Origin of the sequence: Allobosea sp. WAO (assembly GCF_001509835.1) — a bacterium.
In the GTDB taxonomy this organism is placed as follows: domain Bacteria; phylum Pseudomonadota; class Alphaproteobacteria; order Rhizobiales; family Beijerinckiaceae; genus Allobosea.
The window spans coordinates 565,532-623,202 of sequence record NZ_JXTJ01000003.1 but is presented as its reverse complement, the minus strand read 5'-3'; the positions used below and the strand labels follow the sequence as shown (position 1 = coordinate 623,202).

Here is a 57,671-nt window from a genome sequence, read left to right as displayed (position 1 = left end):
TTCATCAGTTACTCCCGCCGCTGCGCTGTTTGAGGGCCCGGATCGCCTGTTCGACACTGTGGAACAGATGGTCCTCTCCGATTTCGGCGATCACGCCGAAGCGGCGCAGCGCCTCGAGCGCGCGTACCGACTCGACCCGCGCAATCGCGACGGCGGCTCCGCCTTCCCGGCAACCCCGTATCAAGGCAAGCAGCGCCTGCGCGGCGGTGTAATCGACTGCCGCGATGCCGCCGGCCTCGAGGATGAAGAGCGTGGGCCGTCGCTGAGCGATGAGCTCCATCATGCCGAGCCGGAAGCTCTCGGCATTGGCGAAGAGCAGTGGCGCCTGGAAGGCTGCGACCAGCACGCCTGCTTCGCTCTGCGTCGGCTGGCCACTCCCCGGTGGCCACCAGATCGTCGTCCCGGCCAGCCGGCCGAGTTCAAGCGGCCGGCTGCGCGTGGTCATCCAGACGCCGTGCAGCAGCGAGAGCGCGATGCCGATGGCAACGCCGGTCTCGATCGGCAGCCAGACGATCGCGATGGCGGTGAGCAGTACGAGCGCGAATTCCGCGGGGGATTGCCGGGCAATGGCGCGGATCTGCCGGAGACGGAATATGCGCTGTGCAACGAAGAGCAGCACACCGGCGAGCGCCGCGACCGGCACCTGCGCCAGCAGGGAGCCGCCGGCGAGCGCCAGGGCCAGCACGATAGCGGCGGCGAGCAGCGCCGCGCGCTGTGAAGTGCCGCCGCTTTCGACGACCACCGCCGTCCGTGGCGGGCTGGCATTGACGGGGAAGGCGCCAGCGAGACCGGACAGGAGGTTCGCCGCTCCGAGACCGAGGAAATCGCGATCGACCCGCGGTTCGGCCCCTTCTCCGTCGGGAAAGGAGCGGCTCACCGTCGCTGTCTGCATCATCACCACCAGCGCGAGCAAAAGAGCGAGCGGCACGAGGCCACGCATGTCGCCCCAGTCGAGCCGCGGCCAGCCCAGCGTCGGCAATCCGGAGGGCAGGACGCCGAGAACCGCGACGCCGCGTGCGGAAAGCCCGAACAGCGCGACGGCGGCGGTGGCTGCTGCCAGCGCTATCAGCGCCCCAGGCAGGCGTGGCGCAAACCGCTCGCACAGGTTCAGCGTCGCCAGCGTGAACAGGCCGATAGCAAGAGAGAAGGGACTGGTCTCGCCGATCCGGCTCCAGATCACCTGGACCTGTCCGGCGATGTGGTGGCCGCCGCCGGGAATGCCGAGGAGTCCGGGCAGTTGCGAAACCACAATGTGGATCGCGATTCCCGCGAGAAAACCGGTCAGGACCGGTACCGAAAGCAGGTCGGCGATCCAGCCAAGCCTGAGCGCTCCCGCGATCAGCAGGGCGATGCCGACGAGGAGAGCCAGGAAAGCGGGTGCCCCCGGCGGAAAGGCGCCACTCGCGGCAAGCGCCGCGAGGCCGCTGACGAAGATCGGTGTGATCGTCGAATCGGCGCCGGCCGTCAGCACACGGCTGGCGCCGAAGCAGGCGAAGCCGAGCGTCGCCGCGACGAAGGCAAAGAAGCCGAGCTGCGGCTCGAAACCGCCGAGCTGCGCCGTCGCCATCTGCTCGGGGATGGTGATTGCGGCCAGCGTCAGCCCGGCGAGCAGGTCACGACCGAAGGAGCCGCCTCCATTGGCGACGGCTGAGCGCTCAGCAGTGTCGAGATCTTGCGGCATGCAGCGGACCCGATCGGGCAGGTCGAGCCTGCGCGCAGGCCCCGGCCGGCGTCAAGCAGCGCCGACAAGCCTTCCGGCGGCCCTGACCCGCCCGACCTCGATGCCGTTCCAGTTCTTCAGCACCGTCTCGCGGAAGGGCGCGAACGCCTCCTCCTGCCCTGCCAGCGGCGGCAGGAAACGCTCGACCAGGGCCGCCATCGCGATCTCTGTGGCCCGGCCGGCGCCATCGTCGCATTTCAGGGCGATGCCGTAGCCCAGCTCCGGCAGCGAGCCGCAATAGACACCTTCCGCGCCGGTCTTGATGAAGGCGCGCGCCCCGAAGACCTCCATGAAACGGGTGTCGAAGCGGCCGGTGCCGGCGACCATGAAGGGATTGGCCGCCACCGCCTGGCGGATCCGCCGCGCCGCGTCGGCGCGCTGCGGACCGAAGCCATGGCCGGTGCCGAAGCGGGCGAAGCCGAGCGCCAGCGCCTTCAGCGGCACGGCATAGGTCGGGATCGAGCAGCCATCGGTGCCGGAGAGCTCGCTTTTATGGGCGGCGCCGGTCGTCTCCTCCAGCGCCTCCCTGACGGCACGCTGCACGGCATGGCCGGGCTTCACGTAACCCGCCGTGTCCTCGTCGAGACCGCAGGCGAGGCAGACGAAGCCGGCATGCTTGCCCGAGCAGTTATTGTTGAGAGCGGTCGGCTCCTTGCCCGCCTTCGCGAGGGCGCGGGCGGCTGCCTCGCCCATCGGCCAATGCGCGCCGCATTCGAGGCAGCCGGCCTCGCGCCCCGCCTTACGGAGCATGCCGAGCGCCGCCTGCGCATGCGCCTCCTCGCCGGAATGCGAGGCGACGGCGAGGGCGATCTCGGCCGGCGTCAGGCCGTAGCGGTCGGCGGCGCCGCTTTCCAGCAATGGCAGCGCCTGCAGCGCCTTGACCGCCGAGCGCGGGAAGACCGGGCGCTCGACATCGCCGAGCGCCAGCACCACGGCCCCGTCTGCATCGACCACGATCGCCGCGCCGCGATGGCGCGATTCGACGACGCCGCCACGCGTGACTTCGGCGAGAACGGGATTGTCCATGGCTGTCTCCGGGGAACTGTGCCGGGTTTGTCGCGTTTGTCGCTCGACCTGTCAAAGACCATGGCGCAGAGTGGCGGGCGCCCGTCGCGGCAGACCTCTCCCATCAGCCGGAACGACATGTCCCAGGATTACGAGACGCAATACAACAACCGCGCCCGTGTGCCCGAGCATCCCGCGCTGATCGCCGGTTGGGCGGCGGATGCCGCCGCCTATCGCAGCGAAGCCGTCTCGGAGCTCGGCATCAGCTATGGCGAGAGCCCGCGCCAGTATTACGACCTGTTCAAGCCGGAGACGGTGAACAGCCGGGCGATCGTTATGTTCATCCATGGCGGCTACTGGCAGGCGCTCGACCCCAGCTATTTCTCGCATATGGCGCGCGGGCTGAACCGGCTCGGCGTGCCGGTCGCCGTCACCGGCTACGATCTCAGCCCGCAGGTCGATGTCGGCCATATAGTCTGGGAGATGCAGCAGGCGGCAGCGGCGATCTGGCGGCGCTTCAACCTGCCGGTGGTGGCGGCCGGGCATTCGGCCGGTGGCCAGCTCTCGGCCTGCCTGCTCGCCACCGACTGGAAGAATGTCGACCCCGAGCTGCCGACCCATCTGGTCCATGCCGCCTATGGCATTTCCGGCCTCTACAATCTGAAGCCGCTGACCGAGACCAGCATCAACAACGCGCTGGGCCTCACGATGGAAGGAGCGGAGCTGGAAAGCCCGCTGTTCTGGCCGGCCCCTTCAGGGCTGATCATGGACGCCGTGGTCGGTGGGGCCGAGAGCGAGGAGTACCTGAAGCAGAGCCGGCGCATCACCGATGTCTGGGGTCTCGGCGGCGTCCGGACGCGCTATGAGGAGATCGAGGGCGCCAACCACTTTACCGTGCTGGCGACGCTTCCCGATCCTGAAAGCGCCATGTGCCGGCGCATCGCCGCCCTCGCCGGCGCTTGATCTTCCGGCGCAAGCCTCTATCCAGAAGCGATTCAGGGCACAGGGTTCCGGAGCGCGCGATGCAGACCTTCTTCGTCGAGATCAAGTGCAAGCTCGGCAAGACCTATGAGGTCGCGAGCGAACTCGCCGACCGCGAGATCGCCTCCGAAATCTACTCGACCGCCGGCAATTACGACATCCTGGCCAAGTTCCATGTCGCCGCCGATGTCGATATCGGCCATTTCGTCGCCGAGAAGGTGCAGTCGATCCCCGAGATCGCCGACACCCACACCATCATCACCTTCAAAGCGTTCTGATTTTTCTGATCGCCCAGCTCACCTGATCGGCGTGGTCAGCCCGTCCTCGGGCTGCCAGGCGCGCAGGAGGTCCGCGAAGCGGCGCGCCGCCGGAACGACCGGGCCGGTCGCGGGGAAGAGCAGCGAGGTGCGATAGACGATCCGCGGCGCGAAGCGACGTGCCGCCAGCCCCTGCATGCCGCCGAGCGTCAGCGGAAAGGGATTGAGCAGCGCGAGCCCGACGCGCTGGCGCACCAGCTCCGCCATGAAGGTCGCAGTCGCCCCTTCGGCGACCAGCCGGGGCGCGACGCCGGCGTCGGCGAAGGCCCGGTCGGCCTCGAAGCGAACCGGAAAGCGCCGTGCCGCGGCGATCAGCGGCTCGTCGGCAAGGTCACGCGGCGCGATCAGCGCGTGGGCGGCGAGCGGATGGTCCTCCGGCATCACCACATGCGCCACGGCCTCGCGAAACACCTCGTTGCGAACGCCGATATGCGGCACGGGCACGTCGACCAGGCCGATATCGGCGGCGCGGTCGGCAACCAGTGCGATCACGGAGGTGCTGGTGCCGATCTCGACATTGGCGACGACATCCGGCTCCTGAATCCGGAAGTGCGCCAGCACGGGCGGCAGCACGAACTGAGCCAGCGTCGTCGCCGCGGCGATGCGCAGAACGCTCGCCATCGCCGTCTGCCCGGGCCAACCCGCCAGACGCTGCAGCGCATCGAAAACCGGCTGTGCCTCCGCCTCCAGCGCGAAGGCGTCGCCGGTCGGCACCAGGCGTCCGCCCTCGCGCAGGAAGAGCGGCCGGCCGACATGCGCTTCGAGGGTTGCGAGCGCTCGCGACACCGCCGGCTGCGAGATGCCGAGCATCTGCGCCGCGGCCACGGTTTTCCGGGTCGCGATCATTGCCTGCAGGATCTCGAGCTCGCGCAGGCTGGGCGCCTGCCTTGCTCCCACCTTGCCGGCCACCCGCTTTTCCATCGGAACCGCCCTCGATCCTGCAGTTATCCCCATGCCGCATTCGAATATGCGCCGACATTATACAGTCTACCACCAGCTATAATTTACAAGCATAGAAAACGGCTCTAGGGTCCGCGCCAAGGCGAGAGAGGGGGAAGTTCCGGGCAACCGGCGACTCGCCAGTCATGGTTCAGTTGTTCAAGATGGTGGCTTAGGCCATCGGGAGGGCAGAATGGAAAAGATCAGCAAGATCGGGCTGAAGGGCCTGAAGGCCGCGCTTCTCGCGGCGCCCGTGATGGTTGCCGCCGGTGTGGCATCGGCCCAGGAACTGCGCATCGGCATTTCGGCCGAGCTCAGCGCGATGGACCCGCACTATCATAACGTCTCGCCCAACAACATGCTGGCACGGCACATCTACGAGCCGCTGGTCGGGCAGGACGAGAAGCAGACGCTGAAGCCGCTGCTCGCCGAAAGCTGGAAGGCGATCGACGACACGACCTGGGAGTTCAAGCTCCGCCAGGGCGTCAAGTTCCATGACGGCACGCCGTTCACGGCGGACGACGTGATCGCCACGATGCAGCGCGCGCCGAACGTGCCGAAGAGCCCGTCGAGCTTCTCCGCCTATGTGCGCGGCAAGGAGTTCAGCAAGGTCGACGACTTCACCATCCGCGTGAAGACCGCGACGCCGGCGCCGCTGGTCCCGACCGACCTTTCGACCTTCGGCATCATCCCGGCCAAGTGCAAGGACACCACCACCGAGGACTTCAACCTCGGCAAGTGCACCACCGGCGGCACCGGCGCCTACAAGCAGGCCGAATATGTCGCGGGCGACCGCGTCGTGCTGACGCCGAACGAGAACTACTGGGGCGGCAAGGAGCCCTGGTCGAAGGTCACCTTCAGGATGATCACCTCGGCCCCGACCCGCGTCGCCGCGCTGCTGGCGGGCGATATCGACGTGATCGAGAACGTGCCGACCTCGGACGTGGCCCGCCTCAAGGGCGATGCCAAGCTCAGCGTCGCGAGCACCGTCTCGAACCGGGTGATCTATTTCCACATGGATCACTTCCGCGAGGTCTCGCCCTTCATCAAGGGCAAGGACGGTTCGGAGATCAAGAACCCGCTGCAGAACCTCAAGGTCCGTCAGGCGCTGTCGATGGCGATCAACCGCCCGGCGATCGTCGAGCGCATCATGGAGAAGGAGGCGATCCCCGCCGGCCAGCTCCTGCCCGACGGCTTCTTCGGCACGTCCAAGAAGCTGAAGCCCGTCGCCTTTGATCTCAACGGCGCCAAGAAGCTGCTCGCCGAGGCCGGCTACCCGAACGGCTTCAAGATGAAGCTGCACGGGCCGACCAACCGGTATCTCAACGACACCAAGATCATCGAGGCGGTGGCGCAGATGTTCTCGCGCCTCGGCATCGAAACCGAGGTCGAGACGCTGCCTTCGGCCAACTTCTTCACCCGCGCCTCGCAGGGCGGCCAGGGCAACGTGCCGGAATTCTCCTTCATCCTTGTCGGCTGGGGCGCTGGCACGGGTGAATCCTCCGACTCGCTCAAGGCGCTGCTCGCCACCTTCGACCCGCCGAAGGGCATGGGCGCGACCAATCGCGGCCGCTACTCCAACAAGGCCTTCGACGCCAAGCTGGAAGAGGCTCTGCGCACGGTCGACGACGCCAAGCGCGACCTCGCCCTGGCCGAGGCGATGGAGATCGGCATGAACGATGTCGGCCTGATCCCGACGCACTACCAGCTGAACACCTGGGCTTCGCGCAAGGGCGTCAAGGTCCAGGCCCGGACGGACGAGTACACCCTCGCCACCGGCATCCGGAAGGAATAAGCCGGACACCTCGACGCCCGTCCGGACCCGCTTGAAGCCCGGTCCGGACGGCGCGAAACTTTTTTCTTGTTGGAATGTGAGGGCGCCATCCGGCCGGAACACCGGTCGGTTGGCGTTTCGCATCCCGCTCCGGAAGGTCCCGGACCATGCTGGCATTCGTCCTGCGCCGCCTGGCGCAAGCGCTATTCGTCATCGCGGCGATGCTCGTGATCGTCTTCTTCGGCGTCAACGTCGTCGGCGATCCCATCTACATGCTGATCTCGCCCGAGATGGACCAGCAGCAGATCGCCGAAACGGCGCGCGCGCTCGGTCTCGACCGGCCGATCTGGGAACAGTTCCTGATCTTCCTGAAGAACGCCGTCCAGGGCGATCTCGGCCGCTCCTTCGTGCATGGCGAATCGGCGATCAAGCTGATCCTGCACCGCATGCCGGCGACGCTCGAACTCGCCTTCGTTGCCCTCTTCATGGCGATCCTGATCGGCCTGCCGCTCGGCCTCTATGCGGGGCTGAAGCCGGAGAGCCGGATCTCGCGACTGATCATGGCGATCTCGATCCTCGGCTTCTCGCTGCCGACCTTCTGGGTCGGCCTGATGCTGATCCTGACCTTCGCCGTAAGCCTCGGCTGGCTGCCCGCCACTGGTCGCGGACCGACCGTCTCGATCCTCGGCATCGACACCTCGCTGCTCTCGCTCAAGGGCTGGCAGCATGTCGCCCTGCCGGCGCTCAACCTCGCTCTGCTCAAGATCTCGCTGGTGATCCGCCTCGCCCGGGCCGGCGCCCGCGAGGCGGCGCTGATGGACTATGTCAAGTTCGCGAGGGCCAAAGGCCTGTCGCAGAGCCGGATCATCGGCGTCCACATCCTGAAAAACATCATGATCCCGATCGTCACCGTGCTCGGGCTCGAATTCGGCTCGCTGGTCGCCTTCTCGGTGGTGACCGAGACGATCTTCGCCTGGCCCGGCATGGGCCGCCTGCTGCTCGAGGCGATTACTCGCCTCGATCGGCCTGTCATCGTCGCCTATGTCATGGTCGTCGTGGTGCTGTTCGTCACGATCAACCTCCTGGTCGACCTGATTTATTCCGCGCTCGATCCACGCGTGCGCCTGACGGAGGCCACCTCATGAGCGAGGCCACCTTGCCCACCGCCGTTGCCACCCCGCCGGTCGAAGCGAAGGAGGAGACGCCGTTCCGGCGCTTCGCCCGCTCCTTCTTCGAGGACAGGCTTGCCGCCTTCGGTCTCGGCCTGTTCGTCGTCATCGTGCTGCTAGCACTGGCGGCACCGCTGATCGCGCCGCAGAATCCTTACGACCTCGCCAGCGTCGACGTGATGGATTCGCGCCTGCCGCCGGGCGACGTCGCCGGCGAAGGCTTCACCATGTGGCTGGGCTCGGACGGCGTCGGGCGCGACCTGCTCTCCGGCATCCTCTACGGCCTGCGCATCTCGCTGATGGTCGGCGCCTTCTCGGGCATCCTCGCCGCCAGCGTCGGCATGGCGATCGGCCTGATCGCCGCCTATGCCGGCGGGCGCACCGAGAACATCATCATGCGCATCGTCGACCTGCAGCTCTCGCTGCCCTCGGTGCTCGTCGCGTTGATCCTGGTGGCGGCGCTCGGCAAGGGCGTCGACAAGATCATCATCGCGCTGGTGATGGTGCAATGGGCCTATTACGCCCGCACCGTGCGCGGCTCGGCGCTGGTCGAGCGGCGCAAGGAATATGTCGAGGCAGCGCAGTCGCTCGGCCTCTCCCACGCCCGCACGGTGTTCCGGCACATCCTGCCGAACTGCCTCGCCCCGGTGATCGTCATCGTCACCGTGCAGACGGCGCATGCGATCTCGCTCGAAGCCACCCTCTCCTTCCTCGGCGTCGGACTGCCCCAGACCGAGCCCTCGCTCGGCGTGCTGATCGCCAACGGCTTCCAGTACATGCTCTCGGGCAAGTACTGGATTTCGGTCTTCCCCGGCATCGCGCTGCTCCTGACCATCGTCTCGATCAACCTGGTCGGCGACCGCCTGCGCGATGTGCTCAACCCGCGGCTGGAGAAGTGAGCATGGCGCCCGTTCTCGAAGTCGCCGGCCTGAAGACCCATTTCTTCACCCGCGCCGGCACGGTGAAGTCGGTCGATGGCGTGTCCTTCCACGTCAACCGCGGCGAGGTGCTCGGCCTCGTCGGTGAATCCGGCTCGGGCAAGTCGGTCACCGGCTTCTCGGTGATGGGTCTGATCGACCCGCCCGGGAAGATCGTCGAGGGCTCGATCAAACTCAACGGCAAGGAACTCGTCGGGCTCGACGAGGAAGGCTTCAGGAAGGTCCGCGGCCGCGAGGTTGCGATGATCTTCCAGGACCCGATGATGACGCTGAACCCGGTCCTGCGCGTCGACACGCAGATGATCGAGGCCGTCACCGCCCATGACAAGGTCTCGCACAAGGCGGCGCGGGAGCGTTCCCGCGACGCTCTCGCGAAGGTCGGCATCCCCTCGCCCGAGGAGCGGCTCAATGCCTATCCGCACCAGTTCTCCGGCGGCATGCGCCAGCGTGTCGCGATCGCGATCGCCCTGCTGCACCGCCCGCCGCTGATCATCTGCGACGAGCCGACAACCGCGCTCGACGTCACCATCCAGAGCCAGATCCTGGCCGAGATGCAGTCGCTCTGCGCAGAGACCGGCACGGCGCTGGTCTGGATCACCCATGATCTCGGCGTTGTCGCCGGCCTCACCGACCGGATTGCGGTGATGTATGCCGGTCGCATCGTCGAGACCGGCGCGGTCGATCCCGTGCTCGACACGCCCCTCCATCCCTATACCAGCGGCCTCCTCGGCTCGCTGCCCGCCGAGGGCGAACCCGGCGCGCCGCTGCGCCAGATCCGCGGCTCGACGCCGTCGCTGGCCAAGCTGCCGCAAGGCTGCGCTTTCGCACCGCGCTGCGACTACGCGCAGGCGGACTGCCTCGCGCAGGCACCAGCCGTCACCGCCTTTCCGGGGGAGCGCGGCGTGCGCTGCCATCACCCGCTGAACCTCGCCGGAGTCGCGGCATGAGTGCGCCGATCCTGACCCTCGACGGTGTCTCCAAGCGCTTCACCAAGCCGCTCGACGCCGCCTCGAAATTCGCCAACTGGATGGGCGCCGGCTACACCGAGCAGGTGGTCCACGCGGTCGACGGGGTCGACCTCGCGGTGACCCAGGGCGAGGTCGTCGGGCTGGTCGGCGAATCCGGCTGCGGCAAGTCGACGCTCGGGCGCGTCGTCGCCGGCATCCACCCGCCGAGCGCCGGGCGGGTCTCCTGGCGCGGGCAGTTCACCGACGAAATGGACGCGCAGCAGCGCCGCGCCGCCACCCTGGCGATCCAGATGATCTTCCAGGACCCGATGTCCTCGCTCAATCCGCGCCTGCGGGTCACCGACATCGTCGGCGAGGCACCGGTCGTGCACGGCCTCGTCGACAAGGCCCAGCAGGACGCCTATGTCGTCGAAATGCTGGAACGCGTCGGGCTCGACCCGAGCTATCGCCGACGCTACCCGCACCAGTTCTCGGGCGGTCAGAGGGCGCGCATCGGCATCGCCCGGGCACTGGCGGTGAAGCCGCAATTCCTAGTCTGCGACGAAAGCGTCGCCGCACTCGATGTATCGATTCAGGCTCAGGTCCTGAATCTTTTCATGAAACTGCGCGACGAACTTAACCTGACTTACCTGTTCATCAGCCACGATCTCAGCGTGGTCCGGCACCTCTCGGATCGGGTGGTGATCATGTATCTCGGCCGCGTCGTCGAGGCGGCGCCGGCAGCCGAGCTCTTCAAGGGCCCGCAGCATCCGTACGCCCAGGCGCTACTCGCCAACGTACCGTCGATCGCCGCGCGCAAGAAGCGTTTTGCGCCTCTGAAGGGCGAGATTCCGTCGCCCCTGCATCCGCCCACGGGCTGCCATTTCCACCCGCGCTGCCCGATGGCCGGACCGCGCTGCAAGGCCGAGCGGCCGGTGCTGAAGCAGATCGCGCCCGGCCACGTCGCGGCCTGCCATCTCCATGATGGCGGGGTCGGAGCGCTGGCCGCTTAGAACCCGTTCCAGCCGGGACGTTCTGAACAAGGATTATTGCCGGTTCGCAGCTTGACGCGGGCCGCCTTACGGGCGACCTCCGAGCGGACCGGCGCCGGTTGCGCCGGGCGAACGCCTGGAGAATCGGAAACATGAAGAGCACCTTGTCGGCGGATCTCCGCGCTGGCGCCCTCGTCTATCATCGCCAGCCGCGGGCCGGGAAACTCGAGATCCAGGCGACCAAGCCGCTCGGCAACCAGCGCGACCTCGCGCTCGCCTATTCGCCGGGCGTCGCCGCGGCCTGCGAGGCGATCGTCGACGATCCCAGCCAGGCCGCCGAACTGACCTCGCGCCAGAACCTCGTCGCGGTCGTCACCGACGGCACCGCCGTGCTCGGCCTCGGCGATATCGGCCCGCTGGCCTCCAAGCCGGTGATGGAAGGCAAGGCCGTCCTGTTCAAGAAGTTCGCGGGTATCGACTGCTTCGACATCGAGGTCGACCAGCGCAATCTGGAGAAATTCGTCGAGGTCGTCGCGGCGCTGGAGCCAACCTTCGGCGGCATCAATCTGGAAGACATCAAGGGCCCGGAATGCTTCGAGATCGAGGAGCAGCTCAAGGCCCGGATGAACATCCCGGTCTTCCATGACGACCAGCACGGCACGGCGATCATCGTCGGCGCCGCCGTCCTCAACGGGCTCGACCTTGCGGGCAAGAAGATCGGCGACGTCAAGATCGTCGTCTCCGGCGCTGGCGCTGCCGCCCTTGCCTGCCTCAACCTCTTGGTCTCGCTCGGCGCCCAGCGCAAGAACATCTGGGTCACCGACCTCGAAGGCGTGGTCCACAAGGGCCGCAACACCCTGATGGACCGCTGGAAGGAGGTCTACGCCCAGGAGACCGACGCCCGCACGCTTTCCGACGTGATCGGCGACGCCGACGTCTTCCTCGGTCTCTCGGCCGCCGGCGTGCTCAAGCCGGACATGGCCAAGCGCATGGGGCCGAAGCCGCTGATCCTGGCGCTCGCCAACCCCAATCCGGAGATCACGCCCGAGGACGCGCTGGCAGCGCGGCCGGACGCGATGATCTGCACGGGCCGCTCGGACTACCCGAACCAGGTCAACAACGTCCTCTGCTTCCCCTACATCTTCCGCGGCGCGCTCGACGTGCATGCGACGACGATCAACGAGGCGATGAAACTCGCCGCGGTGCGCGCGATCGCGGCGCTCGCCCGCGAGGCGACCTCCGACATCGCTGCGCGGGCCTATGGCGGCGAGGCGCAGACCTTCGGCGCGACCTCGCTGATCCCGAACCCGTTCGATCCGCGCCTGATCCTGCGCATCGCACCGGCCGTCGCCGAGGCGGCGATGATCACCGGCGTAGCCAAGAAGCCGCTGATCGACGTCGAAGCCTATCGCGAGGACCTGTCGCGCTTCGTCTTCCGCTCCGGCTTCCTGATGAAGCCGCTCTTCGCCAAGGCCAAGGCCGACCCGAAGCGGGTGGTCTATGCCGAGGGCGAGGACGAGCGCGTGCTGCGCGCGGCGCAGGTGGCGCTGGAGGAAGGCCTGGCTACGCCGATCCTGATCGGCCGCCCAAGCGTGGTCGAGGCCCGCATCGAGCGCTTCGGGCTGACGATCCGCCCAGGCGTCGACTTCGAGCTGATCAACCCGGAAGACGATCCGCGCTATCGCGACTACGTCCAGACCTATCTCGACATAGCCGGAAGACGCGGCATCACGCCGGAAGCCGCCCGCTCGCTGGTGCGCACCAACAATACGGTGATCGCGGCGCTCGCCGTGGTGCGCGGCGAGGCCGACGCGATGATCACCGGCCTCGAAGGCCGCTTCCTGTCGCGGCTGCGCCATATCCGCGACATCATCGGGCTCGAGCCCGGCGTCTGCGACCTCGCGGCGATGACCTTGATCATCACCAGCAAGGGTGCCTTCTTCCTCACCGACACCCATGTGAAGCACGATCCGACGGCGGAAGAGATCGCCGACATGACGGTGCTCGCAGCCGGCCATGTCGAGCGCTTCGGCATCGCGCCGAAGATCGCCCTGCTCTCGCATTCGGATTTCGGCGCAGCCGACACGCCATCGTCGCTGAAGATGCGCAAGGCGCTCGGGCTGATCCGCGAACGTGCGCCGGATCTCGAATGCGACGGCGAGATGGAAGCCGATTCGGCGCTAGTCGCGGCGATCCGCGACCGTGTCCTGCCATCCTCGCGCCTGAAGGGCGTCGCCAACGTCCTGGTCTTCCCGAATCTGGACGCGGCCAACATCGCCTATCAGTTCGCCAAGGTGCTGGGCGACGCGCTGCCGGTCGGGCCGATCCTGATCGGTGCGGCCAAGCCCGTGCATATCCTGACCGGCTCGGTCACGGCGCGCGGCGTCGTCAACATGACGGCCGTCGCCGTCGTCGAGGCGCAGGGACGCGGCCAGAAGGGCTGAAGACGGGAACAGCGAGCCGGGCGGGTCCACCCGCCCGGTCTGCTACCGAGCGCAAGCCGCAGTGCGAGGCCTTTTCGGCACCTGCCGGGGCACTTCTCGAAGAACGGTTGAAGCCCCCGTTTTCCTCCTTGGCTCCGGCCTTGGGATCGGCCCATACTTCCCGCACGAGCGGGAAAGGGGCCCGTCCGGCTAAGCTTCGGAGAGCGCTCATGAAAAGCTTCACGCGTCAGTGGCGGTTCCTGCGCCGGCTGCGGCCTCTCGCCCTTGCCGCTGGCCTCGCCTGCGGCCTCGGCACCGCCGCCCTGGGGCAGGTCGTCTTCCACCGCGGCAATGACGGCGACCCCGAAACGCTCGACGCCCACAAGACCTCGACGGTCAGCGAAGCGCACCTGCTGCGCGACCTCTCCGAGGGGCTGGTCATCCACCACATCAACGGCGAGGTCGTGCCCGGCGTCGCCGAAAGCTGGACGATGAGCGAGGACGGCAAGAGCTACACGTTCAAGCTGCGCGCCAACGCCAGATGGTCGAACGGTGATCCGGTCAAGGCCGGCGACTTCGTCTATTCGCTGAAACGGATCGTCAATCCCGCGACCGGCGCGAAATACGCCAACATCCTGTACCCCATCCTCAACGCCGAGAAGATCAACAAATCAGGCGAAGGCGCCACTCTGGACGAGCTCGGCGTCAAGGCGCTGGACGACACGACGCTGCAGATCGGCCTGGAGCGGCCGACGCCCTATTTCCTGGAACTGCTGACCCACCAGACCGGCCTGCCGGTGCACCCGGCTTCCGTCGAGAAATTCGGCAAGGACTTCGTCAAGCCGGAGAACTGGGTCTCCAATGGCGCCTACACGCTGAAGGAGTTCGTGCCGAACTCCCACATCAAGATGGAGAAGAACAAGAGCTTCCACGATGCGGCGAACGTGCAGATCGACACGATCCTGTACTATCCCGCCTCCGACCTCGCCGCCGCCGCGCGCCGCTTCCAGGCGGGCGAGCTGCACATGACGACCGACATCCCGGCCGACCAGATCCAGCAGCTGCGCGAGAAGCTCGGCAATCAGGTCAAGGTCGCGCCCTATCTCGGCACCTATTTCCTGATCGTGAACACCGCCAAGAAGCCCTTCGACGACCTGCGCGTGCGCCGGGCGCTGTCGCTGGTGATCGACCGGGAGTTCATCGCCGAGGAGATCTGGGGCGGCACCATGCTGCCGGCCTATGGCGTGATCCCGCCGAATATCGGCAATTACGGCGAACGCGCCGAGGCTGATTTCAAGAGCGTCTCGCCGCTCGACCGCGAGGAGGAGGCCAAGCGCCTGCTCGCTGCCGCCGGCTACGGTCCCGGCATGCCGCTGCGGGTGCAACTGCGCTACAACACCACCGACAACAACCGCCGCACGATGATCGCCATCGCCGAACAGTGGAAGGTGCTCGGCGTCGAGACCAGCTTCATCAACACCGACGGCAAGACACATTTCGCGCTGCTGCGCGACGGCGGCGATTTCGACATCGCCCGCTATGGCTGGATCGGCGACTATTCCGATCCGCAGAACTTCCTGTTCCTGTTCCTCAGCGACAATAAGGGCTTCAACTCCGGCAAATACGCCAATCCAAAATTCGATGCCCTGCTGCAGCAGGGCGCCAATGAACTCGACCTCGCCAAGCGCGCCGCGGTGTTGCGCGAGGCCGACAGCATTCTCGCGACCGAGATGCCGTGGATCCCGCTGATGTACTATTCCTCGAAGAACCTGGTTTCGCCGAAGCTCGTCGGCTTCCAGCAGAATCTGCGCGGCGCCCTGCCAACGCGGTTCATGAGCCTGAAGCCGTGACTGAAGCACGTCATGGCCGGACTTGACCCGGCCATCTCAAGCCGAAGCGGGCGACCGCCAGCGATTATGAGATGCTCGGGTCAAGCCCGAGCATGACGTAGGGCCCTCTCCGTGTTCACCTACATCCTGCGCCGCTTCGCCACCGCGATCCCGACCCTGTTCGTGATCGTCACGCTCTCGTTCTTCCTGATGCGCCTCGCACCGGGCGGGCCGTTCGACCTCGAACAGCCGCTCGAGGCCAAGGTGATGGAGAACCTGCGGCGGATCTACCAGCTCGACCAGCCACTTCACGCCCAGTACCTGACCTATCTTGGCGCCCTGCTGCGCGGCGACTTCGGCCCTTCCTTCTATTTCCGCGACTTCTCGATCGCCGAGCTCTTCGCGCAGGGCCTGCCGGTCTCGATGCGGCTCGGCGCCTCGGCACTGCTGCTCGCGCTCGCCATAGGCGGCCCGCTCGGCGCCCTCGCAGCCTTCCGACAGAATGGCGGCGCCGACCATGCGGTGATGGGTTTCGCCACCGCCGGCATCACCATTCCGAACTTCGTCGTCGCGCCCGTTTTGCAGATCGTCTTCGGCCTGAGCCTGGCCTGGCTGCCGGTCGGCGGCTGGAATGGCGGAGCCTTCCGCAACACCGTGCTGCCGATCGTGACGCTGGCCCTGCCGCAGATCGCCGTGATCGCCAGGATGACCCGGGCGGCGATGATCGAGACGCTGCGTGCCAACCATATCCGGACCCTGCGGGCGCAGGGGCTGTCGGGCACGACCATCGCCCTGCATGCCGGGCGCGGGGCCGCCCTGCCGGTCATCTCCTATCTCGGTCCGGCGGCGGCGAGCCTGCTCACCGGCTCAGTGGTGGTCGAAACCATCTTCGGCATTCCCGGCATCGGGCGCTATTTCGTCGAGGGCGCGCTCAATCGCGACTACACGCTGGTGATGGGCACGGTCGTCGTCGTCGCCATCTTCGTGCTCGTCTTCAACCTCGTCGTCGACATCCTCTACGCGCTGCTCGACCCGCGCGTCAGGCTGGATTGAGCCGATGAGCGCGGTCGTGCCCCTTCCCGCCCCGCCCGCCGGCCGCTCGCTCTGGCAGGATGCCCGCATCCGCCTGCTGCGCAACCGCGCCGCGGTCGCGAGCCTCGTCGTACTGGCCCTGATGGCGCTGGCCTGCATCTTCGGACCCTGGTTCACCGGTCACCCCTACGACCGGGTCTATCAGGACTATGTCCGCGTGCCCGCCAGCCTCTCGGCCTACCCGAAGGCCGAGGCCCTGCCGGCCGCCGTCCAGCGCATCGCCTCGCGCATAAGGGCGACGCCGAGCGAGGTCGTCGTGGGAACCGACGAGGTCCGGTTGGTCCTGAGCGCGCAAAGGCCGATCGACCAGCGCCTGCTCATCTATTTCGACCGCTCCGACCAGTTCGGCACGCCGCGCGTCATCGCGAGCGAGCAGGAGGGCCGCCGGCTGGCGCTGGCCGTACCGATCAAGCGCCAGCATTTTCTGTTCGGCACCGACAGCAATGGCCGCGACCTCCTGACCCGGACCCTGATCGCCGGCCGGGTCTCGCTGGCCATCGGACTGCTCGCGACCGGCGTCGCGCTGGTGATCGGCGTCGCGTATGGCGCCACTGCCGGCTATCTCGGCGGGCGCATCGACATGCTGATGATGCGCATCGTCGACGTGCTCTACGCGCTGCCGTTCATCTTCTTCGTGATCCTGCTGGTGGTCTTCTTCGGCCGGAACTTCATCCTGATGTTCCTCGCCGTCGGCGCGATCGAGTGGCTCGACATGGCCCGGATCGTCCGGGGCCAGACGCTCTCGATCAAGCGCCAGGAATATGTGCTGGCGGCCGAGGCGCTCGGCGTCTCGACCGGCGGCATCCTGAAGCGCCATGTCATCCCGAACACGCTCGGCCCGGTGATCGTCTATGTCACCTTGCTGGTGCCCAAGGTGATCCTGCTCGAGAGCTTCCTCTCCTTCCTCGGCCTCGGCGTCCAGGAGCCGATGACGAGCTGGGGCGTGCTGATCTCGGACGGGGCGCGGGCGATCCAGGCGACGCCCTGGATGCTGGCATTCCCCGCCGCCTTCCTGGTGACGACGCTGTTCGCGCTGAACTTCCTCGGCGACGGCCTGCGCGATGCGCTCGACCCGAGAGATCGCTGAGATGGCGAGCGAACCCGTCCTCGCCTTTCGAGATCTCAAGGTCCTCTTCCGCACCAATGACGGGCCGTGCGAGGCGGTGCGCGGCATCGACCTCGATGTCGGAGCCGGCGAGTTCGTCGCCATCGTCGGCGAATCCGGTTCCGGCAAGAGCCAGAGCGTGATGGCGGCGATGGGGCTGCTCGCGAGCAATGGCGAGGCCTCCGGCTCGATCCGCTATCGCGGGACCGAGCTACTCGGCCTCTCCCCGGCCAGGCTCAACGCCTATCGCGGCAGGAAGCTCGCGATGATCTTCCAGGAGCCGATGACCTCGCTCGATCCGCTGTTCCGGATCGGGTCTCAGATGGCCGCGCCGCTGCGCCGGCATCAGGGCCTGTCGCGCAAGGCGGCGCGGGCGCGGGCGCTCGAACTGCTGAAGCTGGTACGGATCCCGCATCCAAAGCGGCGGCTCGATTCCTATCCGCATGAGCTCTCCGGCGGACAGCGCCAGCGCGTGATGATCGCCATGGCGCTCGCCAACGATCCCGACATCCTGATCGCCGACGAGCCGACGACAGCGCTCGACGTCACGATCGAGGCGGAGATCCTGGCGCTGATCGCCGAACTCCGGCAGCGGCTCGGCATGGCGGTGGTCTTGATCAGCCACGATCTCGGCCTCGTCAGGAAATATGCCGAGCGCGTCTATGTGATGAAGGCGGGCGAGGTCGTCGAGAGCGGCGCGACGTCGACGATCTTCGAGACGCCGGCCCATCCGTATACCTGTGCCCTGCTCGCGGCCGAGCCGCACGGCCACAAGGCTCCGCCTCCTGCCGGTGCGCCCATGCTGCTCGAAGCCCGCGAACTGCGCGTGAGCTTCGACCTCAGCCGCGGCTTCCTCCGGCGCGAAAAGGCCGTGCTGCATGCCGTCGACGGCGTCGATCTGACGCTGCGCCGCGGCCAGACCATCGGCATTGTCGGCGAATCCGGCTCGGGCAAGTCGACGCTCGGCCGGGCGATCCTGAAGCTGGTGCCGGCCGGCGGGCTGGTGCGCTTCGAGGACCGGGCGCTGACCGGGCTCGACCGGGCCGCGATGCGGCCGCTGCGCCGCAGCCTGCAGGCGGTGTTCCAGGACCCGTTCGGCTCGCTCTCGCCTCGGCTGACCGTCGGCGAGATCGTCACCGAAGGGCTGCTGGTCCACGAGCCCGGCCTGTCGCGCGGCGAGCGGGAGCGGCGCGCCGCCGAAGCGCTCGCCGAAGTCGCGCTCGATCCTGCCCTGCGCAATCGCTATCCGCACGAATTCTCGGGCGGTCAGCGCCAGCGCATCGCGATCGCCCGCGCCATGATCCTGCACCCGGCCTTGGTCGTGCTCGACGAGCCGACCTCGGCGCTCGACCGCACCGTCCAGGCCAGCATCGTCGCCCTGCTCAAGCAGCTGCAGGCGCGGCACGGCCTGTCCTATCTCTTCATCAGCCACGACCTTGCCGTGGTCCGGGCTATGTCCGACGAGATCATGGTGATGAAGGATGGCAGGGTGGTCGAGCGCGGGCCGACCGAGGCGATCTTCGAGGCACCGCAGCAGGCCTATACGCAGCGCCTGATCGCCGCCGCGCTGCGGTGCTGAGCGGTTTGGGAACCGGCCGCGCCCTGCGCCTGACGCCGAGCGGCAACACGGCCTGCCCTCTCGCATCGCCTGCTCCGCTCGGATAGGAAAGGTGCGCCTTTGTCCACCCAGCAAGAGACCCGAGCGATGAGCCGTACCGTCTACGTCAATGGCGCCTTTCTTCCAGAAGAAGACGCCACGATCTCGATCTTCGACCGCGGCTTCATCTTCGGCGACGGCATCTACGAGGTTTCGGCCGTGCTTGGCGGCAAGCTCGTCGATTGCGAGGCACACCTGATCCGGCTCGAACGCTCCTGCAACGAGATCGGCCTGAAGCTGGCCTGGAGCCGCGACGAGCTGATCGCGATCCATCAGGAACTGATCACCCGCAACAAGCTCGACGAGGGTTCGATCTATCTGCAGGTCTCACGCGGCGCCGCCGATCGCGACTTCGCCTTCCCCAAGGACATCAAACCGTCGATCGTCCTGTTCACCCAGGCGCGCCAGTTCGCCGACACGCCGCAGGTCAAGACCGGGATCAAGGTCGTCAGCACGCTGGATCTGCGCTGGGCCCGCCGCGACATCAAGAGCGTCAACCTGCTCGGGCCGGTGCTCGCCAAGCAGTTCGCCGCCGAGAACGGCGCGCAGGAGGCCTGGCTGGTCGAGGACGGTGTCGTCACCGAAGGGGCTTCCTCGACCGCCTGGATCGTCAAGGGCAAGACGCTGATCTCGCGCCCGCTCTCCAACAAGGTGCTGCCCGGCATCACCCGCAAGGCGGTGCTCGCCTTCCTCGCCGAAAGCGGCTTCACCTTCGAGGAACGCGAATTCACGCTGGCCGAGGCAATCGACGCCGAGGAGGCCTTCATCACCTCCGCGACCAGCCTGGTGATGCCGGTGACCACGATCGACAGCCACAGCATCCACAACGGCGCGCCCGGCCCGGCGACGCTCCGCCTGCGCGAGATCTATCTCGAACACGCCCGCAAGGGGGGCGTGCTGGGCTGAGCGGCCTGCAGCGGCGCCTATAGCGTCGCCAGCCGCCTTTCAAGTCCGTCGATGCGAGCAATGGCGACCGCGAGGCGCTCGCGCCAGCGCGGCCCCCGCCCCAGAGCATCGGCATAGGCTTCTCGCAGCTCGTCCGGGCGATCGCGCGCGAGAACATCGATCAGCATCGCCGCCTGGCGGCGATCCTTCACAGCCTTGAGGCTGTCGGGACCGCCTTGCCGGCGGTCCGAGACGATCAGCTTGTGAATGGCAAAGCGCTCTGGCCGCGGTATCTGGACCAGCACGCCGCTGCGGTAGGTGATCGCCGCCTTTATGGGCTCGGCGATCAGATAGTTCAGATAGTGAAGCGACTGGGCGTGGACGCCGAGCGCCTGCAGCGGCCGCGCCTCCTCGCGCTCCGAGAAGGCAGGCGTCAGGAATTCGACCAAGGTCTCGCTGCGGCTCTGCTTCCAGCGCCAGGCCCGCCGTTCGTCGAGCACCGGCGCAGGCTCGAACGCAAAGCCCGCCAACAGACGCGGAAGCGCTTCCTCGACCACGTCGCCGAGGGCGAGCGACAGGCGCTCGAAGCTGGCGACGTCGATGTCGTTGGTCTGCGCCGCCTGATCGAGGCCGTAGCGGATGCCGAGCTCGCCCTCATAGAGGCGAAAGGCGATCGTGCCGACGAGGGTGCCTCCAAGACGAAAAACGCCAGCCTTCGCCATCGCAGCCAGCAGGCTGCCGGTGCCGGCATCGACACCGAGAAAGCCCTCGGCACGCAGGATGCGGATCAGCCGCGTCCGGGCGGAACTTGCGGCCGCCATCTCCGCGCGCAGCGCCGGAATGCGCTCCAGGCGTTGCCGCAGGCCTTCGCTGTCCTCCCCGATGTAGGATTTCCTGACGTCGGAGCCGACGCGATAGCTATCGTACCAGTAGACGCGTCCGTTCCGCTCCACGCGCGTCGGCGTCCCGCGCACGGCCGAAACTGCCTCGTCCAGCAGCGAGCGCAGCAGGTCATGATAGGCCGCATGCGCGATCGGCGAATGATAGGTGGCTGCCAGCATTCGTATTCAACAAATTCCAATTCCGTTGAACATTAACCGGTGTTCAACAATTCTTCAATTCGTTGAACATCTGAATGCAAGCTCACCCATCACATAGGTCGCGACCACATTGCGCTCGTCGCCGAGGGTGACTAGCACGAAGAGCTCCTCCGCAAGATCGCGCGCCGTCTCGAGCCGGTGCGCCATCGCCCGCGTCGCGGCGGGATCGAGCACCACGATATCGGCTTCGCGGCCGGGCTCGAACGAACCGATCAGGTGATCAAGGCCGAGCGCGACCGCGTTGCCCAGCGTGATCGCGTGCAGCGCCTCGAAGGCCGAGAGCGACTGCCCCTGCAATTGCAGGATCTTGTAGGCCTCGGCCATGGTGCGCAGCATCGAATAGGAGGTGCCGCCGCCGATATCGGTGGCGAGCGCAACCTTGACGCCCTCGCGCCGGGCGCGGTCCCAGTCGAACAGGCCGGAGCCGAGAAAGAGGTTCGAGGTCGGGCAGAAGACCGCGACCGCGCCGTGCTCGGCGAAGGCGCGCCATTCGCGCTTGGTCATATGGATGCAGTGGCCGAGCAGGCTCTTAGGACCCAGCAGGCCGTAATCCTCGTAGATGCCGGCGTAGTCGGCCGCCATGGGATAGAGCTCGCGCGCCAAGGCGATCTCGGCCCGGTTCTCGTTGATATGGGTCTGGACGAAGCAGCCCGGATGCTCCGCGACGAGCCGCTGCGAGGCCGCCATCTGCTCGGGCGAGGAGGTCACCGCAAAACGCGGCGTGATCGCGTAGAGCTGGCGGCCCTTGCCGTGCCAGCGGCCGATCAGCGCCTTGCTCTCGGCATAGCCGCTTTCGGCCGTGTCGGTCAGCGCCGCCGGCGCGTTGCGGTCCATCATCACCTTGCCGGCGATCATCCTTGTGTTGCGGCGATGCGATTCGGCGAAGAAGGCCTCCGCCGATTTTTCGTGCACGGAGCAATACACCGCCGCAGTCGTCGTGCCGCTCGCCAGGAGCTCGTCGAGCAGGAAGCGCGAGAGCTTTTCGGCATGGCCCTGCTGCGCCAGCTTCTGCTCCTCGACGAAGGTGTACTTGTTCAGCCACTCCATCAATTGCGCCCCATAGGAGGCGATCACCTGCGTCTGCGGCATGTGGATATGGGCGTCAATGAAACCCGGCATGATCAGATGCGGGCGATGATCGATGATCTCGACCTCGGCGGGCAGTGCCGGCAGCAGCGCCCGCGCCTCCCCGGCGGCCCGGATCAGCCCGTCCGCAATCACCAGCAGCCCGTCCTCGACATAGCGATGCGCAGCGGCGCCAACGCCATACGGATCGCCGACGAACCAGAGAAGCCGGCCCCTTAGGGCACGCACCGCATCCTGCCTGCTCAACCTGCACACTCCGGCGCCGATACCTATCTTATCTGCACCAAATCAAAGCTTCCGGCCAAGCGACGAACATGCCTAATCTCAGTGCATGTTCGCGATTTGCTCTCGACGGAGCTGCCATGCGTGAGACCGTCCGCTTCCTGCTCGGCGATGAGCTGGTCGAGATCGCGAGCTGCGATCCGACCCGGACGGTGCTGGACTGGCTGCGGCTCGACCGGCGCCGCACCGGCAGCAAGGAAGGCTGCGCCGAGGGCGATTGCGGCGCCTGCACCGTCGTCATCGGCCGGCTCGACGGCGGGCATCTGCGCTACGAGGCGATCAACGCCTGCATCCGCTTCCTGCCGACGCTGGACGGCTGCCAGCTCCTGACGGTGGAGCACCTGAAAGGCGCCGACGGCGCGCTCCACCCCGTGCAGCAGGCGATGGTCGACTGCCATGGCTCGCAATGCGGCTTCTGCACGCCGGGCATCGTGATGTCGCTGTTCGCGCTCTGGCTGAACGAGGCGGCCCCCTCCGTCGCGCGCATCGAGGACGCGCTCGCCGGCAATCTCTGCCGCTGCACCGGCTATGAGCCGATCATCGCGGCCGGGCTGCGCTCGGCTGCGGTCGATCGTTCGCAGGACTATTTCGCCCAAGCACAAGGCGAGGTCGCTGCCCGCCTCGCAGAACTGCGGGACATGCAGACCGTCGCGGTCAGCGATGGCGAGCGGCGCTATTTCGCACCTGCAACTACGAAAGCCCTCGCGGAACTCCTCGCCGCCCACCCGCAGGCGACGCTGGTCGCCGGCGCTACCGATGTGGGCTTGTGGGTGACCAAGGGCATGCGCCGGCTCGATCCTGTGATCCATCTCGGCCGGATCGAGGAGCTGCGCGCCATAGCGGACGAGGGCGACCAGCTGCGTTTCGGCGCGATGGCGAACCATATCGAGGTTCGAAAGGCACTAGCTCGGCTCTCTCCGCAGCTCGACGAGATGATGCGCCGTTTCGGCGGCGAACAGGTTCGTAATGCCGGGACGATCGGCGGCAACATCGCCAATGGCTCGCCGATCGGCGACCTGCCGCCCGCCCTGATCGCGCTCGGCGCGACACTGGTACTGCGCCGGGGCAACGTGCGCCGCGAGATTCCGCTCGAAGGCTTCTTCCTCGACTACCGCAAGCAGGACCGGCGCGTGGGGGAGTTCGTCGAAGCCGTGCTGGTGCCGGAACTGCCGGCCGATGCGCTGTTCCACGTCTCGAAGATCTCGAAGCGCTTCGACGAGGACATATCGGCCTTGTGCGGCGCCTTCTTCCTGCGCCGTGACACCGACGGCCGCATTGCCGAGGCCCGTCTCGCCTTCGGCGGCATGGCCGGCATCCCCAAGAGGGCGCAGGCGGCGGAGGCTGCCCTGCTCGGCCGCCTCTGGAATGCCGAGGCCGTCGCGGCCGCCAAGTCGGCCCTGGCGCAAGATTTTACGCCGCTCACCGACATGCGCGCCTCGGCCGGCTACCGGCTCAAGGTCGCCGGCAACCTGCTCACGCGCTTCCTGCTCGAAAGCCATGGGCCAACGACGCCGATCCGCGTCGCCGGCCTGCTGGCGGAGGCCGCCCATGGCTGACGCACGCAAGCGCCTCGACATCATCGCCGAGAGCGGCCCGGTCGGCGCCGCGCTGAAACACGACTCCGCCGCCAAGCATGTCGCCGGAGAAGCCGTCTATGTCGACGACATCCTGGAGCCGGCGGGCACCGCCCATGCCTGCCTCGGCCTCTCCAGCATCGCCCATGGCCGGTTGCTGTCGCTCGATCTGTCGGCGGTCGAAGCCGCACCGGGCGTGCTCGCGATCCTGACCGCCGCCGACATCCTCGGCGAGAACGACATCTCCTCGACGCACAAGCATGACGAGCCGGTCTTCGCGACCGAGGCGATCCTGCATCACGGCCAGCCGCTCTTTGCGGTCATCGCCGACACGCGCGAGCAGGCTCGCCAGGCGGCGACGCTCGCGAAGGCGGAATACGAGGAAGCCGCGCCCCTGCTCGATATCGCAGCGGCCCGAGCCGCGGGCGGTGAGCTCGTCACCGAGCCGCTGAAGCTCGAACGCGGCGATGTCGCGGCCGCGCTCACGGCGAGCCCGCGCCGGCTCAAAGGCGCGATGGCGATCGGCGGACAGGACCACTTCTATCTCGAGAGCCAGATCGCCCTCGCCATACCCGGCGAGGATGGCGACATGCTGGTGCACTCCTCGACCCAGCATCCGAGCGAAGTCCAGCACATGGTCGCGTCCGTGCTCGGCATCGGCGCCCATGCGGTGACGATCGAGGTCAGGCGCATGGGCGGCGGCTTCGGCGGCAAGGAGACGCAGGCCAATCTCTTCGCCTGCGTCGCCGCGCTCGCCGCCCGCAAGCTGAAGCGGCCGGTGAAGCTCAGGCCCGACCGCGATGACGACATGGTGATCACCGGCAAGCGCCACGACTTCGTCGTCGACTACGAGATCGGCTTCGACGATGACGGCCACATCTACGCGGTCGATGCGACCTATGCGGCGCGCTGCGGCTGGAATGCCGACCTCTCCGGCCCGGTCACTGACCGCGCGCTCTTCCACATGGACAACTGCTATTTCTACCCGGCGGTACGGGCCCGCTCCGAACCATTGCGCACGCACACCGTCTCGAACACCGCCTTTCGCGGCTTCGGCGGGCCGCAGGGCATGGTCGGGGCCGAGCGCTTCATTGAGGAGGTCGCCTACGCGACCGGGCTCGACCCGCTCGACGTGCGCAAGCGCAATCTCTATGGCGGCGAGGGCCGGCTGACGACGCCCTATCACCAGCAGGTCGAGGACATGATCGCCGGCGAGGTGATCGACGAGCTGGAACGCGACTGCCACTACCGCGAACGGCAGCAGGCGATACGCGACTTCAACCGGGAAAGCCCCGTCATCAAGCGCGGCATAGCGCTGATGCCGGTGAAATTCGGCATCTCCTTCACCGCGACCTGGTACAATCAGGCCGGCGCGCTGGTGCATGTCTACACAGACGGCACCGTCTCGCTGAACCATGGCGGCACCGAAATGGGCCAGGGGCTCTACCAGAAGGTGGCGCAGGTCGTGGCCCAGGCCTTCGGCATCGGCCTCGACAGGATCAGGATCACCGCGACGACCACCGGCAAGGTGCCGAACACCTCGGCGACCGCCGCCTCCTCGGGCTCCGACCTCAACGGCATGGCGGCGCTCGACGCCTGCGAGACGATCAAGCAGCGGCTCGTGGCTTTCGCAGCAGAGCGCTGGCAGGAGGCACCGGAAGCGATCGCCTTCCTGCCGGGGCGGGTCAGGATCGGGGCGCGCGAGATCGCCTTCGTCGAGCTGGTCAAGGCGGCCTACATGGCCCGCGTCCAGCTCTCGGCCACAGGCTTCTATGCGACGCCGAAAATCCACTGGGACCGCAAGGCCGGGCGCGGCCATCCCTTCTATTACTTCGCTTATGGCGCGGCGGCAGCCGAGGTCGCGATCGACACGCTGACCGGCGAGTACAAGGTCGAACGGGTCGACATCCTCCACGATTGCGGCAACTCGCTGAACCCGGCGATCGACAAGGGACAGATTGAGGGCGGCTTCGTCCAGGGCATGGGCTGGCTGACCGCCGAGGAACTGGTCTGGGACGAGAAGGGGCGTCTCATGACGCACGCACCCTCGACCTACAAGGTCCCCGTCGCCTCCGACCGGCCGCGCGTCTTCAATGTCGCATTGCTTGAGAATGCCCCGAACCGCGAACACACGATCCATCGCTCCAAGGCGGTCGGCGAGCCGCCGTTGATGCTGGCGATAAGCGTGCTGCACGCGCTGTCGGATGCGGTCGCCAGCGTCGGCGAGCATCGCTTCTGTCCGAAGCTCGACGCGCCGGCGACACCCGAGCGTGTATTCGACGCGGTCGAGCGGGTCCGGGTGCTGGCTGCAGGCGCGGAGGACGCGTCATGACGCTCTCCGATTTTCTCGACAGGCATCTCGCTGAGGGCGCGATCATCGTCCGCATCGAACGCGTGCAGGGCTCGACGCCGCGCGAGGCCGGCGCGACGATGATCGTCTCGCGCCATGACAGCGCCGGCACGATCGGCGGCGGACAGCTCGAATTCCATTGCCTCGATCTCGCCCGCGAGATGCTGGCGACCGGCGAGGATCGGCGCCGGGTCGACCTGCCGCTCGGCCCGCAAATGGGCCAATGCTGCGGCGGCCGGGTGCAGGTCTCGCTGGTACGCGCCATCGCTGTCGACCTCACCGCCCTGCGCGACAATGAAGCGAAGGCGGCCGCCGGCCGGCCGCAGGTGCTGATCTTCGGCGCGGGGCATACCGGCCGGGCGCTCGCGCACTGCCTTTCCCTATTGCCTTTGGCAGTGACGCTGATCGACGACCGACCCGGCCAGTTCGCGGACCTGCCCGAGGCCATTTCCTGCCTCCATCTCGACGATCCCGAGCAGGCGCTCGCCACGGCGCCCTCAGGCGCTGCGTTCATCGTCTTGACCCACAGCCATGCGCTCGATTACCGGCTGACCGAGGCGGCGCTTCTGCGCGGCGACGCGGCCTATGTCGGTATGATCGGCTCAGGCACGAAACGGGCGCGCTTCGAGGCGAGCTTCCGCCGCCGACACCCAGGAAGCACGGCATTGACGCGCCTGACCTGCCCGATCGGTGGATCGGATGTGCATGACAAGCGTCCCGAGGTCATCGCGGCCTTGACGGCGGCCGAGCTGGTACGTTGGTTGCTTGGCGAGAAGGCGGCCTTCGCGGGGAAGGACGCCACCGTGCCAGAGAAAGGCCGAGCCGCCCATGACGCAGCCGCCTGACGAGACGGCCCCCTTACGTCTGGCGCTCGCCCATGTCTCGAAGAGCTTTCCGGGCGTGAAGGCCAATCAGGACATCAGCTTCGGTGTCCGCCCCGGCGAGATCCATGCCCTGCTCGGCGAGAACGGCGCCGGCAAGTCGACCCTGGTCAAGATCATCTACGGAGTGCAGCGCGCCGATGAGGGCGAGATCCGCTGGGACGGCGAGCGCGTCGAGATCCCCTCCCCCAAAGCGGCGCGCAGGCTCGGCATCGGCATGGTCTTCCAGCATTTCTCGCTGTTCGACGGCATGACCGTGCTGGAGAACATCGCGCTCGGCCTCGACGAGAAGGTCCCGGCGGAAGAGCTGAAGCAACGGATCAGGACGATCCTCGACAGCTATTCGCTGCCGCTCGATCCCGACCGCGAGGTGCACACGCTTTCGGTCGGCGAGCGCCAGCGCATCGAGATCGTGCGCTGCCTGCTGCAGAAGCCGAAGCTCCTGATCATGGACGAGCCGACCTCGGTGCTGACCCCACAGGAAGTCGAGCGGCTGTTCGATACCTTGCGCCAGATCGCGGCCGAGGGCTGCTCGATCCTCTACATCAGCCACAAGCTCCACGAGATCAAAGCGCTGTGCTCGGCTGCGACGATCCTGCGCGGCGGGCGCGTGGTCGCGGCTTGCGATCCACGCACGGAATCGACGACACGCATGGCCGAGCTGATGATCGGCGCCGAGCTCAAGACCATCGAGCGCCCGGCCGCGGCCGGCGAGGCGCGCCGCGCCCGCCTCGTCGTCAACGGGCTCGACATGGCGGGCGAACCGCCCTTCGGCACCGACCTGAAGACTATCGGCTTCACCGCTTACGCCGGCGAGATCCTCGGCATCGCCGGCGTCGCGGGCAATGGCCAGGCGGAGCTGCTGCTCGCCCTGTCGGGCGAGCGCCGCGCCGCCTCGAACGATGCCGTCAAGCTCGACGGGCAGGCGCTCGGCCATGCCGATGCCGGTAAGCGCCGCGCCGCCGGGCTCGCCTGCGTGCCCGAGGAGCGCAATGGCCACGCCGCGGTTCCCGATTTCTCGCTCGCCGAGAATGTCGTGCTGACGGCGCGGCATCGGCTGCCGCTGGCGCCCTCCGGGCTGATCCGGCAAGGCGCGGTCGACGCCTATGCGCGCGAGGTGATCCAGCGTTTCGACGTGCGCACCACCGGCCCTGACGCCCTCGCCGGCGCGCTCTCCGGCGGCAATCTGCAGAAATTCATCATGGGCCGCGAGATCGGCCAGAATCCTGAGGTCCTCATCGTCGAGCAGCCGACCTGGGGCGTCGATGCCGGCGCCGCGGCCGCGATCCGGCAGGCGCTGGTCGATCTCGCCGCACGGGGTTCGGCGATCGTGGTGATCTCGCAGGATCTCGACGAACTGCTCGAACTGGCCGACCGGCTCTGCGTGATCAACGAGGGTAGGCTCTCGCCGGCAAGGCCGGTCGCCGGGCTGAAGCTGGAGGAGATCGGCCTGCTGATGGGCGGCGTCCACGGCGAGGCGACCGCAGCGGACCATGCCCATGCTTGAATGGCGCCGCCGCAGCGAACCAAGCCGGGCAATGCTCTATCTGAGCCCGCTGATCGCCATCGCCCTGACCATGCTGACCGGCATGCTGGTCTTCACCGCGATCGGCTATGACGGCTTTCACGCGGTGCAGGCGATCTTCGTCACGCCGCTGGTCGAGCCGCAGCGCTGGGCCGATCTCGGCGTCAAGGCGGCGCCGCTGGTGATGATCGCACTCGGCCTCGCCATCGGCTTCCGGGCCAATGTCTGGAACATCGGCGCCGAGGGGCAATATGTCATGGGCGCCATCGCCGGCACCGGCGTCGCGCTGCTCACCCATGACATGACCGGCTGGTGGATCCTGCCCGCCATGGCTCTCGCCGGCATTCTCGGCGGCGCCGCCTGGGCTGCGATCCCCGCCTTCCTGAAGGTCCGCCTGCAGGTCAGCGAGATCCTGACCAGCCTGATGCTGAGCTATGTCGCCGTCCAGTTCCTGTATTACCTCGTACGCGGGCCGTGGAAGGACCCGGGCGGCTTCAACTTCCCGCAGACCAAGATGTTCAGCGCAGACCAGGTCCTGCCCGCCATGGCGGAGGGCTCGCTGGTCCATCTCGGGATTCCCGTGGCGCTGCTGCTGGCACTCGCCGCCTGGTTCGTGATGGGCAAGACGGTTTCCGGCTTCGCCATCCGGGTGGTCGGGCGCGCGCCGGCCGCCGCGCGGCATGGCGGCTTCGACGCCGGCCGCGTCACCTGGGTCGCCCTGCTCGCCAGCGGCGGGCTTGCGGGCTTGGCCGGGCTGTTCGAGGCAGCGGGTCCTTTCGGCCAGCTCACCCCGCAATTCCCGGTCGGCTACGGCTTCACCGCGATCATCGTCGCCTTTCTCGGGCGGCTTTCACCCATCGGCATCGTCTTCGGCGGGCTCGTCCTGGCGGTGACCTATGTCGGCGGCGAGATCGCGCAGAGCACTGTCAGGCTGCCGCAGGCGGCGACCGGCATGTTCCAGGCGATGCTGCTGTTCTTCCTGCTCGCGACCGACGTGCTGGTGCGCTGGCGGCTCGCTTTCCGGCGCAATCCGGCGAAGGTCGCGCCATGACGAGCGTGATCCTCGTCTCGATCTTCATGACGCTGGCGGCAGCGGCAACGCCGATCCTGCTGGCGGGCCTAGGCGAGCTCGTCACCGAAAAGGCGGGCGTGCTCAATCTCGGCGTCGAGGGCATGATGCTCTGCGGCGCGGTCACGGGCTTTGCGGTCGCCTATAGCAGCGGCAGCGTCACGCTGGGCGTCGTCGCTGCTGCGTTCGCCGGCTTCCTGGCGGCGATGATCTTCGCCCTGCTGACGCTCGGCCTCGGCTCCAACCAGGTCGCGACGGGGCTGGCCTTGACGATCTTCGGGATCGGCATCTCCTCGCTGTTCGGCGCCGGCTATGTCGGCCGCACCATCCAGCGGCTCGGGCCGCTTTTCCCGGCCGACTACGCCGCGCATCCCTGGCTGCGCCTCGTCTTCGGCCATGACGCGCTGGTTTATCTCTCGCTGCTGCTGGTCGCCGCCGTCAGCCTCTTCCTGCGCCGCAGCCGGATGGGCCTGATCCTGCGCGCCGTCGGCGAGAACGCCGATTCCGCCCATGCGATCGGCTATCGCGTGCTGGCCATCCGTGCTGCCGCGACCGGTTTCGGCGGCGCGCTCGCAGGGCTCGGCGGGGCCTATTTCTCGCTGGCGCTGACGCCGATGTGGGCCGACCGGCTGACCGCCGGGCGCGGCTGGATCGCACTCGCCCTCGTCGTCTTCGCGGCCTGGAAGCCGGGCCGGCTGCTGCTCGGCGCCTATCTCTTCGGCGCGGTCGCGACCTTCGAGCTGCAGGCCAAGGCGGCCGGCATCAGCTGGATCGCGCCGGAGGTGCTGGCGATGACACCCTACCTTGCGACCATTGTGGTTCTGACGATGATGTCGCTAGGAACGAGAACCGGCGGCCGCAACGCGCCCGCCTGCCTTGGCAAGCCTTTCCCGGCGCCCTAGCGCCGAAACCGACAACGGGGAGCACAGACAATGTCGACCATCATCACCCGCAGGACGCTTCTTGCCGGCGCGGCCGCGACCTCGGCCCTGCCGCTCATCGGCGGCGCCAGCGCCCAGGAGCCTTTCGGCGTCGGCTTCATCTATGTCGGCCCGGTCGGCGACCATGGCTGGAGCTGGACCCATGACCAGGGCCGGCTCGCCCTCGAGAAGGAATACGGCGCCAAGATCAAGACGAGCTTCATCGAGAACGTCGCCGAAGGCCCGGATGCGACGCGCGCACTGCGCCAGCTCGCCCAGGCCGGCAACAAGCTGGTCTTCGCCACCTCGTTCGGCTTCATGAACCCGACCATCCAGGTCGCCAAGCAGTTCCCGAAGATCTTCTTCGAGCACGCCACCGGCTATCAGCGCGCCGAGAACGTCGCGACCTACAATGCCCGCTTCTACGAGGGCCGCGCCGTGATCGGCACCATCGCCGGCCACATGTCGAAGGCGGGCCAGGCCGGCTACATCGCCTCCTTCCCGATTCCCGAGGTGGTTATGGGCATCAACGCCTTCCATCTCGCCGCCCGGAAGGTGAACCCGAACTTCAAGACCAAGGTGATCTGGGCCTCGACCTGGTACGACCCGGCCAAGGAAGCCGACGCCGCCAAGGCGCTGATCGACCAGGGCGCGGACGTCATCACCCAGCACACCGACAGCCCCGCCGCCCTGCAGGCGGCCGAGCAGCGCGGCGTCTTCGCCTTCGGCCAGGCCTCCGACATGAAGGCCTTCGCGCCCAAGGCGCACCTGACCGCGATCGTCGACGACTGGTCGGGCTACTACATCAAGCGCGTCAAGGAGGCGATGGACGGCAGCTGGAAGACCGGCGACGTCTGGGGCGGCCTCAAGGAAGGCATGGTCAAGATCGCGCCCTATAACGACGCAATGACGCCGGCAGCCCGCGCCGCCGCCGACGAGGTCCAGAAAGGCATCATTGCCGGCACGCTCCACCCCTTCACCGGAGAGCTCAAGGACCAGAAGGGCACGCTGCGTCTCAAGGCCGGAGAGACCGCCTCGGACGAGATGCTCTCGAAGATGGACTGGTACGTCGACGGCGTGCAGGCGTAAGGCGGCTATCGAGTTGGCGTCATGCTCGGGCTTGACCCGAGCATCTCTTGCCGAAGGAGGCGCCGTACAGCGCCTTCCCGTCCAGAGATTCCCGGTTCTGCGCTTCGCTGCGCCCGAGAATGACGCCCTCCGTCCACGCACCAAAATTACCCGCAGGAACCCCCTTGCAGATATTTTAAGCTTGAAACAATATGACTGCGACACCGCCTGGACGGGGATGGGGAACCCTGCCGGCGGCCGCATCTGGCACGTCCCGGGAGGACTTCAGACATGACGCTCAAATTCACTCTGTCGCTTGGCGCCGGCCTGCTTGCGCTCGGGCTCGCTACCGCCCAGGCACAGGAACCCTTGAAGATCGGCGTGGTCAGCGTGCTGACCGGCCCCGCGGCGGCGCTCGGCCAGCAGGTTCGCGACGGCTTCCAGCTCGCGGTCGACCAGAATGGCGGCAAGCTCGGCGGCGTGCCGGTGCAGATCACCATCATCGACGACGAACTGAAGCCCGATGTCGCAGTCGGCAAGGTCCGCAGCTTCGTCGAGGGCGGCAAGGTCGACTTCGTCGTCGGCCCGGTGTTCTCGAACATCCTCGGCGCGATCGCGAAGCCGGTGCTGGATTCCGGCGCGATCCTGATCAGCCCGAACGCCGGCCCGTCCACCATGGCCGGCAAGGCCTGCCACCAGAACTTCTTCGTGACCTCGTACCAGAACGACCAGGTCCACGAGGTGCTGGGCAAGTACGCGCAGGACCAGAACTACAAGAAGGCCTACATCATCGCGCCGAACTACCAGGCGGGTAAGGACTCGCTCGCCGGCTTCAAGCGCTATTTCAAGGGCGAGGTCCTCGACGAGGTCTATGTCCCGCTGACCTCGCTCGATTTCTCAGCCGAGCTTGCCAAGATCGCCTCGGCCAAGCCCGACGTGGTCTTCGCCTTCCTGCCCGGCGGCCTCGGCGTCAACTTCGTCAAGCAGTGGTCGCAGGCCGGCCTCACCGGCAAGGTGCCCTTCCTCTCCGCCTTCACGGTCGATGAATCGACCCTGCCGGCTCAGCAGGACGCGGCGGTCGGCATGTTCGGCGGCATGACCTGGGCGCCGAACATGGACAATCCGCAGACGAAGAAGTTCGTCACGGCCTATGAGGCCGCCTACAAGATCGTCCCGGGCTCCTATGCCCAGCAGGCTTTCGACGCGGCACAGCTGATCGATTCCGCCGTGAAGGCGGCCGGCGGCACCGGCGACAAGGACAAGCTGCGGGCCGCGATCAAGAAGGCGGACTTCACCTCGCTGCGGGGCAACTTCAAGTTCAACACCAATGGCTACCCGATCCAGGACTTCTACCTGGTCAAGGTCGCCAAGCGGCCGGACGGCAAGTTCCAGACCGAGATCGCGCAGAAGGTGTTCTCGGACTATGCCGACCCGCACGCCAAGGATTGCGCGCTGAAGTGACGCTTTCGTCCTTCATCGCGACCTGAATGGTCATCCCGGGCGGGCTTCAGCCCGACCCGGGATCCATGCCAGACCGACCGATGTTCAGGCATGGATCCCGGCCCTCCGCTTCGCTGCGGCCGGGATGACGGCGTCTGTTGTTCTTAAGCCGAGTTGCGCAAGCGCATGACCACCGGCCTTCTCCTAGTCCAGATCCTGAACGGGCTGCAGTTCGGCATCCTGCTGTTCCTGGTGGCGGCAGGGCTGACCCTCGTCTTCGGCGTGATGGACTTCATCAACCTGGCGCATGGCGTGCAGTATATGCTCGGCGCCTATCTGGCAGTGACCTTCGTCGCGCTGACCGGCTCCTTCGTCCTGGGGCTTATACTCGCGCTCGCGGCGGCGCTCGCCTTCGGGCTGGCGCTCGAATTCCTCGTCTTCCGACATCTGTACGAACGAGACCATCTCGATCAGGTGCTGGCGACCTTCGGCCTGATCCTGCTGCTCAACCAGGGCGTCAAGATCATCTGGGGCGCCGCGCCGCTCTCAGTGCCGGTGCCGGAGTTCCTCTCGGGCAATGTCGCGCTGATCGACGGCATTCTCTACCCGACCTACCGCTTCGCGCTGATCGGCGCGGGCCTCGCGGTCGGGCTCCTGCTCTGGTTCGTCGTCGACCGCACCCGCACCGGCATGCTGCTGCGCGCCGGCGCCTCGAACGCGCCGATGGTCTCGGCGCTCGGCGTCGACATCCGCAAGCTGTTCATGATCGTCTTCGCCTTCGGTACCATGCTGGCCGGTTTCGCGGGAGCGATGGCGGCGCCGATCCTCTCGGTCGAGCCCGGCATGGGCGACACTGTCCTGATCCTCGCCTTCGTCGTCATCGTCATAGGCGGCATCGGCTCGATCCGCGGCGCCTTCGTCGCGGCCCTGATCGTCGGCCTCGTCGACACGCTCGGCCGCTCCTTCATGAACGATCTGCTGCGCCTGTTCATGAGCGCGCCCTCGGCCCGTGCCACCGGTGCCGCGCTCTCCTCCATGCTGATCTACCTTTTGATGGCGGTGGTGCTGTTCCTGAGGCCAGAGGGGCTCCTGCCCTCGCGGGGCCGCACATGAGCACCGCGCCGGCCCTGGCGGAGACGGCGGCCGCCCCGGCGCCGCGCCGGCACATCCGGCTGCTGCTGCCTATCCTGCTCTTCGGCCTGCTGGCGCTGGCGCCGCTCGCTGTCAGCCTCGGCATGCCAGCTGGCTGGCTCGCTCTGCTGACGCGGGCGATGATCTTCGCGATCGCGGCGCTCTCGCTCGACCTCATCCTCGGCGTCGGCGGCCTCGTCTCGTTCGGCCATGCCGCCTTCCTCGGCATCGGCGCCTATGTCACCGGCATCATGATCACGGAGGGCCGGGCCGAGGCGCTGCTGATCCTGCCGGTCGTGCTCGGCATCTGCGCCCTGTTCGCCGCGGTCACCGGCGCGATCTGCCTGCGCACCCGCGGCGTCACCTTCATCATGATCACCCTCGCCTTCGGCCAGATGGTCTATTTCCTGGCGCAGGCGCTCTCGGCCTATGGCGGCGATGACGGGCTGACGCTTTACGAGAAGAGCACGGTTGCCGGTCTCGACCTGTTCTCGACGCGCACGGGCTTCTTCTACTGCGTCCTCGCCGCCCTCGCCGGCTGCTATGTGCTGGTCCGCATCCTCGTCGCCTCGCGCTTCGGGCGCATCCTGCGGGCGGCGCGCGAGAACCCAGTGCGGGTCTCGGTCACCGGCTTCGACGTCACCCGCATCCGCCTCATCGCCTATGTGATCAGCGGCATGGTCGCCGGCATCGCCGGCTTCTTCCTCGCCAACCACACCGATTTCGTCAGCCCGGCCTTCATGTCCTGGCAGCGCTCGGGCGAACTGATCTTCATGACCGTGCTCGGCGGCGTCGGCTCGCTGCATGGCGCGATCATCGGCGCCATCGCCTATCTCATCGCCGAGGACGCGCTCTCGCACCTGACCGAGCATTGGCGCGTGATCTTCGGCCCGATGATCGTGCTCTTCGTGCTGTTTACCCGTGGCGGCATCGTCGGCATGATACGCAAGCTGGGTGGGGGTGGTGGCGCATGAGCGAGCCCGTCCTCATTCTCGAAGCCGTGCGCAAATCCTTCGGCGCCCTCAAGGTCACCGACGATGTCAGTCTCTCCGTGGCACCCGGCGAACTGCATGCGCTGATCGGCCCCAATGGTGCCGGCAAGACCACGCTCGTTCACCAGATCTCCGGCATGCTCAAGCCCGACAGCGGCGCGATCCGCTTCCGCGGCGAAGACATCTCGGCGCTGACACCGGAGAAGCGGGCGCGGCGCGGCCTTGCTCGCACCTTCCAGATCACCTCGACCATCGCCTCGCTCTCCGTGCTTGAGAACGTGGCGCTCGGCGTACAGGCCAGGGCGGCTCATCCGCTCTCGCTGTTCCGCAATGCGGCGCGCGACGCGGCCCTGAACCGCCCTGCCCTAGCGGCACTCGAAGCGGTCGGCCTCGCGGACCGCGCCGAGGTTCCCGCCGGCCGTCTCTCGCATGGCGAGAAGCGGGCGCTCGAGCTCGCCATGGCGCTGGCCCTGGAACCGACCGCGATCCTGCTCGACGAGCCGCTGGCCGGGGTCGGCCGGGAGGAAGGCGAGCGATTGATCGAGCTGCTTTCCAGCCTGAAGGGCCGCTATGCCATGCTCCTGGTCGAGCACGACATGGCGGCGGTGTTCGCGCTCGCCGACAAGGTCAGCGTGCTGGTCTATGGCCGCGTCATCGCCTCGGGCGAGCCGGCCGCCGTCCGGGCCGACGCGGCCGTGCGCGAAGCCTATCTCGGCGAGGAGGGCTGAACCGTGCTGACGGTCGAGAACCTCGATGCCGGCTATGGCGAGGCGCAGATCCTGTTCGGCGTCGATCTTTCGGTCGGCGCCGGCGAGGTCGTGACCCTGCTCGGCCGCAACGGCATGGGCAAGACGACGACGATCCGCTCGATCATGGGCCTGATCCGGCCGAAGGCCGGCCGCGTCAGCTTCGGCGGCGTCGACCTCACCGGCAGTGCGCCCTTCCGCCTCGCGCAGGCCGGCATCGGCCTGGTGCCGGAAGGCCGCCAGATCTTTCCGACGCTGTCGGTCGAGGAGAACCTGATCGCGACGGCGGCCAGCCGTTTCGGCCAGCCGCGCTGGACGCTGGAGCGGATCTACGGCTTCCTGCCGCGGCTGAGGGAACGCCGCGCCAACCGCGGCAACCAGCTCTCCGGCGGCGAACAGCAGATGCTGGCGATCGGCCGCGCCTTGATGACCAATCCGAAGCTCGTCATTCTCGACGAGGCGACCGAGGGGCTCGCGCCGATCATCCGCCAGGAGATCTGGGCCTGCCTTTCGGCGTTGAAGGCGGAAGGCGAGTCGATCCTGGTGATCGACAAGAATGTCGATGCGCTGGCGAAGATCGCCGACCGGCATATCGTGCTGGAGAAGGGGCGCGTCGTCTGGCGCGGCTCGAGCGATGACTTGCGCAGCGATAGCGCGGTCAAGGACCGCTTCCTGAATCTGTAAACGGGAGGGAACGAGATGAAGCCGCTGACCGCCGGCGTGACGCGCGCCAATGAGGGCATCGACGCGATCACCTGGAGCATTCTGGGCCAGACCTATGTGCCGAAGACGCTGAGCGAGGACAGCTTTTCCTGGCACGCCATCTTCCCGCCCGGCACCTTCGTGCCACCGCACATCCATCCGACCCAGGACGAGTTCATCTACATGCTGGAGGGCCGGCTCGACCTGGTGCTCGACGGCCATGAATCGCATGCGCTGCCGGGCGATCTGATCCGGCTGCCGCGCAACGTTCCGCACGGGCTGTTCAACAAGAGCGATGCGCCGGTGAAGTGCCTGTTCTGGGTCGCGCCGACCGGCCGGCTCTACGACCTGTTCTGGGCGATCCATTCGATGAAGGAGCAGAACCCGGCCGAAGTGGTGGCGCTCGCGGCGCGCTACGAGATCGACTTCCTGCCGCCTCCCCCGGATGCCGGCTGAGGTCGTCGTTACGGTCCCGGCATTAGGGTTAACCAAGGGTTAAGCGTGCCGGGAACGGCATTCTGGTGCATGCTACGGGCTCCATCAGAGGCCCGGCCCATGCCTGTCGCGACCACCGAACGCCGCCAGCACGCCCGCAACCGCACCCTGATCGGCGCCCAGATCATCTTCAACCAGCGCCAGTCGACGCTGGATTGCACGGTCAGGAACCTGTCCGAGCAGGGCGCGCTGCTCGTCCTTTCCGACGCGATCGCGACGCCCGAGCTGTTCGAATTGTACTTTCCGCTCAAGCGCGAGAGCCGCATGGCGCGGGCGCGCTGGCGCGACGGAGCACGCCAGGGCGTCGAATTCACCAGGCCCGCCAAGACGGATGACGCGCCTGCTCCGCTCGATCTGCAGCGCCGGCTTAAGCAGCTCGAGCAGGAAAATTCCGTGCTGAGGGCGCGCATCGCCCAGCTGACCGAAGCAGGCTGAATCCAGCCGAAATTCCGCCCGCTTCCTCCCCGACATCGCGCGGAGGAGGAAATCATGAAACGATTCGCGCTATACGTGCTTCTGGCGCTTGGCCTGATCGCCGGGCTCGCCGCCTTCCAGAACAGCTCCTTGCTGGCACCGAAGCTGACCGAACGACCGGTGCTGCTCGCCCATCGCGGCCTGGCCCAGACCTATTCGGCCGAGGGCATCACCGCAGCGACCTGCACAGCGGCGCGGATCGACCCGCCGGAGCATCGCTATATCGAGAACACCATCGCCTCGATGGAGGCAGCCTTCGCCGCTGGCGCCGACATCGTCGAGATCGACGTCCACCCGACGCGCGACGGGCAGTTCGCGGTGTTCCACGACTGGACACTGGAGTGCCGCACCAACGGCTCCGGCACGACACGCGACAAGACGATGGCCGAGCTGAAGGTGCTCGACATCGGCCATGGCTACACCGCCGATGGCGGCAAGAGCTTCCCCTTTCGCGGTCAAGGCGTCGGGCTGATGCCCTCGCTCGACGAGGTGCTCGCCCGCTTCCCGGACCAGCGCCTGCTCATCAACGTCAAGAGTCGCGACCCGCAGGAAGGGCGCAGCCTCACGCAGGGGCTTTCGCAGTTGCCGCCGGAGCGGCTCGCCCGGCTGATGGTCTATGGCGGCGAGCCGCCTGTCGCGGCCTTGCGCGAGGCCCTGCCCTCGCTCGTCACCATGTCGGCGCAGGCCGAGAAGCGCTGCCTCGTGCGCTATCTCGCCATGGGCTGGGCCGGGCTCACGCCGAAGGATTGTGAGAAGCAATTGCTGCTCATCCCGTCGAACTACACCAAATGGCTCTGGGGCTGGCCGGAGCGCTTCACGGCGCGCATGCGCGCTGTCGGCAGCGAGGTCATCGTCGCCGGGCCGCTGGTCGGCGGCGAGGTCTCGACCGGGATCGACAGGGCCGAGGACCTTGCAGGCCTGCGCCAGCCGCTGCCCGGCATCTGGACTAACCGGATCGACAAGATCGCACCTCTGGTGAAGGCGCCGACGCCTTAAGGGCGCGGCGCGAGCTGTTCCCGCGCGAAGCCCGCCTTGCCGGCATAGGTCTTCACGATCATCTCGCGCTTGGCGTAGGACAGCACGCGCTCGACATCGTCGAAGCCGTTCGGTGCCAGCTCCTCGACGGCATCGATGACGCGCTCCGGGCCGCCGGCCCGGTTCATCGCCACGATCTCGGCGGTCGCCGGCAGGCGCTGCGCCTCATAGGCGGCGAGCGCCTGGCGCGAATGCTCGGCCCGGACCAGATGGTCGGCGAGACAGCGTGCATCAAGGATCGCCTGCGAGGCGCCGTTAGAGCCAACCGGGTACATCGGATGGGCGGCATCGCCGAGCAGGGTCACGCGCCCATGGGTCCAGCGCGGCAGCGGATCGCGGTCGCACATCGGATAGTCCCAGAAGCCGGGTGTCGCCTGGATCAAGGCGAGGATGTCGACGCCCGGTATCGTGAAGCGGCGGGCGAAGGGCAGCACGTCCTCGAGCCGGCCGGGCTTCGACCAAGCCTCCTTCGGCGGCGGCTTGGCCGGGTCGCCGGTGCGGATGTTGACGACCCAATTGGTCAGGCGGGTGCCCGGCTTGCTCCCCGCCGCGATCGGATAGAGCACGAGCTTGCCGGCCATGCCGCCGGCGATGATCATGCTCTCGCCGTCGAGGAATGCGGGCCAGTCGCAGGCGCCGCGCCACATCTGCACGCCGTTCCAGCGCGGCGCGCCCTGATCTGGGAAGTAATGTGCGCGGACGCTGGAATGGATGCCGTCAGCCGCGATCATCAGATCGGCCCGCGCCGTCTCCCCGCCCTCGCCGCGGCGGGAATCGGTGAAATGCGCGGTGACACCGCCCTCATCCTGCGAGAAGCCCTGTAGCCGACGGCCGCAGCGCAGCGCGTCGGGTCCGAGCCGCTCGACCACCGCGTCTCTGATCACGCCCTGGAGCCGGCCGCGATGGATCGAGAATTGCGGGACCGGCGCACCCGCATGCAGGCCGCGCAGCTCGCGCCAGACAGCCTGGCCGAAGCGGTTCATGTAGACGAGTTCGCGCGTGCGGATCGCGACGGCGTCGAGAGCCGGCAGCAGACCGAGCTCGGCGAGCTCGCGAATGGCGTGCGGCAGCGTATTGATGCCGACGCCGACCTCCCGGATCTCGCTGGACTGCTCGTAGACCGTCGCCGCGATGCCCCGTGCGTGCAGCATTAGCGCCAAGGAGAGGCCGCCAATGCCGCCGCCAACGATGATGACCTTCATGCGCGCTCATTCCCCATTATTATTTCAAGCTTGAAATATCAGCGCGAAGCTTGTCAATCGCCCACCCTCCTCGCCCCTCTCCCTCGGGCAGGGCCGGAAAAGCGCATTTTTCCGCGGAACGATGCCGTATTCTGTGCGTATCTAGACCCAATGCTGTCGTTTTTGGATGGCAGCCATGCAACACGGTGGGTTCGCGCGCGACAGCGCACCGATTCGCCGCGACGCTCCGGCCTTCAAAAGCGGCGCCGGAGCGAGGCTACTTTCATCATTGCTCTTCCAGGAGGGTTGTATGACCAAGAACGAACTGATCGCCGCCATCGCCGACGAGACCGGCAAGACCAAGGCCGACGTCTCGGCCATCCTGGGCTCGCTCGCCGGCGTCGTCGCCAAGACCCTGAAGTCCGGCGGCGACGTCACCCTCGGCGGCATCGGCAAGCTGGCGGCGGCCAAGCGCGAGGCCCGCGAGGCCCGCAACCCGTCGACAGGCGCAACGATCAAGGTTCCCGCCAAGACCGTCGTCAAGTTCAAGGTCACCAAGGATCTGGCCGACGCCGTCGCCTGAGACCATGTGCTAGCCGATGGCTGGCTCATGGCGAAAGGCGCGATGCGTGCTTTCGCCATGAGCCGCCTGAGGCGCACTGGAATACCGCCAGCACAATCGGCTCGGCCTTGACCGCGCCGCCGCGCTGCCCACAGTAGCGCGATGTTCCTACGCCTCTTCACCGATCTGCGCGCCGCCAAGGTGCCCGTCACGCTGCGGGAATACCTTGCCCTGCTTGAGGGGGTCGAAGCCGACCTCGCCGAGCACCGCGTCGACGAGTTCTACCATCTCGCCCGCACCTGCCTCGTCAAGGACGAGCGCCATCTCGACCGCTTCGACCGGGTCTTCGCCCACGTATTCAAGGGCATGGAGACGCTTGGCGAGGCCTTCGAGCAGGCCGGCATTCCCGAGGAATGGCTGCGCAAGCTCGCCGAGAAGTTCCTGACCGAGGAGGAAAAGGCCCAGCTCGATGCTCTCGGCTGGGACAAGCTGCTCGAAACGCTCAAGCAGCGCCTCGCCGAGCAGAAGGGCCGCCACCAGGGCGGCTCGAAATGGATCGGCACCGCCGGCACCTCGCCCTATGGCGCCTATGGCTACAATCCCGAAGGCGTGCGCATCGGCCAGGACAAGAACCGCAATTTCCGGGCGGTGAAGGTCTGGGACAAGCGCGAGTTCAAGGATTTCGACGACACCCGCGAACTCGGCGTCCGCAACTTAAGGATCGCGCTGCGCCGCCTGCGCAAATTCGCCCGCACCGGCGCCGCCGAGGAACTCGATCTCGACGAGACGATCTCGGAGACCGCCAAGCACGGCTATCTCGACGTCAAGCTCAGGCCCGAGCGGCACAACGCCGTGAAGGTCCTGCTCTTCCTCGATGTCGGCGGCTCAATGGACTGGCATATCGAGCTCGCCGAGGAGCTGTTCTCGGCGGCCCGGGCCGAGTTCAAGCATTTCGAGCATTTCTATTTCCACAACTGCCCTTATGAGCGGGTCTGGAAGGAGAATCGGCGCCGGCACGACCAGGTCATCCCGACCTTCGACATTCTGCGCACCTATCCGCCCGACTACCGACTGGTCTTCGTCGGGGACGCGTCGATGAGCCCCTATGAGATCGCCATGCCGGGCGGCTCGGTCGAGCACTGGAACGAGGAGCCCGGCGAGGTCTGGATGCGGCGGCTGACCGAGCGCTTCCAGAAATCCGTCTGGCTCAATCCGGTGCAGCAGCATCTGTGGAGCTACACCCAGTCGATCCTTCAGATCGGCGGGCTGATGGGCGGGCGGATGTTCCCGCTGACGCTGGACGGGCTTGACGGTGCGATGAAGGCGCTGACGCGGTAATTCGCTGGCTCGGGCGTCTCCTCCGGGAGATTCTCGTGTCTGCGCTTTGCTCAGCCCGCAAATGACGGCTAGAGCTTCGCGCCATGCAAGTTGACGACGACGCCCCCCCGCCCTCCTGGCGCCAACGCCCCAAGCCGATCGGCTTCGAGCTCGCCTATCGCCTCGACGGCGACGTGCTGGAGATCGACAGCACCCGCAAGGTCGACCGGGTCAGGCTGTCGGCGGTCGAGCAGGTGCGCTTCTTCTATGCACCGAGCAACGTCACGTCGAAAAGCTATCGCACGCAGCTGCGGCTCACCGACGGCAAGAGTATCACCTTCGGGAACCTGTCCTGGCGCTCGCTGACCGATATCGACCGCGACGATGCGCGCTACCACGCCTTCGTCACCGCGCTATCGGCCGCGATCGCGCGGGCGAACCCGAAGGCCCGCTTCGTCGCCGGCAAGCCCTTTCCGCTTTGGCTGGCGCTGACGGTGGTCGGTGGGCTTTCGCTGGTCATGCTGACCTGGTTCACCCTGCGCGCCTTCCAGACGGAGGCGACCACGGCCGGTTTCCTCGGAATCCTGCTCGGCGCCGCCTCGTTCTGGCAGGTCTGGCCCATGGTCAAGCTCAATCGCCCCAGCGAGCTGTCATGCGGCGAAGTGCCGGACGCGCTGGTACCCGGAGGCAAACAGAGCTGAGGACCTCGGGCCATGCCCGAGCAATTCACGTCGGGTGCGCCGATCTCGTCATCCTGGGCGAGCGAAGCTCGGCCCGAGATCCATCATCAGGCTCCAGTGCCCGTCGATGGATACCGGATCTACGCCGCTTCGCGGCTTGTCCGGGATGACCGCTGTTCTCCTGCGAAAGGGTACGCGCCCTACCGCACCACCAGCACCGAGCACTTGGCGCGCCTGACGATGGTCGAGGCGTTCGAGCCGATGACATAGGCGAGCATGCCGGGCTCATGCGAGCCGATCACGATCAGATCAGCGCCGCTGGCATCGGCCTCCGCCAGCACTTCGCCATGGACCGAACCGACCAGCACCTTGGCTGAAACGCGTTCGCTCGGCAGCTTCACCTTGGCGGCGATCTCGGCGAGCTGCTGCTCGGCCTCGTTTTGCTGACCGGCGTCGAAATCGGCCGGGACGAACTCCATGTAGGTGATCGGCACCAGCGACCGGACATAGACCAGCCGCACCGTACCGTCCGAGGCTGTCGCGAAGGATTCCGCCGCCGCGATGGCCGGGGCTGCCAAATCCGCTTCGGCGAGATCGACCGGAACCAGAATCGATTTGTACATCGCATTCTCCTCGCTGTGCTCGACTGGGATGGATTCTGGCACCGGGCGGATTCCCGGTCGTTGCGCTCGATCAACCGGCGTCACGCATGGTCGTCATGATGCCGCGGAATTTGACGTGGATCGGCATGGGTTTAACAGTCCGGCGGAGGCCGCCCCATGGTGGCATTCTCCTGTCCGGATGCGCCGATGCCCGAAGCCTCCCCTCCTCGCCGGCTGACCGGGCTCCTCGCCTCTCCGACCAGCTTCCTGATGGTGCTCGCCTTCGTCAACTGGTTCGGCTACGCGAGCTGGAGCGCGCTGCTGAACAATTTCGCCAAGGAAGCGGCGGGCTTCACCGGTCAGGACATCGGCATCCTGCAGTCGGTGCGCGAAATCCCGGGTTTCCTGGCCTTCACCGCGATCATCCTGTTCTGGATCATGCGCGAGCAGATGCTGGCCTATCTGAGCCTGCTGACGCTGGGTCTCGGCGTCGCGCTCACCGGCTTCTATCCGAGCCTCGGCGGGCTCTTGCTGACGACGACGATCATGTCGATCGGCTTCCACTATTACGAGACGGCCCAGCAATCCCTGCAATTGCAGCTGCTGCCGAAATCGGAGGCGCCGCGCCTGCTCGGCAGGATCGCCGGGGCCTCGGCGATCGCGCAATTGCTCGCCTTCGGCTCGATCGCGCTGATCTGGCGAACGCTGCAGCCGAGCTATGCCACTGTCTTCCTCGGCGCCGGCGTCGTCACCATCGCTCTCACCATCGTCGCAATGGCGCTGTTCCCGCGCTTCCAGGGCGCGGTGCCGCAGAACAAGGGTTTTGTGCTCCGCAAGCGCTACTGGCTTTATTACGCGCTGACCTTCATGTCGGGCGCGCGGCGCCAGATCTTCATGGCCTTTGGCGGCTTCCTGCTGGTCGAGCGCTTTGGCTACGACGTCGCGGCGACGGCGACCCTGCTGCTCGCGACTTATGGCATCAACGCCTTCGCCGGGCCGCTGCTCGGCAGCCTGGTCGGCCGGATCGGCGAGCGCGCCACGATCCAGCTCGAGAACATCTCACTGATCGCGGTGTTCGTCGGCTATGCGCTGGCGAGCCATGGCCAATTCGGCGCCTGGGGCGCGCTGGTGGCAGGCGCGCTCTTCGTCATCGACGGCGTCTTCTTCACACTGGTCCTGGCCCAGCGCACCTATTTCCAGAAGATCGCCGACCCAGCCGACATCGCGCCGACCTCGGCGGTCGCCTTCACGATCAACCACATCGCGGCGGTGTTCCTGCCGATCACCTTCGGCCTGATCTGGCTGCGCGATCCGGCGCTGGTCTTCTATATCGGGGCGGCGGTAGCCACGGGCTCTCTCACCCTGTCGCTGCTGGTGCCGCGCCATCCGAAGGCCGGGCACGAGACGACGCTCGCGCCGACGGCACCCGCCGCGGCCGAATAGGCCGCCCGCCGCTCAGCCCTGCCGGGCCGGCGTGCGGACGATCAGGCCGTCGAGCTCGTCGCGGACGCGGATCTGGCAGGACAGGCGCGAGCCTGGGCGCACGTCGAAGGCGAAGTCGAGCATGTCCTCCTCCATCGGCTCGGCCTGGCCGGTCGCCGCGAGCCAGGCATCATCGACATAGACATGGCAGGTTGCGCAGGCGCAGGCTCCGCCGCATTCGGCCTCGATGCCCGGCACGCCGTTGCGGACCGCGACCTCCATCACCGTCGAGCCGACCTCGCCTTCCACCGTGCGGCTGGTACCCTGGGCATCGATGAACGTGATCTGCGGCATGGTGAACTCCGGCACGCCATCCTGGCGGCTTAGCGGCTTGACCTGTCCGGGCGAAGCCAGGCGCGGTCCTGGAGACGCGCCACGTCAATCGCCCGCAAATGGGATTGAGGCCCGCGGGCAGCCGCGAGCCAAATCGTCTCTAGAGGATTTCGAAAGCGGGCGAAACGGCGATTTCAGGCAGCGCAGTCGAAGCGCGCAATCGCCGCACGGGCCTCTGCCGCCGCCAGCGTCAACGCATCCATGCTCGCCTCCTGGGGATGCGAGCCCGGCGCGGCGAGCTGCTGCTCGATCAGGTCGGCCGCATCGGCGACCTGCCAGGCGCCGATCGCCCGGGCGGCACCTTTCAGCGTGTGGGCGGCGTCGCGCCTGGCGTTATCGTCGGCGCTGCCATGGATGGTGCGCAGATGGCGGGCGCATTGCTGGGAGAAGAGGACGAGCAGTTCGCGCTCCAGCGCGATATCGCCGCCCGTCTGGCGGGCGAGATGCTCGAGATCGATGGCTGTATTGCTCATTGTGGTACTCGACTTTCAGGTCCGAGACCGCGTGCCGGGCGCGGTCTCGTGACCCCTTAGGAAGCGCCATCATGGTGAATGAGGCGTTAACGACGTTTGTGAATCGGCGAGGGAAACTGGTTTCATTCAGTCCTTGCCTCAACTACGCTTCGAGACAGTAAACGATGGGCGTCGTGTCGCTTGCGGGATCTCGGCTTGAGGCGGCCGGTTTTCGTCGTGCGGCGTGTGACGACACGTCCATCGCCAGTAGCGTAGCGAGGCGGCATTCATGACCCGGCAGAACAAGCTCCAGGATCCGACCGAGGCCGCCATGTCGGCGATCGAGGAAGCGCTGAGGCTGGACCAGCCCAAGGGCGACGACACCGCGGACAGTCCCGAGCTGAAGCTGCCCTCCGCTGCCGGGGGCGACCTCAAGGTCGAATTGCCGCGCGTCGAGGCCGCACCGCTCAAGTCCGAGGCCGCCGAGCCCGCGCCGCCGCCGCGCCCGGCCATCGCCCCCGACACCAGCCGCGTCGCCAATGACGACCGCCGCGATTCCAGCTCGCTCGTCCAGGCTTTCTCCGCCCGCCCCTCCGGCAGGCCCTACTGGCTCGCCGCCCTCGCCTCCCTCGCCTGGCTCGGCGGCGTCGGCTTCACGCTGGTCAGCCGCTACGGCTCCTTCACCGAGGGCCTGCCGCCCGGCATCGCCGCCTTCGGCCCGGGGCAATGGGCCCTGCTCACGCTCGGCGCCGGCGCGCCGGTCGTCTTCTTCTTCGTCCTGGCGGCGCTCTATCGCCGCACCCAGGAAATGCGCCTCGTCTCGCGGGCGATGACCGAGGTCGCGCTGCGTCTGGCCGAGCCCGAGATCGTCGCCACCGATTCCGTGCTCTCGCTGAGCCAGACCATCCGCCGCGAGGTCGCCGCCATGGGCGACGGCATCGAACGCGCCGTGGCGCGGGCCGGCGAGCTCGAGACCATCGTGCGCGGCGAGATCGCGACGCTGGAGCGCGCCTATGCCGACAACGAAATCCGGCTGCGCTCGCTCATCGACGAGCTGGTGACGCAGCGCGAATCCGTCGTCGGCAATGCCGAGCGGGTCAAGTTCGCCATCAGCGGCGCCCATGAGAACATCAGCAAGGACCTCGAAACCGCCAGCCGCTCGATCGCCGAGGCGGTCGCGCAGGCCGGCGAACGCGTCACGGTGACGCTGAGCGACAAGGGCGACCAGATCACGCTGGCGCTCGGCCGCGCCGGTGAGCGCATGGTCGACGAGATCAGCGGCCGCGGCAACGAGCTGGTCGAGCGCCTGCAGGTCACCTCGAGCGAGGTCGGCGAGCGCCTGACCGGCGCCAGCCACAGCGTCACCGGCCTGATCGACAGCCGGGTCCAGGAGATCGCGAGCTCGCTGGAGCGCACCGGCGCGGTACTGACCGAGGGCCTCACCGCCGGCGCCCGCGACGTCACCCGCGCCATCAGCGAGACAGGCGCGCAGGTTGCCGAGACGCTCGCCAACCGGGCCGAGACCGTCAACGAAACGCTGCGCACCACCGGCGAGACGCTGGCGCAGGAGATCTCCCAGCGCGGCACCACCGTGGCCGAGCGCTTCGAGCAGAGCGGTCGCACCCTTGTCGGGCTGATCGACGAGCAGAGCAGCAACCTGACCGCGCGCCTGGCTGAGACCGGCGAGACGCTGCGCACCACCATCTCGGACGAGGGCGAGAGCGTCACCACACGCTTGGCCGAGGTCGGCCGCGGCGTGCATGTGCTGCTCAGCAAGCAGAACGAACTCGTCGCCTCGCGCATCCAGGAGGCTGGCGACACCGTCCACAGCCTGCTCGGCAAGCAGGGCGAAACGCTGGTCGAGCGGCTGACCGAGACGGTGCAGACCGTAGACGGGCTGCTGCGCGAGCAGAGCGACTCGATCATCCTGCGCTTCGACGAAGCCGGAAAGGGTCTCAACACGCTGATCGGCGAACGCGGCGAGGAACTCACCGCCCGCATCTCCGCCGTCGGCGCGACCGTGCACAGCCTGTTCTCCGAAGAGGCCGGCAGCCTCGTCACCCGCCTCTCCGATATCGGCCATGACGTCCGCGGCGCCATCGGCAGCCAGGGCGATACGCTGATCGAGCGCCTGTCCGAAGTCGGCAAGGGCATGCAGGAGGCTCTCGGCGAGCGCGGCGACGGCCTCGTCGCGCGCCTCGCCAACGTCACCCGCGAAGTCGAGGAGGCGATCGGCGCCCGCGGCGACGGTCTCGTCGCCCGCCTCTCCGAAGTCACCCGCGACGTCGAGGCGGCGATCGATCAGCGCGGCGGCGGGCTGGTCAGCAGCCTCGCCAACGTCACCCGCGAGGTCGAGGACACGATCGGCGCGCGCGGCGACGGTCTCGTCGCCCGCCTCGCCGAAGTTACCCGCGATGTCGAGGCCGCGATCGATCAGCGCGGTGGTGGGCTGGTCAGCAGCCTCGCCAACGTCGCCCGCGAGGTCGAGGACACGATCGGTGCCCGCGGCGACGGGCTGGTCGCCCGCCTCGCCGACGCCTCGCGCGAGGTCGAGAACGCCCTCGGCGCCCGTGGCGAAGGCTTGGCCGCGCGCCTGGCGGAAGTCACCCGCGAGGTCGAGAATTCCATCGGTGCCCGCGGCGACGGTCTGGTTTCCCGCCTCGCCGAGGTCACCGGCGAGATCGAGAATGCCATAGGCGCCCGGGGCGATGGTCTGGTCTCGCGCCTTGCCGACGTCACCCGCGAGGTCGAAACCGCGATCGAGGAGCGCGGCGGCGGACTGGTGTCGCGCCTGTCGGATGTCGGCCGCGAGGTCCAGAGCGCGCTCGGCGAGCGCGGCGAGAGCCTTGTGGCGCGCCTCTCCGAGGTCGGCGCCGACGTCCAGGCTGCGATCGGCGAGCAGCGCGAGAATCTGATCCTGCAGCTGGCAGAGGCCGGCTCGGGCGTGCGCAACCTGTTGATCGCGGAAAGCGAGGCCCTGAGCGGCCGCGTCGTCGCCACCGGCCAGGACATGCAGGAGTTGCTCACCGGCCAGAGCCAGGCCCTTGTCACCCGCGTCGCCGATGTCGGCCGCTCGGTGCACGGCCTGCTCGCCGAGCGCAGCGGTGCGCTGATCAGCCAGCTCGCCAATGCCGGCCAGTCCCTGCACGACCGTCTCGGCGACCAGGGCGAGGCGATCGCGGCCCGCATCAATGCGGCGAGCGACAGCGCCCGCGCAGTGTTCGACGACCAGCAGGCAGCCTTCATCGCACGCCTGACGCAGACCGGCGACGAGGTCGCCGGCACGCTGGGCAGCCAGCGCGAGAGCATCATCGCCGGCCTCACCGCCACCGGGCGCGAGGTTCACGGCCTGATCGGCGCGCAGCGCGAGGCCCTTATCGCCGACCTGACCACGACCGGCCGCGAGGTCCATGGCCTGCTCGGCGAGCAGAGCGAGCGCCTGGGCGATGCCGCCCGCAAGCTCGCCGAGACGATCAACGTCGATGGCCGCCATGTCGCCGACCGCGTCAGCGACGCGACGATCGCGCTGCGCGAGACCTTCACCACCCAGGCCGATCAGGCGAGCAGCCTGCTCGCCGCGACCGGCAAGGACGTGGTGATCGCGCTGACCCAACAGGGCGGGCGCGTCAACGAGGCTCTGGCCGCGAACGCCGAGTCGCTGATGCGCTCGGTCGATGTTCGCTCGCAGGCGCTCAACGAGTTGCTGGCCGGGCGCCATGACGCGTTCACCCGCCTCTTCGACGTCCAGGGCCGCGAGATCGAGGCTTCGATCGGCGCCCGCCTCGGCGCGCTCGAGGAGATCGTCGTCACCCGCGGCGGCACGCTGGCCTCGAAGATCGCCAACGATGCCCGCTCCTTCACCGACTCGGTGACGCTGCGCCTCGGCCAGGTCGAGAAGCTGCTCGGCGAGGAAGGCCAAGCCCTGGCGGAACGCATCGGCGAGCGCTCGCAGCACGCGGCCGAGATCATGAGCACGCGGACGCAGGAAGCGGCCGCGGCGATGGAGAACCAGATCCGCATCTTCGAGGAGCGTTCCAGCGCCAAGAGCGCCGAGATCGCGACCTCGCTCGACGGGCTCATCGACCGCATCGACGGCAATCTCGGCTCGCGCGCCACGGCGCTCAACGAGGCGCTGGTCGAGCGCACCGTCGACATCGCCCGCGTCATGGCCGAGGGCGGGCGCGAGGTCACCCGCGCTCTGGCGGCCAAGGCCGACGAGATCGGCGAGGTCGTAACCTCGAAGAGCGAGGCGCTGACGCGCACGCTCGCCGACAAGGCCGACAGCATCAATGCGACGCTGGGCGGGCGCGCCCTGCAGATCGCCGACACGCTCGACCAGAGCGTCGCGCGCTTCGAGGAGCGTGTGGTCGACCGGCTCGACAGCGTCTCCGGCACGCTGGATTCGCGCGGCACCGAGATCGCCGAGCGGCTCCAGGGCACCTCCGAGGCCATATCGCTCACGCTCGGCGCCCGCGCCGAGGAGCTGCGCGCCCTGTTCGACGACAAGGGCAGCGGCATGATCAACGCGCTCGGCCAGCACGGCTCGCAGATCGCCCTCACCTTGCAGAGCAAGTCGGACGAGATCGCTGCCGCGCTCGGCGCCAGCAGCGAGCAGCTGCGAGTCCTGTTCGACGAGAAGGGCAACGGCGTGATCAGCGCCCTCGGCCAGCGCGGCTCGATGATCGCCCAGACCCTGCAGAGCAAGTCGGATGAGATCGCCGCCGCGCTCGGCGCCAGCAACGAGCAGCTGTTGGCCCTGTTCGATGAGAAGGGCGGAAGCGCCGTCAGCGCCCTCGGCCAGCGCGGCTCGATGATCGCCCACACCCTGCAGAGCAAGTCGGACGAGATCGCCGCCGTGCTCGGCGCCAGTACCGAGGAACTGCGCGCCCTCTTCGACGAGAAGGGCGGCGGCGTGATCGCCACGCTCGACCAGCGTGGTGCGCAGATCGCGCAGACGCTCGAAATGAAGTCCGGCGAGCTCGCGACGGCTCTCGGCTCCCGTACCGCGGAGCTGCGTGCGCTGTTCGACCAGACCGGCGGCGGCATGATCGAAGCGCTCAGCCAGAAGGGCGAGGCAATCGCCGGCGAGGTCGCGAATGTCGGCGAAGCGGTGGTGCGGAGCCTCACCAGCCGCGGCACCTCGATCATTGAGGGGCTGCGCGAGCGTGGCGCGGACATCACCGGCGCGCTCGAAACCGCGTCGAGCCAGCTGCGCGAGACGCTCGAGAGCGGCACCAGCCAGTCGGTCGAGGCCCTGCTCCAGACCAATGAGCAGCTGCGCACCGAGCTCGGCGGCATGCTCGGCCGCCTCGGCGAGGCGAACAAGCTGATGCAGCAGATCGTCACCGGGGCGAACAAGAACCTGGTCGCGATCGAAGGCAGCCTGTCCGGGCGTGTCGAGGAGCTGCAGAACGTGCTCTCGACCGTGGTCGAGGAGACCGGCCGCGCCTCGATGCAGGTCGCAAGCCAGATCGAGGCGCTTAAGGGCTTCTCGGAAGGTACGCTGCGTGAGACCACGGCCCTGATCTCCCGGATCGACGAGCAGGGCTCCTCGATGACGGAGGCGACGCAGACCAATGCCGCGGCGCTGAACTCGGTCGCGGCCCGTCTCGAGCAGGTCGAGGCCCGCGTCGGCAATGCGCTGGCCGACCGCAAGGAGGCGCTCGAGCATCTGCACGGGCTGATCGCCACCCGCACCGACGATATCGAGCAGATCACCCGCTCCTTCTCGTCGACGCTGGATGCTTCGCTCAGTGCCGCGGAAGGCCGCACCCGCGAGATCGGCGGCGTGCTCAGCGAGTCCGCAGAGGCCACGACCAACGCGATCGCCGCGCAGTTCGACACGATCCGCGCCGCCAGCGGCCGCGAGCGCGAGCGCATCACGCAGGCCCTCCGCTCCTCCTATGAGCAGGTGGTCAGCGAGGTCGGCACCGAGATCGCCAAGGTCACGGAGCGCTTCCAGAGCGCGGCCGAGGACATGCGCGGCATGTCGGCGGAGATCCAGAAGGAGCTCGAGGCGACGCGTTCCGAGCTGAAGCGCGGCGTGCTCGACCTGCCGCGCGAGACGCAGGAATCGACCGCGGCAATGCGCCGGGTCGTCGCCGACCAGATCAAGGCGCTCAACGAGCTGACTGAGATCGTCACCCGCTCGGGCCGCAGCAGCGATGTCGCACGCCCGGCAGCCGAGAATGGCAGCCGGCGCGCGGCCAGCTTCCAGGCGAGCGCCCCGGCGCAAGCCTCGGTTGCGGTGCCCAGCCCGCGCATGCCTGCACTGATGGAGCCGCTGCGCGCCTCGATCGACCCGACGCCGGAGCCGACCCGAGCCGAGCCCGCCCGCGCGCCGGCGGCCGAGCCGGCCCGTCAGGACGCGGTGCGGACGGAAACCGCCCGCCGGCAGCCGGAGGCAGCCCCGGCCAAGTCGGGCTGGCTCTCCGATCTGCTCAACCGCGCCTCGCGCGACGAGCGGGCGCCGGAAGCGTCCAAGCCGACCGCCCACAGCATCGAGAAGCTCGACTCGCTCTCGGTCGACATCGCCCGGATGATCGACCATGACGCCGCCGTCGAGCTTTGGGATCGCTACAAGCGCGGCGAGCGCAACGTCTTCACGCGCCGGCTCTACACCCTGCAGGGCCAGCAGACTTTCGACGAGATCCGGCGCAAGTATCGCCGCGACGCCGAGTTCAAGGAGACCGTCGACCGCTATATCGAGGAGTTCGAGCGCCTGCTCGGCGAGGCGGCCAAGGATGACCGCGACTCGATGGTGGCCAAGACCTACCTGACCTCGGAGACCGGCAAGGTCTACACCATGCTGGCCCATGCCAGCGGGCGCTTCGAGTAAGCGCCCTCTCCTTCCGGACCAGCAAGATCGAGGGCCGCCCGTCAGGGCGGCCTTTTTCTTGCCAGCGGAAAGCGCAGGCGGCGCGCGGGCGCCGTCCCTTTGCGAAGCCGTCAGCCCGGCCTATCTACGAGCGATGAGCAGGATCGCTTTCGACAACTCCTATGCGCGACTCCCCCCGCGCTTTTTCGCGCAGGTCGAGCCGACGGCAGTCAGCGCGCCGCGCCTCATCAGGCTCAACGAGGCGCTGGCGACGGAGCTCGGCCTCGATCCGGCCTGGCTGAGCAGCCCACAGGGCATTGCGACGCTCGCCGGCAACAACCTCGTCGAGGGGGCGACGCCGATCGCCACCGCCTATGCCGGTCACCAGTTCGGCGGATTCAACCCGCAGCTCGGCGACGGCCGCGCCATCCTGCTCGGCGAGGTGATCGACCGCGCGGGCGGCCGCCGCGACATCCAGCTCAAGGGCGCGGGCCAGACCCCGTTCTCGCGCCGGGGAGACGGCCGGGCCGCGCTCGGGCCGGTTCTGCGCGAGTACATCGTCGGCGAAGCGATGGCGGCGCTCGGCATCCCGACGACGCGGGCGCTCGCCGCGGTGCGGACGGGCGATTGGGTCAGGCGGGAGCGGATGCTGCCCGGCGCCATCCTGACGCGCGTCGCCGCCAGCCATATCAGGATCGGCACCTTCCAGTTCTTCGCGGCGCGCAGCGATAGCGAGGGATTGCGCGTGCTCGCGGACCACGCGATCGCCCGACACTATCCGGATTGCGCCGGCAGCGATGCGCCCTATCTTTGCCTGCTCGAAGCCGTCATCGCAGCGCAGGCCGCCCTCGTCGGGCAATGGCTGCTGACCGGCTTCATCCACGGCGTCATGAACACCGACAACATGTCGATCGCCGGCGAGACCATCGATTACGGGCCGTGCGCCTTCATGGACAGCTATGACGCTGGCACGGTGTTCAGCTCGATCGACGAGCATGGCCGCTACGCCTATGGCAACCAGCCGGCGATCGCGCGCTGGAACCTGACCCGCCTCGCCGAGGCGCTGCTGCCCCTGCTGGCTGAGGATGTCGATCAGGCGATTCCGATCGCTCAGGCGGCGCTCGACCGCTTCGAGCCCCAGTTCCAGAGCGGGCTCGTCGCCGGCTTTCGCCGCAAGCTCGGGCTCACCATGGAAGAACCTGAGGACATCGAGCTGATCAGGACGCTGCTGGAAACGATGCAGCGCGGGAAGGCCGACTTCACGCTGACCTTCCGACGGCTGGGCCAGGACGCCACGGCTCTCGCCGATGGCGAGGGCTGCCGTGACCTGTTCGAGCACCCCGCCGAATTCGATGGCTGGGAAAGCCGCTGGCGCCAGCGGCTGCAGAAGGAGCCACGCGCGGCCGAGACGCAGCGGGCGGCGATGCGCGCCGTCAATCCGCTCTTCATCCCCCGAAACCACCGTATCGAGGCGGTGATCCAGGCCGCCGAGGAGCGGGACGACCTTAAGCCCTTCGAGGAACTGCTTTCCGTTCTGGCGAAGCCCTATGAGGAGCAGCCGGGGCGCGAGAACTATGCCTTGCCGCCGGCCGCCCATGAGCGCGTGCTCGCGACCTTCTGCGGCACCTAGATCGCCGAGCGTCCTACTGGACGCACGCTGGCGATCTATCTCTTTGTTAAAGCGTCGGATGCGACCGAAAAGTGGATTCCACCTTTCGGTCCGTTGCTCTAGGTCACCGACCTATAAACCGCATCCAGATTTGGCTGTAGCGAGTTTGACGAGAGCAAGGTCGAAGCCCTACCCTTCAACGACCTCGCTGATCTGCACGATGGGGGCGATGTCCGTATAGTTGGCGACGCCCGCGGCGATCTCCGCGCGATGGGGACCCAACGCCTCCTGGAATGTCTCCAGACTCGGCGAGTAGACGTGGCATGCCGCGACGAACTCCGGCGCGCTTCCAGGTTCGCGACCCGCAAGGCCCTTATCGATCTCGTAGCGCAGGCAGGCATCGCCGAGCCGTTCCTGGAGTAAAGGCATATGGCGGGTGCGGTAGTAGTCGTGATCGAACTTCGAGCCGCCGTCGGCCGGATAGTAGACACTCATCTTGATCATGGTCGGGCTCCTGCCTGAGCGCCTTTGCGAGCGTTCGAGGCGCCTTAAGCTTGAATCAGAACCTTGCAGCTACCGCCAGCATTATGGGTGCGCGACCTGGTCAGCCGCACCTCGCGCAGGCGCTGTCCCGAAGGGCGACGGCCACGCCTTTCCGCGCATGGCGGCTCGGCGCTCTGGCAGCGCCTTCAGCCGCGCCCTGCCCAGCGCACGATGTCGATCAGCACCTGCGACAGCGCCTTGTCGAGGGCATGGGCAGCTGCGGCGCCGTCGACGGTCCCGGCCGGAACGCGCGCCGAGAACAGCTTGGCCCGCTGGATTTTTCCGGTGCGGTCGCCGATCAGCTTGGCGGTGATCTCGACCACGGCCTGGCCACTGGCGGCGTCGATGTTGAAGCTGCGGATATCGGTGTTGAGCTGGACGTCTGGCACCATGCGCTCGCCCGGCCGGCTGACCGAGGCGATCCGGCTGCCATTCTCGAAGGTCTGGATCAAACGGGTCTGGACCAGCCGCGGCACGCGGTCCGCCCATTGCGCGCTGCCGAGGAAGGACAGTGCACCGGCGGAATCCTTGACGATGAGCCGGTCCGAATCGAGCGCCTGAACCGTAGTCGGCTCGGCGACGACGAGGGCTGCCTGCGAGCCGCCGACACGGCCGAAATCGCGCGGCGCCGAAAGATCGAAGGTCGTCGGGGCCGGGCCGCCGCCGCAGCCAGCCAGCAGCAAGGCGACTGCTATCGCACCGGAAACGGCACGCGTGCGGGCAGGGAGCGACGAAAGCGGGCTGGGCATCAGCATCGAACTAGCGTGATCCACCATATTGGGGAAGCGGCGGGCGACCGCCGAAGATGAACTGCTGGGGATTACGCTCGAAGCTACGCAAAGTTCGATTCACGTCGGACAGGGTACGCTTGCCATCGGCAGCCAGCGATTCGAGATCGCGCAGGCCTGGGCCGGTGAAGCGGTTGATCCCGGCGGTGATCTCGGCCGTGCGCTTGTCGAGATTGTCGGCAAGAACGCGAATCGACTTCGCGGCGTTGCCGACCTCGGCGAGTGCCCCCTGCCCGTCCTCCGCGTTCAGGAAGGACTGTGCCGCCTTCAGCACACCTTCGACCTGATCGGCGGCACGATTGAGCTTCTCGGTGATCGAGGCGACGTCGCTCACCACCTTCGAGACGTCGTTGCTGGAGCCGCCGAGCGCCGCGGTGAACTTGTCGATATTGTTGACGATGTTGGAGATCTTCTGGTCGTCGACCGATCGCACCACCTCCGTCAGCTCCTCGCTGAGCACGCCGAGCTTCTGGGTCAGCGGCGAGATCGTCTCGGCGATTTGGCCGAAGCTCGCCATCAGCTTGTCGATGCCGTCGGCATTGTTGCCGAGCGCGGCCGAGAACTTCTCGACATTGCGCACAGTCGCGGAGATCGAGCCGGAATTCTCCTTGATCAGCCCGTCCAGGCTGCCGAGCACCTGATCTGCCTTCTGCGCGACATTGCGCACGGATTCGATGATGTCCTGGAACTCCGAGCGCTCGGCGTAGATCGTCGGCAGCTTCTCGCCGGGTTTCACATCGAGGATCGGCGCGTTGGGCTCGCCGCCGATAAGCTGCAGCGCGACCACACCAGCCAGGCCCTGCGCCTCGATACGCGCGCGCGTATCCTTGCGCAGCGGCGTCGTGTTCTCGACCTCGATCACCCCGTAGATGCGGCTCGGATCGTCAGGCTGGAGGCCGATCTGCTTGACCTCGCCGACGCGCAGGCCGTTGAAGAGCACGCTCGAGCCGCGCGCCAGCCCGGTCACCGAACCGGTGAAGATCACCCTGACATCCTGCTTGCGGCCGGTGCCGCCGCTGCCGAACCAGTAGACGAAGCCGAACATCGCCGCGATCACCGCGAGCGTGAACAAACCGACCAGAGCATAGTTGGCGCGAGACTCCATGATGCTCCGTCAGGTCCTCATCTTGTCTTTCGGCAATCGGGCGCGGGCCCGCTCACCACCGAAATAGGCTTTCAGCCAGGGATGGTCGGAGGCCAGCATGTCAGCGAGCGAACCAACCGCAATGACACGCTTGTCCGCCAGGGCGGCAATTCTGTCGCACGCAACGAAGAGACTGTCCAAATCATGCGTTACCATGAACACGGTCAGTCCCAAAGTCTGCTTCAGCGTCATGATCAGCTCGTCGAAATCCGCGGCGCCGATCGGGTCGAGCCCGGATGTCGGCTCGTCGAGGAAGACGATCTCGGGGTCCAGAGCCAGCGCGCGGGCGAGCGCGGCGCGCTTGATCATGCCGCCCGAGAGCTCCGACGGCGCCTTGTCGGCGGCATCCGGCGGCAGGCCGACCATCTCGATCTTGAGCATGGCGAGCTCGTCGAGCAGGCGCGGCGAGAGCTTGAGATATTCGCGCATCGGCAGCTGGATGTTCTGCTTGACCGTAAGCGCCGAGAACAAGGCACCGTGCTGGAACATCACGCCGAAGCGCCGCTCGAGCGTGCGATGGGCCCGGTGGTCGAGCTTGTCGACATCCTCGCCGAAGACCTCGATCGTCCCGCGCTGCTTGCGCACCAGGCCGAGAATGGTGCGCGTCAGCACCGATTTGCCCTGGCCGGAGCCACCGACGAAGCCGAGGATCTCGCCGCGCATCACGTCGAGATCGAGCCCGTCCATGATGACCTTCTCGCCGAACGCGACCTTGAGGTTGCGCACGCGAATGACGGCCTCGCCCCCCTCGGGAGAAGCAGCCTCCCTCGGAGCCGCCGACATCGCCAGATCGCCCTGCATCGCGGCTGCCTGTCCTCTCAGAACCGGATCGAGGCGAAGAACATGGCGAAAAGCCCGTCGACGACGATGACCATGAAGATCGCCTTCACCACCGAGGCCGTGACCTGACGCCCGAGCGATTCGGCTGACCCCTTCACCGCGAGCCCCTCGATCGAGGCGATCAGGCCGATCACGAACGCCATGAACGGGGCCTTGATGAGACCGACCGCGAAATGCTGCCAGGTGATCACGGATTTCAGCCGCGCGAGGAAGGTATCGAGGCCGATGCCGCCATACAGCCAGGCGACGAGCCCGGCTCCGACGAGCCCCGACATCGCCGAGATGAAGGTCAGGATCGGCAGCGAGATCATCAAGGCGAGGATGCGCGGCACGACCAGGACCTCGATCGGCTCCAGGCCCATGACCCGCAGCGCGTCGATCTCCTCACGCATCTTCATCGAGCCGATTTCGGCGGTGAAGGCCGAGCCCGAGCGGCCGGCGACCATGATCGAGGTCAGGAGCACGGCGAGCTCGCGCAGGATCAGGATGCCGGTCAGGTTGACGACGAAGACCGTGGCGCCGAACTGCTGCAACTGGAAGATGCCCTGCTGCGCGACGATGCAGCCGACCAGGAACGAGATCAGGATGATGATCGGTGCGCCGCTGAAGGCGATCAGCTCGATCTGGTTGATCAGCGACGGCCCCCGGAACTTGCGCGGCCCGAACAATACGCCGACG

The 57,671-nt window shown here is 67.4% G+C and carries 49 protein-coding genes (2 of these 49 running past the window's edge); 34 read left to right on the top strand and 15 right to left on the bottom strand.

Annotation, left to right across the window (positions count from 1 at the left end):
- The 3 genes in view from DK26_RS04470 to DK26_RS04460 are tightly spaced (at most 51 nt apart) and all read right to left on the bottom strand, a layout consistent with a single transcriptional unit that may run on beyond the window.
- Nucleotides 1-5, bottom strand: partial view of a ParB-like protein gene (locus DK26_RS04470; RefSeq protein WP_066468670.1) — the start only. Its footprint begins 613 nt before the window's first position; only the first 5 of its 618 coding nucleotides appear in the window; its start codon is at nt 3-5; its stop codon lies beyond the left edge, outside the window.
- Nucleotides 5-1,681 carry a SulP family inorganic anion transporter gene (locus tag DK26_RS04465; RefSeq protein ID WP_157089497.1) on the bottom strand — a complete coding sequence of 559 codons (1,677 nt, stop codon included), beginning with the start codon at nt 1,679-1,681 and terminating at the stop codon, nt 5-7. The genes DK26_RS04470 and DK26_RS04465 overlap by 1 nt, the downstream gene beginning before the upstream one ends.
- 51 nt (nt 1,682-1,732) lie before the next feature.
- Nucleotides 1,733-2,746 carry an asparaginase gene (locus DK26_RS04460; protein ID WP_066468661.1) on the bottom strand — a complete coding sequence of 338 codons (1,014 nt, stop codon included), beginning with the start codon at nt 2,744-2,746 and terminating at the stop codon, nt 1,733-1,735.
- Nucleotides 2,747-2,863: 117 nt separating this feature from the next.
- Here DK26_RS04460 and DK26_RS04455 point away from each other — a divergent pair, with 117 nt between their 5' ends.
- The gene (locus tag DK26_RS04455) at nt 2,864-3,688 is read left to right on the top strand and encodes an alpha/beta hydrolase (protein ID WP_066468659.1); all 825 of its coding nucleotides are present in this window, start codon (nt 2,864-2,866) and stop codon (nt 3,686-3,688) included.
- A 59-nt stretch (nt 3,689-3,747) separates the two neighbouring features.
- Nucleotides 3,748-3,984: an Lrp/AsnC ligand binding domain-containing protein gene (locus tag DK26_RS04450; protein ID WP_066468653.1), complete on the top strand. Its 237-nt coding sequence runs from the start codon at nt 3,748-3,750 to the stop codon at nt 3,982-3,984.
- An 18-nt stretch (nt 3,985-4,002) separates the two neighbouring features.
- On the opposite strand, the gene DK26_RS04445 is transcribed toward DK26_RS04450, so the two are convergent.
- Nucleotides 4,003-4,944, bottom strand: coding sequence for a LysR substrate-binding domain-containing protein (locus DK26_RS04445; protein ID WP_066468651.1), 942 nt, complete (start codon nt 4,942-4,944; stop codon nt 4,003-4,005).
- Between the two features lie 211 nt (nt 4,945-5,155).
- On the opposite strand from DK26_RS04445, the gene DK26_RS04440 reads away from it, so the two are divergent.
- From DK26_RS04440 to DK26_RS04390, 11 genes are all read left to right on the top strand, one after another.
- Nucleotides 5,156-6,757: an ABC transporter substrate-binding protein gene (locus tag DK26_RS04440; RefSeq protein ID WP_066468648.1), complete on the top strand. Its 1,602-nt coding sequence runs from the start codon at nt 5,156-5,158 to the stop codon at nt 6,755-6,757.
- 146 nt (nt 6,758-6,903) lie between these two features.
- The gene (locus tag DK26_RS04435; protein ID WP_066468646.1) at nt 6,904-7,881 is read left to right on the top strand and encodes an ABC transporter permease; all 978 of its coding nucleotides are present in this window, start codon (nt 6,904-6,906) and stop codon (nt 7,879-7,881) included.
- The gene (locus tag DK26_RS04430; protein WP_066468644.1) at nt 7,878-8,804 is read left to right on the top strand and encodes an ABC transporter permease; all 927 of its coding nucleotides are present in this window, start codon (nt 7,878-7,880) and stop codon (nt 8,802-8,804) included. The genes DK26_RS04435 and DK26_RS04430 overlap by 4 nt, the downstream gene beginning before the upstream one ends.
- A gap of 2 nt (nt 8,805-8,806) precedes the next feature.
- Nucleotides 8,807-9,790, top strand: a complete 984-nt coding sequence (locus tag DK26_RS04425) for an ABC transporter ATP-binding protein (RefSeq protein ID WP_066468642.1) — start codon at nt 8,807-8,809, stop codon at nt 9,788-9,790.
- Nucleotides 9,787-10,803, top strand: a complete 1,017-nt coding sequence (locus tag DK26_RS04420) for an ABC transporter ATP-binding protein (protein WP_083532951.1) — start codon at nt 9,787-9,789, stop codon at nt 10,801-10,803. The genes DK26_RS04425 and DK26_RS04420 overlap by 4 nt, the downstream gene beginning before the upstream one ends.
- A gap of 131 nt (nt 10,804-10,934) precedes the next feature.
- Nucleotides 10,935-13,226 (top strand): NADP-dependent malic enzyme, encoded by a 2,292-nt coding sequence (locus tag DK26_RS04415; RefSeq protein WP_066468638.1) that lies wholly within the window; start codon nt 10,935-10,937, stop codon nt 13,224-13,226.
- A gap of 209 nt (nt 13,227-13,435) precedes the next feature.
- A complete protein-coding gene (locus tag DK26_RS04410; protein WP_066468636.1) occupies nt 13,436-15,055 on the top strand; it encodes a peptide ABC transporter substrate-binding protein in 1,620 nt (539 codons plus the stop codon).
- A 111-nt stretch (nt 15,056-15,166) separates the two neighbouring features.
- Entirely contained in the window at nt 15,167-16,087 is a 921-nt protein-coding gene (locus tag DK26_RS04405) for an ABC transporter permease subunit (protein WP_066468631.1), read from the top strand.
- 4 nt (nt 16,088-16,091) lie between these two features.
- Nucleotides 16,092-17,213 carry an ABC transporter permease subunit gene (locus tag DK26_RS04400; RefSeq protein ID WP_066468629.1) on the top strand — a complete coding sequence of 374 codons (1,122 nt, stop codon included), beginning with the start codon at nt 16,092-16,094 and terminating at the stop codon, nt 17,211-17,213.
- 1 nt (nt 17,214) lies between these two features.
- A complete protein-coding gene (locus DK26_RS04395; RefSeq protein ID WP_066468627.1) occupies nt 17,215-18,810 on the top strand; it encodes an ABC transporter ATP-binding protein in 1,596 nt (531 codons plus the stop codon).
- 126 nt (nt 18,811-18,936) lie between these two features.
- Nucleotides 18,937-19,794, top strand: coding sequence for a D-amino-acid transaminase (locus tag DK26_RS04390; RefSeq protein WP_066468625.1), 858 nt, complete (start codon nt 18,937-18,939; stop codon nt 19,792-19,794).
- Nucleotides 19,795-19,811: 17 nt separating this feature from the next.
- On the opposite strand, the gene DK26_RS04385 is transcribed toward DK26_RS04390, so the two are convergent.
- Entirely contained in the window at nt 19,812-20,834 is a 1,023-nt protein-coding gene (locus DK26_RS04385; protein WP_066468623.1) for a GSU2403 family nucleotidyltransferase fold protein, read from the bottom strand.
- 54 nt (nt 20,835-20,888) lie between these two features.
- Nucleotides 20,889-22,205, bottom strand: a complete 1,317-nt coding sequence (gene guaD / locus DK26_RS04380) for a guanine deaminase (protein ID WP_210312227.1) — start codon at nt 22,203-22,205, stop codon at nt 20,889-20,891.
- Between the two features lie 116 nt (nt 22,206-22,321).
- On the opposite strand from guaD, the gene xdhA reads away from it, so the two are divergent.
- The 15 genes from xdhA to DK26_RS04305 all read left to right on the top strand — a co-directional run bounded on the left by xdhA (nt 22,322) and on the right by DK26_RS04305 (nt 38,604).
- Nucleotides 22,322-23,797 carry a xanthine dehydrogenase small subunit gene (gene xdhA, locus DK26_RS04375; protein WP_066468621.1) on the top strand — a complete coding sequence of 492 codons (1,476 nt, stop codon included), beginning with the start codon at nt 22,322-22,324 and terminating at the stop codon, nt 23,795-23,797.
- Nucleotides 23,790-26,147, top strand: a complete 2,358-nt coding sequence (gene xdhB, locus DK26_RS04370) for a xanthine dehydrogenase molybdopterin binding subunit (protein WP_066468619.1) — start codon at nt 23,790-23,792, stop codon at nt 26,145-26,147. Before xdhA ends, xdhB begins: the two co-directional genes overlap by 8 nt.
- Nucleotides 26,144-27,010 (top strand): xanthine dehydrogenase accessory protein XdhC, encoded by an 867-nt coding sequence (xdhC, locus tag DK26_RS04365; RefSeq protein ID WP_066468612.1) that lies wholly within the window; start codon nt 26,144-26,146, stop codon nt 27,008-27,010. The genes xdhB and xdhC overlap by 4 nt, the downstream gene beginning before the upstream one ends.
- Nucleotides 26,994-28,553: an ABC transporter ATP-binding protein gene (locus tag DK26_RS04360; protein ID WP_066468610.1), complete on the top strand. Its 1,560-nt coding sequence runs from the start codon at nt 26,994-26,996 to the stop codon at nt 28,551-28,553. Before xdhC ends, DK26_RS04360 begins: the two co-directional genes overlap by 17 nt.
- Before the next feature lie 31 nt (nt 28,554-28,584).
- Nucleotides 28,585-29,622, top strand: coding sequence for an ABC transporter permease (locus DK26_RS04355; protein ID WP_248309858.1), 1,038 nt, complete (start codon nt 28,585-28,587; stop codon nt 29,620-29,622).
- Nucleotides 29,619-30,542 (top strand): ABC transporter permease, encoded by a 924-nt coding sequence (locus DK26_RS04350; RefSeq protein WP_066468608.1) that lies wholly within the window; start codon nt 29,619-29,621, stop codon nt 30,540-30,542. Before DK26_RS04355 ends, DK26_RS04350 begins: the two co-directional genes overlap by 4 nt.
- Nucleotides 30,543-30,572: 30 nt before the next feature.
- Nucleotides 30,573-31,649 (top strand): BMP family ABC transporter substrate-binding protein, encoded by a 1,077-nt coding sequence (locus tag DK26_RS04345; RefSeq protein ID WP_066468607.1) that lies wholly within the window; start codon nt 30,573-30,575, stop codon nt 31,647-31,649.
- Nucleotides 31,650-31,919: 270 nt separating this feature from the next.
- The gene (locus DK26_RS04340) at nt 31,920-33,089 is read left to right on the top strand and encodes an ABC transporter substrate-binding protein (RefSeq protein ID WP_066468606.1); all 1,170 of its coding nucleotides are present in this window, start codon (nt 31,920-31,922) and stop codon (nt 33,087-33,089) included.
- A gap of 165 nt (nt 33,090-33,254) precedes the next feature.
- Nucleotides 33,255-34,181 (top strand): branched-chain amino acid ABC transporter permease, encoded by a 927-nt coding sequence (locus DK26_RS04335; protein WP_066468824.1) that lies wholly within the window; start codon nt 33,255-33,257, stop codon nt 34,179-34,181.
- Complete coding sequence (locus DK26_RS04330) at nt 34,178-35,173, top strand: branched-chain amino acid ABC transporter permease (RefSeq protein WP_066468605.1); 996 nt, start codon at nt 34,178-34,180, stop codon at nt 35,171-35,173. The genes DK26_RS04335 and DK26_RS04330 overlap by 4 nt, the downstream gene beginning before the upstream one ends.
- Nucleotides 35,170-35,919 carry an ABC transporter ATP-binding protein gene (locus DK26_RS04325; protein ID WP_066468603.1) on the top strand — a complete coding sequence of 250 codons (750 nt, stop codon included), beginning with the start codon at nt 35,170-35,172 and terminating at the stop codon, nt 35,917-35,919. Before DK26_RS04330 ends, DK26_RS04325 begins: the two co-directional genes overlap by 4 nt.
- 3 nt (nt 35,920-35,922) lie before the next feature.
- Complete coding sequence (locus DK26_RS04320) at nt 35,923-36,621, top strand: ABC transporter ATP-binding protein (protein ID WP_066468601.1); 699 nt, start codon at nt 35,923-35,925, stop codon at nt 36,619-36,621.
- A gap of 15 nt (nt 36,622-36,636) precedes the next feature.
- Nucleotides 36,637-37,095 (top strand): cupin domain-containing protein, encoded by a 459-nt coding sequence (locus DK26_RS04315; RefSeq protein ID WP_066468596.1) that lies wholly within the window; start codon nt 36,637-36,639, stop codon nt 37,093-37,095.
- 99 nt (nt 37,096-37,194) lie between these two features.
- Nucleotides 37,195-37,569 (top strand): PilZ domain-containing protein, encoded by a 375-nt coding sequence (locus DK26_RS04310; protein ID WP_066468595.1) that lies wholly within the window; start codon nt 37,195-37,197, stop codon nt 37,567-37,569.
- A gap of 54 nt (nt 37,570-37,623) precedes the next feature.
- Complete coding sequence (locus tag DK26_RS04305) at nt 37,624-38,604, top strand: glycerophosphodiester phosphodiesterase family protein (RefSeq protein ID WP_066468594.1); 981 nt, start codon at nt 37,624-37,626, stop codon at nt 38,602-38,604.
- On the opposite strand, the gene DK26_RS04300 is transcribed toward DK26_RS04305, so the two are convergent.
- Nucleotides 38,601-39,845 carry a flavin-dependent oxidoreductase gene (locus tag DK26_RS04300; RefSeq protein WP_066468592.1) on the bottom strand — a complete coding sequence of 415 codons (1,245 nt, stop codon included), beginning with the start codon at nt 39,843-39,845 and terminating at the stop codon, nt 38,601-38,603. The genes DK26_RS04305 and DK26_RS04300 overlap by 4 nt on opposite strands.
- Before the next feature lie 166 nt (nt 39,846-40,011).
- Between DK26_RS04300 and DK26_RS04295 the strand changes: the two genes are divergently transcribed.
- From DK26_RS04295 to DK26_RS04285, 3 genes are all read left to right on the top strand, one after another.
- Complete coding sequence (locus tag DK26_RS04295; RefSeq protein WP_327524581.1) at nt 40,012-40,407, top strand: HU family DNA-binding protein; 396 nt, start codon at nt 40,012-40,014, stop codon at nt 40,405-40,407.
- A gap of 141 nt (nt 40,408-40,548) precedes the next feature.
- Nucleotides 40,549-41,724 (top strand): VWA domain-containing protein, encoded by a 1,176-nt coding sequence (locus DK26_RS04290; protein WP_066468589.1) that lies wholly within the window; start codon nt 40,549-40,551, stop codon nt 41,722-41,724.
- An 83-nt stretch (nt 41,725-41,807) separates the two neighbouring features.
- Nucleotides 41,808-42,404: a hypothetical protein gene (locus DK26_RS04285; protein WP_066468587.1), complete on the top strand. Its 597-nt coding sequence runs from the start codon at nt 41,808-41,810 to the stop codon at nt 42,402-42,404.
- A gap of 179 nt (nt 42,405-42,583) precedes the next feature.
- Here DK26_RS04285 and DK26_RS04280 read toward each other — a convergent pair whose 3' ends face one another.
- Nucleotides 42,584-43,006, bottom strand: a complete 423-nt coding sequence (locus tag DK26_RS04280; RefSeq protein ID WP_066468586.1) for a universal stress protein — start codon at nt 43,004-43,006, stop codon at nt 42,584-42,586.
- Nucleotides 43,007-43,192: 186 nt separating this feature from the next.
- Here DK26_RS04280 and DK26_RS04275 point away from each other — a divergent pair, with 186 nt between their 5' ends.
- A complete protein-coding gene (locus DK26_RS04275; RefSeq protein WP_066468822.1) occupies nt 43,193-44,428 on the top strand; it encodes an MFS transporter in 1,236 nt (411 codons plus the stop codon).
- 12 nt (nt 44,429-44,440) lie between these two features.
- On the opposite strand, the gene DK26_RS04270 is transcribed toward DK26_RS04275, so the two are convergent.
- Complete coding sequence (locus tag DK26_RS04270; protein ID WP_066468820.1) at nt 44,441-44,761, bottom strand: 2Fe-2S iron-sulfur cluster-binding protein; 321 nt, start codon at nt 44,759-44,761, stop codon at nt 44,441-44,443.
- Between the two features lie 173 nt (nt 44,762-44,934).
- A complete protein-coding gene (locus DK26_RS04265) occupies nt 44,935-45,273 on the bottom strand; it encodes an Hpt domain-containing protein (protein WP_066468585.1) in 339 nt (112 codons plus the stop codon).
- Between the two features lie 268 nt (nt 45,274-45,541).
- Between DK26_RS04265 and DK26_RS04260 the strand changes: the two genes are divergently transcribed.
- Together DK26_RS04260 and DK26_RS04255 are read left to right on the top strand one after the other, a co-directional pair.
- Nucleotides 45,542-52,090: a hypothetical protein gene (locus tag DK26_RS04260; protein WP_066468584.1), complete on the top strand. Its 6,549-nt coding sequence runs from the start codon at nt 45,542-45,544 to the stop codon at nt 52,088-52,090.
- A 133-nt stretch (nt 52,091-52,223) separates the two neighbouring features.
- A complete protein-coding gene (locus tag DK26_RS04255) occupies nt 52,224-53,699 on the top strand; it encodes a protein adenylyltransferase SelO (protein WP_066468582.1) in 1,476 nt (491 codons plus the stop codon).
- 168 nt (nt 53,700-53,867) lie between these two features.
- Here DK26_RS04255 and DK26_RS04250 read toward each other — a convergent pair whose 3' ends face one another.
- The 5 genes from DK26_RS04250 to DK26_RS04230 form a co-directional block, all read right to left on the bottom strand.
- Nucleotides 53,868-54,182 (bottom strand): EthD family reductase, encoded by a 315-nt coding sequence (locus tag DK26_RS04250; RefSeq protein ID WP_066468580.1) that lies wholly within the window; start codon nt 54,180-54,182, stop codon nt 53,868-53,870.
- A gap of 185 nt (nt 54,183-54,367) precedes the next feature.
- The gene (locus DK26_RS04245; RefSeq protein ID WP_066468578.1) at nt 54,368-54,976 is read right to left on the bottom strand and encodes an ABC-type transport auxiliary lipoprotein family protein; all 609 of its coding nucleotides are present in this window, start codon (nt 54,974-54,976) and stop codon (nt 54,368-54,370) included.
- Between the two features lie 4 nt (nt 54,977-54,980).
- A complete protein-coding gene (locus DK26_RS04240; RefSeq protein WP_066468577.1) occupies nt 54,981-56,114 on the bottom strand; it encodes an MlaD family protein in 1,134 nt (377 codons plus the stop codon).
- A gap of 9 nt (nt 56,115-56,123) precedes the next feature.
- Complete coding sequence (locus DK26_RS04235; protein WP_066468817.1) at nt 56,124-56,936, bottom strand: ATP-binding cassette domain-containing protein; 813 nt, start codon at nt 56,934-56,936, stop codon at nt 56,124-56,126.
- Between the two features lie 35 nt (nt 56,937-56,971).
- Nucleotides 56,972-57,671: the 3' portion of an MlaE family lipid ABC transporter permease subunit gene (locus tag DK26_RS04230; protein ID WP_066468576.1), read on the bottom strand. Its footprint extends 446 nt past the window's final position; 700 of the gene's 1,146 nt are visible here — the last part of the coding sequence; the start codon falls outside the window, past its right edge; the stop codon is at nt 56,972-56,974.

Coding starts and splice junctions, on each gene's coding strand:
- DK26_RS04385 (WP_066468623.1), bottom strand. CDS start 20,834: ATGCTGGCAGCCACCTATCATTCGCCGATCGCGCATGCGGCCTATCAT.
- xdhB (WP_066468619.1), top strand. CDS start 23,790: ATGGCTGACGCACGCAAGCGCCTCGACATCATCGCCGAGAGCGGCCCG.
- DK26_RS04435 (WP_066468646.1), top strand. CDS start 6,904: ATGCTGGCATTCGTCCTGCGCCGCCTGGCGCAAGCGCTATTCGTCATC.
- DK26_RS04425 (WP_066468642.1), top strand. CDS start 8,807: ATGGCGCCCGTTCTCGAAGTCGCCGGCCTGAAGACCCATTTCTTCACC.
- DK26_RS04325 (WP_066468603.1), top strand. CDS start 35,170: ATGAGCGAGCCCGTCCTCATTCTCGAAGCCGTGCGCAAATCCTTCGGC.
- DK26_RS04255 (WP_066468582.1), top strand. CDS start 52,224: ATGAGCAGGATCGCTTTCGACAACTCCTATGCGCGACTCCCCCCGCGC.
- DK26_RS04290 (WP_066468589.1), top strand. CDS start 40,549: ATGTTCCTACGCCTCTTCACCGATCTGCGCGCCGCCAAGGTGCCCGTC.
- xdhA (WP_066468621.1), top strand. CDS start 22,322: ATGCGTGAGACCGTCCGCTTCCTGCTCGGCGATGAGCTGGTCGAGATC.
- DK26_RS04335 (WP_066468824.1), top strand. CDS start 33,255: ATGACCACCGGCCTTCTCCTAGTCCAGATCCTGAACGGGCTGCAGTTC.
- DK26_RS04300 (WP_066468592.1), bottom strand. CDS start 39,845: ATGAAGGTCATCATCGTTGGCGGCGGCATTGGCGGCCTCTCCTTGGCG.
- DK26_RS04355 (WP_248309858.1), top strand. CDS start 28,585: ATGCTCTATCTGAGCCCGCTGATCGCCATCGCCCTGACCATGCTGACC.
- DK26_RS04245 (WP_066468578.1), bottom strand. CDS start 54,976: ATGCTGATGCCCAGCCCGCTTTCGTCGCTCCCTGCCCGCACGCGTGCC.
- DK26_RS04445 (WP_066468651.1), bottom strand. CDS start 4,944: ATGGAAAAGCGGGTGGCCGGCAAGGTGGGAGCAAGGCAGGCGCCCAGC.
- DK26_RS04265 (WP_066468585.1), bottom strand. CDS start 45,273: ATGAGCAATACAGCCATCGATCTCGAGCATCTCGCCCGCCAGACGGGC.
- DK26_RS04415 (WP_066468638.1), top strand. CDS start 10,935: ATGAAGAGCACCTTGTCGGCGGATCTCCGCGCTGGCGCCCTCGTCTAT.
- DK26_RS04400 (WP_066468629.1), top strand. CDS start 16,092: ATGAGCGCGGTCGTGCCCCTTCCCGCCCCGCCCGCCGGCCGCTCGCTC.
- DK26_RS04270 (WP_066468820.1), bottom strand. CDS start 44,761: ATGCCGCAGATCACGTTCATCGATGCCCAGGGTACCAGCCGCACGGTG.
- DK26_RS04330 (WP_066468605.1), top strand. CDS start 34,178: ATGAGCACCGCGCCGGCCCTGGCGGAGACGGCGGCCGCCCCGGCGCCG.
- DK26_RS04350 (WP_066468608.1), top strand. CDS start 29,619: ATGACGAGCGTGATCCTCGTCTCGATCTTCATGACGCTGGCGGCAGCG.
- DK26_RS04345 (WP_066468607.1), top strand. CDS start 30,573: ATGTCGACCATCATCACCCGCAGGACGCTTCTTGCCGGCGCGGCCGCG.
- DK26_RS04305 (WP_066468594.1), top strand. CDS start 37,624: ATGAAACGATTCGCGCTATACGTGCTTCTGGCGCTTGGCCTGATCGCC.
- DK26_RS04285 (WP_066468587.1), top strand. CDS start 41,808: ATGCAAGTTGACGACGACGCCCCCCCGCCCTCCTGGCGCCAACGCCCC.
- xdhC (WP_066468612.1), top strand. CDS start 26,144: ATGACGCTCTCCGATTTTCTCGACAGGCATCTCGCTGAGGGCGCGATC.
- DK26_RS04295 (WP_327524581.1), top strand. CDS start 40,012: ATGGCAGCCATGCAACACGGTGGGTTCGCGCGCGACAGCGCACCGATT.
- DK26_RS04235 (WP_066468817.1), bottom strand. CDS start 56,936: ATGTCGGCGGCTCCGAGGGAGGCTGCTTCTCCCGAGGGGGGCGAGGCC.
- DK26_RS04360 (WP_066468610.1), top strand. CDS start 26,994: ATGACGCAGCCGCCTGACGAGACGGCCCCCTTACGTCTGGCGCTCGCC.
- DK26_RS04455 (WP_066468659.1), top strand. CDS start 2,864: ATGTCCCAGGATTACGAGACGCAATACAACAACCGCGCCCGTGTGCCC.
- DK26_RS04340 (WP_066468606.1), top strand. CDS start 31,920: ATGACGCTCAAATTCACTCTGTCGCTTGGCGCCGGCCTGCTTGCGCTC.
- DK26_RS04240 (WP_066468577.1), bottom strand. CDS start 56,114: ATGGAGTCTCGCGCCAACTATGCTCTGGTCGGTTTGTTCACGCTCGCG.
- DK26_RS04440 (WP_066468648.1), top strand. CDS start 5,156: ATGGAAAAGATCAGCAAGATCGGGCTGAAGGGCCTGAAGGCCGCGCTT.
- DK26_RS04250 (WP_066468580.1), bottom strand. CDS start 54,182: ATGATCAAGATGAGTGTCTACTATCCGGCCGACGGCGGCTCGAAGTTC.
- DK26_RS04390 (WP_066468625.1), top strand. CDS start 18,937: ATGAGCCGTACCGTCTACGTCAATGGCGCCTTTCTTCCAGAAGAAGAC.
- DK26_RS04465 (WP_157089497.1), bottom strand. CDS start 1,681: ATGCCGCAAGATCTCGACACTGCTGAGCGCTCAGCCGTCGCCAATGGA.
- DK26_RS04410 (WP_066468636.1), top strand. CDS start 13,436: ATGAAAAGCTTCACGCGTCAGTGGCGGTTCCTGCGCCGGCTGCGGCCT.
- DK26_RS04260 (WP_066468584.1), top strand. CDS start 45,542: ATGACCCGGCAGAACAAGCTCCAGGATCCGACCGAGGCCGCCATGTCG.
- DK26_RS04430 (WP_066468644.1), top strand. CDS start 7,878: ATGAGCGAGGCCACCTTGCCCACCGCCGTTGCCACCCCGCCGGTCGAA.
- DK26_RS04460 (WP_066468661.1), bottom strand. CDS start 2,746: ATGGACAATCCCGTTCTCGCCGAAGTCACGCGTGGCGGCGTCGTCGAA.
- DK26_RS04280 (WP_066468586.1), bottom strand. CDS start 43,006: ATGTACAAATCGATTCTGGTTCCGGTCGATCTCGCCGAAGCGGATTTG.
- DK26_RS04395 (WP_066468627.1), top strand. CDS start 17,215: ATGGCGAGCGAACCCGTCCTCGCCTTTCGAGATCTCAAGGTCCTCTTC.
- DK26_RS04310 (WP_066468595.1), top strand. CDS start 37,195: ATGCCTGTCGCGACCACCGAACGCCGCCAGCACGCCCGCAACCGCACC.
- DK26_RS04315 (WP_066468596.1), top strand. CDS start 36,637: ATGAAGCCGCTGACCGCCGGCGTGACGCGCGCCAATGAGGGCATCGAC.
- DK26_RS04275 (WP_066468822.1), top strand. CDS start 43,193: ATGCCCGAAGCCTCCCCTCCTCGCCGGCTGACCGGGCTCCTCGCCTCT.
- DK26_RS04420 (WP_083532951.1), top strand. CDS start 9,787: ATGAGTGCGCCGATCCTGACCCTCGACGGTGTCTCCAAGCGCTTCACC.
- DK26_RS04450 (WP_066468653.1), top strand. CDS start 3,748: ATGCAGACCTTCTTCGTCGAGATCAAGTGCAAGCTCGGCAAGACCTAT.